The 57,245-nt window shown below is 68.5% G+C and carries 48 protein-coding genes, 2 tRNA genes, 1 other RNA gene and 1 pseudogene (1 of these 52 running past the window's edge); 24 read left to right on the plus strand and 28 right to left on the minus strand.

What is annotated here, in order from left to right; translation table 11 throughout:
* Positions 1-93: 93 nt before the first annotated feature.
* Positions 94-831 (plus strand): hypothetical protein, encoded by a 738-nt coding sequence (locus H9634_RS06455; RefSeq protein ID WP_191725900.1) that lies wholly within the window; start codon positions 94-96, stop codon positions 829-831.
* On the opposite strand, the gene H9634_RS06460 is transcribed toward H9634_RS06455, so the two are convergent.
* Positions 800-1,243, minus strand: coding sequence for a hypothetical protein (locus H9634_RS06460; protein WP_191725901.1), 444 nt, complete (start codon positions 1,241-1,243; stop codon positions 800-802). The two genes, H9634_RS06455 and H9634_RS06460, sit on opposite strands and share 32 nt — an antisense overlap.
* A gap of 150 nt (positions 1,244-1,393) precedes the next feature.
* Here H9634_RS06460 and H9634_RS06465 point away from each other — a divergent pair, with 150 nt between their 5' ends.
* Together H9634_RS06465 and H9634_RS06470 are read left to right on the plus strand one after the other, a co-directional pair.
* Positions 1,394-2,590: an inorganic phosphate transporter gene (locus tag H9634_RS06465; protein ID WP_191725902.1), complete on the plus strand. Its 1,197-nt coding sequence runs from the start codon at positions 1,394-1,396 to the stop codon at positions 2,588-2,590.
* A gap of 11 nt (positions 2,591-2,601) precedes the next feature.
* Positions 2,602-2,820, plus strand: coding sequence for a hypothetical protein (locus H9634_RS06470; protein ID WP_225210680.1), 219 nt, complete (start codon positions 2,602-2,604; stop codon positions 2,818-2,820).
* Positions 2,821-2,826: 6 nt separating this feature from the next.
* On the opposite strand, the gene H9634_RS06475 is transcribed toward H9634_RS06470, so the two are convergent.
* A complete protein-coding gene (locus H9634_RS06475) occupies positions 2,827-3,603 on the minus strand; it encodes a thioesterase family protein (RefSeq protein ID WP_191725904.1) in 777 nt (258 codons plus the stop codon).
* A 107-nt stretch (positions 3,604-3,710) separates the two neighbouring features.
* Positions 3,711-5,543, minus strand: coding sequence for a phosphoenolpyruvate carboxykinase (GTP) (locus tag H9634_RS06480; protein WP_191725905.1), 1,833 nt, complete (start codon positions 5,541-5,543; stop codon positions 3,711-3,713).
* A gap of 332 nt (positions 5,544-5,875) precedes the next feature.
* On the opposite strand from H9634_RS06480, the gene H9634_RS06485 reads away from it, so the two are divergent.
* Positions 5,876-5,951: transfer RNA gene (locus H9634_RS06485), tRNA-Arg, on the plus strand.
* Between the two features lie 73 nt (positions 5,952-6,024).
* Here the strand turns inward: H9634_RS06485 and H9634_RS06490 are convergent.
* The 6 genes from H9634_RS06490 to H9634_RS06515 form a co-directional block, all read right to left on the minus strand.
* On the minus strand, positions 6,025-7,656 hold the full coding sequence (locus H9634_RS06490; RefSeq protein ID WP_191725906.1) for a solute symporter family protein: 1,632 nt from the start codon (positions 7,654-7,656) through the stop codon (positions 6,025-6,027).
* A complete protein-coding gene (locus tag H9634_RS06495; protein WP_191725907.1) occupies positions 7,653-8,069 on the minus strand; it encodes a DUF485 domain-containing protein in 417 nt (138 codons plus the stop codon). Before H9634_RS06495 ends, H9634_RS06490 begins: the two co-directional genes overlap by 4 nt.
* A gap of 193 nt (positions 8,070-8,262) precedes the next feature.
* Entirely contained in the window at positions 8,263-11,025 is a 2,763-nt protein-coding gene (locus H9634_RS06500; RefSeq protein WP_191725908.1) for an ExeM/NucH family extracellular endonuclease, read from the minus strand.
* A 121-nt stretch (positions 11,026-11,146) separates the two neighbouring features.
* Entirely contained in the window at positions 11,147-11,476 is a 330-nt protein-coding gene (locus H9634_RS06505) for a class I SAM-dependent methyltransferase (RefSeq protein ID WP_225210681.1), read from the minus strand.
* A gap of 192 nt (positions 11,477-11,668) precedes the next feature.
* Positions 11,669-11,971, minus strand: coding sequence for a cupin domain-containing protein (locus H9634_RS06510; protein WP_102161076.1), 303 nt, complete (start codon positions 11,969-11,971; stop codon positions 11,669-11,671).
* Between the two features lie 66 nt (positions 11,972-12,037).
* On the minus strand, positions 12,038-15,508 hold the full coding sequence (locus H9634_RS06515; RefSeq protein WP_191725909.1) for a bifunctional proline dehydrogenase/L-glutamate gamma-semialdehyde dehydrogenase: 3,471 nt from the start codon (positions 15,506-15,508) through the stop codon (positions 12,038-12,040).
* 164 nt (positions 15,509-15,672) lie between these two features.
* Between H9634_RS06515 and H9634_RS14475 the strand changes: the two are divergent.
* Positions 15,673-15,843 (plus strand): annotated as a pseudogene (locus H9634_RS14475) (helix-turn-helix domain-containing protein); the annotation flags it as partial.
* A 65-nt stretch (positions 15,844-15,908) separates the two neighbouring features.
* Here H9634_RS14475 and H9634_RS14720 read toward each other — a convergent pair.
* Complete coding sequence (locus H9634_RS14720; RefSeq protein ID WP_263598801.1) at positions 15,909-16,037, minus strand: hypothetical protein; 129 nt, start codon at positions 16,035-16,037, stop codon at positions 15,909-15,911.
* A 37-nt stretch (positions 16,038-16,074) separates the two neighbouring features.
* Here H9634_RS14720 and H9634_RS06520 point away from each other — a divergent pair, with 37 nt between their 5' ends.
* Together H9634_RS06520 and H9634_RS06525 are read left to right on the plus strand one after the other, a co-directional pair.
* On the plus strand, positions 16,075-17,325 hold the full coding sequence (locus H9634_RS06520) for a GntR family transcriptional regulator (RefSeq protein WP_318245036.1): 1,251 nt from the start codon (positions 16,075-16,077) through the stop codon (positions 17,323-17,325).
* 90 nt (positions 17,326-17,415) lie between these two features.
* Positions 17,416-19,413, plus strand: coding sequence for an acetoacetate--CoA ligase (locus H9634_RS06525; RefSeq protein WP_191725910.1), 1,998 nt, complete (start codon positions 17,416-17,418; stop codon positions 19,411-19,413).
* Between the two features lie 2 nt (positions 19,414-19,415).
* Here the strand turns inward: H9634_RS06525 and H9634_RS06530 are convergent, their stop codons facing one another.
* Positions 19,416-20,897 carry a hypothetical protein gene (locus tag H9634_RS06530; protein ID WP_191725911.1) on the minus strand — a complete coding sequence of 494 codons (1,482 nt, stop codon included), beginning with the start codon at positions 20,895-20,897 and terminating at the stop codon, positions 19,416-19,418.
* 221 nt (positions 20,898-21,118) lie between these two features.
* Here H9634_RS06530 and H9634_RS06535 point away from each other — a divergent pair, with 221 nt between their 5' ends.
* The 3 genes from H9634_RS06535 (at position 21,119) to H9634_RS06545 (ending at position 25,635) form a co-directional block, all read left to right on the plus strand.
* The gene (locus H9634_RS06535; protein ID WP_191725912.1) at positions 21,119-22,618 is read left to right on the plus strand and encodes a malate:quinone oxidoreductase; all 1,500 of its coding nucleotides are present in this window, start codon (positions 21,119-21,121) and stop codon (positions 22,616-22,618) included.
* Between the two features lie 228 nt (positions 22,619-22,846).
* Positions 22,847-24,400, plus strand: coding sequence for a PrsW family intramembrane metalloprotease (locus tag H9634_RS14725; protein ID WP_263598799.1), 1,554 nt, complete (start codon positions 22,847-22,849; stop codon positions 24,398-24,400).
* A gap of 8 nt (positions 24,401-24,408) precedes the next feature.
* Entirely contained in the window at positions 24,409-25,635 is a 1,227-nt protein-coding gene (locus tag H9634_RS06545) for a MarP family serine protease (RefSeq protein WP_191725913.1), read from the plus strand.
* A gap of 4 nt (positions 25,636-25,639) precedes the next feature.
* Here H9634_RS06545 and H9634_RS06550 read toward each other — a convergent pair whose 3' ends face one another.
* The 3 genes from H9634_RS06550 to upp form a co-directional block, all read right to left on the minus strand.
* Positions 25,640-26,569, minus strand: a complete 930-nt coding sequence (locus H9634_RS06550) for an endonuclease/exonuclease/phosphatase family protein (protein ID WP_191725914.1) — start codon at positions 26,567-26,569, stop codon at positions 25,640-25,642.
* 145 nt (positions 26,570-26,714) lie between these two features.
* Positions 26,715-27,497: a winged helix-turn-helix domain-containing protein gene (locus H9634_RS06555; protein ID WP_191725915.1), complete on the minus strand. Its 783-nt coding sequence runs from the start codon at positions 27,495-27,497 to the stop codon at positions 26,715-26,717.
* Positions 27,498-27,928: 431 nt separating this feature from the next.
* Complete coding sequence (gene upp, locus H9634_RS06560; RefSeq protein WP_191725916.1) at positions 27,929-28,564, minus strand: uracil phosphoribosyltransferase; 636 nt, start codon at positions 28,562-28,564, stop codon at positions 27,929-27,931.
* A 110-nt stretch (positions 28,565-28,674) separates the two neighbouring features.
* On the opposite strand from upp, the gene H9634_RS06565 reads away from it, so the two are divergent.
* The 3 genes from H9634_RS06565 to H9634_RS06575 all read left to right on the plus strand — a co-directional run bounded on the left by H9634_RS06565 (position 28,675) and on the right by H9634_RS06575 (position 29,818).
* Positions 28,675-29,220, plus strand: coding sequence for a tRNA adenosine deaminase-associated protein (locus tag H9634_RS06565; RefSeq protein ID WP_165884467.1), 546 nt, complete (start codon positions 28,675-28,677; stop codon positions 29,218-29,220).
* A gap of 40 nt (positions 29,221-29,260) precedes the next feature.
* The gene (gene tadA, locus H9634_RS06570; protein ID WP_165884943.1) at positions 29,261-29,692 is read left to right on the plus strand and encodes a tRNA adenosine(34) deaminase TadA; all 432 of its coding nucleotides are present in this window, start codon (positions 29,261-29,263) and stop codon (positions 29,690-29,692) included.
* Positions 29,693-29,730: 38 nt separating this feature from the next.
* Positions 29,731-29,818: transfer RNA gene (locus H9634_RS06575), tRNA-Ser, on the plus strand.
* Between the two features lie 83 nt (positions 29,819-29,901).
* Here the strand turns inward: H9634_RS06575 and H9634_RS06580 are convergent.
* The 5 genes from H9634_RS06580 to H9634_RS06600 form a co-directional block, all read right to left on the minus strand.
* Positions 29,902-30,429: a dihydrofolate reductase family protein gene (locus H9634_RS06580; RefSeq protein WP_165884468.1), complete on the minus strand. Its 528-nt coding sequence runs from the start codon at positions 30,427-30,429 to the stop codon at positions 29,902-29,904.
* Between the two features lie 74 nt (positions 30,430-30,503).
* A complete protein-coding gene (locus H9634_RS06585; RefSeq protein WP_191725917.1) occupies positions 30,504-31,265 on the minus strand; it encodes a glycosyltransferase family 2 protein in 762 nt (253 codons plus the stop codon).
* Entirely contained in the window at positions 31,265-32,065 is an 801-nt protein-coding gene (locus H9634_RS06590; RefSeq protein ID WP_191726053.1) for a glycosyltransferase, read from the minus strand. The genes H9634_RS06585 and H9634_RS06590 overlap by 1 nt, the downstream gene beginning before the upstream one ends.
* Positions 32,004-33,320 (minus strand): glycosyltransferase, encoded by a 1,317-nt coding sequence (locus H9634_RS06595; RefSeq protein WP_191725918.1) that lies wholly within the window; start codon positions 33,318-33,320, stop codon positions 32,004-32,006. The genes H9634_RS06590 and H9634_RS06595 overlap by 62 nt, the downstream gene beginning before the upstream one ends.
* Positions 33,320-34,456: a glycosyltransferase family 1 protein gene (locus H9634_RS06600; RefSeq protein WP_191725919.1), complete on the minus strand. Its 1,137-nt coding sequence runs from the start codon at positions 34,454-34,456 to the stop codon at positions 33,320-33,322. The genes H9634_RS06595 and H9634_RS06600 overlap by 1 nt, the downstream gene beginning before the upstream one ends.
* A 155-nt stretch (positions 34,457-34,611) precedes the next feature.
* Between H9634_RS06600 and H9634_RS06605 the strand changes: the two genes are divergently transcribed.
* Both H9634_RS06605 and H9634_RS06610 read left to right on the plus strand, forming a co-directional pair.
* Positions 34,612-35,598, plus strand: coding sequence for a glycosyltransferase family protein (locus H9634_RS06605; RefSeq protein ID WP_191725920.1), 987 nt, complete (start codon positions 34,612-34,614; stop codon positions 35,596-35,598).
* On the plus strand, positions 35,595-36,854 hold the full coding sequence (locus H9634_RS06610) for a glycosyltransferase family 2 protein (RefSeq protein ID WP_191725921.1): 1,260 nt from the start codon (positions 35,595-35,597) through the stop codon (positions 36,852-36,854). The genes H9634_RS06605 and H9634_RS06610 overlap by 4 nt, the downstream gene beginning before the upstream one ends.
* Positions 36,855-36,926: 72 nt before the next feature.
* Here H9634_RS06610 and H9634_RS06615 read toward each other — a convergent pair whose 3' ends face one another.
* Positions 36,927-37,679 carry a hypothetical protein gene (locus H9634_RS06615; protein ID WP_191725922.1) on the minus strand — a complete coding sequence of 251 codons (753 nt, stop codon included), beginning with the start codon at positions 37,677-37,679 and terminating at the stop codon, positions 36,927-36,929.
* Between the two features lie 131 nt (positions 37,680-37,810).
* On the opposite strand from H9634_RS06615, the gene H9634_RS06620 reads away from it, so the two are divergent.
* Positions 37,811-38,401, plus strand: a complete 591-nt coding sequence (locus tag H9634_RS06620) for an isochorismatase family protein (protein ID WP_191725923.1) — start codon at positions 37,811-37,813, stop codon at positions 38,399-38,401.
* Positions 38,402-38,441: 40 nt separating this feature from the next.
* Here H9634_RS06620 and H9634_RS06625 read toward each other — a convergent pair whose 3' ends face one another.
* Positions 38,442-39,653 (minus strand): aminotransferase-like domain-containing protein, encoded by a 1,212-nt coding sequence (locus H9634_RS06625; protein WP_191725924.1) that lies wholly within the window; start codon positions 39,651-39,653, stop codon positions 38,442-38,444.
* 83 nt (positions 39,654-39,736) lie between these two features.
* A complete protein-coding gene (locus H9634_RS06630) occupies positions 39,737-40,897 on the minus strand; it encodes an alpha/beta hydrolase (RefSeq protein WP_191725925.1) in 1,161 nt (386 codons plus the stop codon).
* 115 nt (positions 40,898-41,012) lie between these two features.
* Here H9634_RS06630 and hisC point away from each other — a divergent pair, with 115 nt between their 5' ends.
* The 3 genes from hisC to H9634_RS06645 are packed head-to-tail and all read left to right on the plus strand — an operon-like array spanning position 41,013 to position 44,261.
* Positions 41,013-42,140, plus strand: coding sequence for a histidinol-phosphate transaminase (gene hisC / locus H9634_RS06635; protein ID WP_191725926.1), 1,128 nt, complete (start codon positions 41,013-41,015; stop codon positions 42,138-42,140).
* Complete coding sequence (locus H9634_RS06640; RefSeq protein ID WP_318245024.1) at positions 42,137-43,594, plus strand: FAD-binding oxidoreductase; 1,458 nt, start codon at positions 42,137-42,139, stop codon at positions 43,592-43,594. Before hisC ends, H9634_RS06640 begins: the two co-directional genes overlap by 4 nt.
* Before the next feature lie 7 nt (positions 43,595-43,601).
* Complete coding sequence (locus tag H9634_RS06645) at positions 43,602-44,261, plus strand: hypothetical protein (RefSeq protein WP_191725927.1); 660 nt, start codon at positions 43,602-43,604, stop codon at positions 44,259-44,261.
* 15 nt (positions 44,262-44,276) lie between these two features.
* On the opposite strand, the gene H9634_RS06650 is transcribed toward H9634_RS06645, so the two are convergent.
* Positions 44,277-45,110: a fumarylacetoacetate hydrolase family protein gene (locus H9634_RS06650; protein ID WP_191725928.1), complete on the minus strand. Its 834-nt coding sequence runs from the start codon at positions 45,108-45,110 to the stop codon at positions 44,277-44,279.
* A 188-nt stretch (positions 45,111-45,298) separates the two neighbouring features.
* Here H9634_RS06650 and tgt point away from each other — a divergent pair, with 188 nt between their 5' ends.
* Positions 45,299-46,483: a tRNA guanosine(34) transglycosylase Tgt gene (gene tgt, locus H9634_RS06655; RefSeq protein WP_191726040.1), complete on the plus strand. Its 1,185-nt coding sequence runs from the start codon at positions 45,299-45,301 to the stop codon at positions 46,481-46,483.
* Complete coding sequence (locus tag H9634_RS06660) at positions 46,480-47,919, plus strand: DUF2079 domain-containing protein (protein ID WP_318245026.1); 1,440 nt, start codon at positions 46,480-46,482, stop codon at positions 47,917-47,919. The genes tgt and H9634_RS06660 overlap by 4 nt, the downstream gene beginning before the upstream one ends.
* Positions 47,920-48,251: 332 nt before the next feature.
* Here the strand turns inward: H9634_RS06660 and H9634_RS06665 are convergent, their stop codons facing one another.
* The 3 genes from H9634_RS06665 to H9634_RS06675 form a co-directional block, all read right to left on the minus strand.
* Positions 48,252-48,941 (minus strand): queuosine precursor transporter, encoded by a 690-nt coding sequence (locus tag H9634_RS06665; RefSeq protein ID WP_191726042.1) that lies wholly within the window; start codon positions 48,939-48,941, stop codon positions 48,252-48,254.
* 157 nt (positions 48,942-49,098) lie between these two features.
* On the minus strand, positions 49,099-49,566 hold the full coding sequence (locus H9634_RS06670; protein WP_191725929.1) for a YbaK/EbsC family protein: 468 nt from the start codon (positions 49,564-49,566) through the stop codon (positions 49,099-49,101).
* A gap of 40 nt (positions 49,567-49,606) precedes the next feature.
* Positions 49,607-51,754 (minus strand): M3 family metallopeptidase, encoded by a 2,148-nt coding sequence (locus tag H9634_RS06675; RefSeq protein WP_191725930.1) that lies wholly within the window; start codon positions 51,752-51,754, stop codon positions 49,607-49,609.
* Between the two features lie 48 nt (positions 51,755-51,802).
* Here H9634_RS06675 and H9634_RS06680 point away from each other — a divergent pair, with 48 nt between their 5' ends.
* The 3 genes from H9634_RS06680 to H9634_RS06690 all read left to right on the plus strand — a co-directional run bounded on the left by H9634_RS06680 (position 51,803) and on the right by H9634_RS06690 (position 55,372).
* Positions 51,803-53,059 (plus strand): MFS transporter, encoded by a 1,257-nt coding sequence (locus H9634_RS06680; RefSeq protein WP_191725931.1) that lies wholly within the window; start codon positions 51,803-51,805, stop codon positions 53,057-53,059.
* A 173-nt stretch (positions 53,060-53,232) separates the two neighbouring features.
* Complete coding sequence (gene adh, locus H9634_RS06685; RefSeq protein WP_191725932.1) at positions 53,233-54,756, plus strand: aldehyde dehydrogenase; 1,524 nt, start codon at positions 53,233-53,235, stop codon at positions 54,754-54,756.
* Positions 54,757-54,913: 157 nt separating this feature from the next.
* Positions 54,914-55,372, plus strand: a complete 459-nt coding sequence (locus H9634_RS06690) for a DUF779 domain-containing protein (protein WP_175293220.1) — start codon at positions 54,914-54,916, stop codon at positions 55,370-55,372.
* Between the two features lie 132 nt (positions 55,373-55,504).
* Here the strand turns inward: H9634_RS06690 and H9634_RS06695 are convergent, their stop codons facing one another.
* Both H9634_RS06695 and ffs read right to left on the minus strand, forming a co-directional pair.
* Positions 55,505-57,013 (minus strand): Ig-like domain-containing protein, encoded by a 1,509-nt coding sequence (locus tag H9634_RS06695; RefSeq protein WP_191725933.1) that lies wholly within the window; start codon positions 57,011-57,013, stop codon positions 55,505-55,507.
* A 206-nt stretch (positions 57,014-57,219) separates the two neighbouring features.
* An RNA gene (ffs, locus tag H9634_RS06700) (signal recognition particle sRNA small type) lies at positions 57,220-57,245 on the minus strand; it runs 70 nt beyond the window's last position.

Raw genomic sequence — 57,245 nt, forward strand, 5'->3', positions numbered from 1 at the left:
GCATCGAGCCCACACCGCTATCGGAGGCCTCACCCCAGCCGACCGCGTTCACAACCTCACGGGGAACTACACCTAGCCGAGGTCGTTCCCGAGGTGGTGGAGCACCGCCTGCACGGACCCGATGTCGACTACCGAGCCGGTTACGAGCTCTTCGCCAGCACTCCGCTCGTCCTCGGCGGGCGCGGGCACGCCCAGCTCATTCCCTTCGGAGCCGGATCGATCCCGATCTCCCTCGACCTGCACAACAAGCTGCGCTACTTCGCAGCCGACGTCGGCCACCCCGAACTCACCCTCGCAGCCGACCCGCAGGGTCTGGGAGAGCGGATCGTCGGATCGGTGACTGCGGCATGGCGGGAGCGCGAGCAGCTGCAGGCCGATCTGGCGGCCGTGCAGCAAGAGTGGATGGAGATCTCGCAGCAGAACCTGGCGGGGATCTACGAAGCGGTGGCGGGCCGGTCGGTGCCGGAGGAGCCGTTCGCGCCCATCAGTGAGCAGAGCGCGCAGCGGGAGAGCTTTCATATCGCAGCGGCAGCCGAACTGGAGGAACCGCGCATTCTCAGCGACCGTGCGCACACACGCACGAAGGAGGTGCTGCAGGAGACGACCGCGGAGCTCCAGGAGACGCGGGAGCGGCTGGAGGAAGCAGAGAAGAAGTTGAGTGAGAGGGAGGCGGAGGCGCAGCGGCTGGGCGGTGAGCTGACGACGATGCGAAGGGAGCTTGAGGCGCTGCTCTCGAGGTCATTTGCCGATGAGGCCGGGGCAGTCGCGCGGCGCGGTATCCACGGTGTGAGATGGAGGGTCAGGCGGCTGTTGCGCCGGGTCCGGAGCTGAGGGCAGCCTCAAGGTCGGTGGCGAAGTCCTCGCGCACGGAGAAGACGAGTTCCGTGCCCGAGGCGATCGTCGCCTGCAGGTACGGCCCGCCGACGAGGAACGAAGTCGTCGAGCCAGCCCGCTTGTAACCGAGACCCACAAGCGCTTTCTCGACGCGGGCGACCTCGGTGATGTCAGCGATGTCGACCTCGACGAAGTAGAACCAGTAGCGCAGTTGCAGGACGCCGTCGCTGACGTTGATGCGCAGGGCAGAGGCTGAGAGCACGAGGCTGAGGACCGCCAGCAACAGGGCACAGGTGAGGATGATCCAGCTGAACCCGGTGAGCATGAGCAGCACGAGGAAGATCGGCAGCACCCACAGCACAGCCACGACATAGAGGCGGGGATAGACCCGCCAGCTCAGCTCAGACATGGTTCCATCCTACGGTCGGGCGACCACCGCCTCGGGCCCGGCGCGAAGCCGAAGGTGACGGGCAGATGAACGCAGGGCGACTTTGCGGTTACACTCAGCATGGGTCGCGAAGACCGCTCCTCAGATCTCCTCACCCCTGTTAGGTCGCGCGTGGAACTACTCATTCTCGTCGTGCTCGTCATCGCACTGGCACTGTTCTTCGACTTCACCAACGGGTTCCACGACACCGCCAATGCGATGGCCACCCCGATCGCCACCGGCGCGATCAAGCCGAAGACCGCCGTTGCGCTGGCTGCCGTGCTCAACCTCATCGGTGCGTTTCTGTCGACGGAGGTCGCCAAGACGATCTCCGGCGGGCTCATCAACGAAGGCGACGGCGGCGTCCACATCACCCCGCAGCTCATCCTCGCCGGCCTCATCGGCGCGATCGTGTGGAACATGATCACCTGGATCTACGGGCTGCCGTCCTCGTCCTCGCACGCACTGTTCGGCGGGCTCATCGGCGCAGCCGTCGTCGGTGCCGGACTGCACGCAGTGAACTTCTCCGTCGTGCTCTCCAAGGTCATCATTCCCGCCATCGCCGCCCCGCTCATCGCCGGGACCAGCGCCTATGTCTGCACCCGCCTGGCCTACCGCATCACCCGCCGGTACGCCAATGCCAACCGGCGCGGGGCCTTCAAATACGGGCAGATCTTCTCCTCCTCGCTCGTCGCGCTCGCCCACGGCACCAACGACGCGCAGAAGACGATGGGCGTCATCACCCTGCTGCTGATCTCCGCGCAGATGCAGGAGCCGGGCACCGGCCCGCACTTCTGGGTCATCGCCACCTGCGCCTTCGCCATTGCCTTCGGCACCTACCTCGGCGGCTGGCGGATCATCGACACGCTCGGCACGAAGCTCACCGAGGTCCGGCCCGCCCAGGGCCTGTCAGCCGAGACCTCGACTGCGGCGGCGATCCTCGCCTCCTCGCACCTGGGCTTCGCGCTGTCGACCACGCAGGTGGCCTCCGGTTCGGTGCTCGGCTCGGGGCTTGGCCGCAAGGGTGCTGACGTCAAATGGTCGACGGCCGGCAAGATCGCCTCCGGCTGGCTGTTCACACTCCCGGCCGCCGGCGCTGTCGGGGCGCTGGCAGCGATCGTGGCCAACCTCGGATTCTGGGGCGCGATGGCCGACGTCATTGTGGCGACGATCGTCGTGCTGTGGATCTACCTGCACTCGCGCAAGACCGCGCACCTCGTGCAGCTCTCGAAGCTCGACACCGTCGGCGATGCCGTGGGCATCCGCGGCCGGCGCGCCAAGCGCAAGGCGAAGAAGCAGGCCAAGCAGATGAAAGGCGAGAACCGCTGATGATCGACTGGATGTCCCTTATCATCGTCGCCGTCGCCACGCTCACCGCAGCGACCGTGACGATCACCCTGTTCTCCGTGGCCGTCCGCCTGCGCGCCTACGCCATCGACCTGCGCTCAGCCGGGCGCAACAACTCGTTGGTCTCGCTGGCCAGCCACGCGGTCTTCGGCATCTGCGGGATCGGCGTGCTCATCGGCGTCTACCTCATCGTCCCCGCCCTGCACGGCTGAACCAGTTCAGCGCGGGCGGACGGTGAGCGACTGCACGAGCGAACCGAGCGGCCCGCCAGCGTCATGGAGGATCGAATGGGTCAGACCCAGGCCGGTCTCCCCGAACGTCACACGGGTGTCGAAGCCCAGCCAGTCGCCGGTGAAGTCCGAGCGCAGGAAGTGCGCGGTGAGATCGACGTTGGGGAACATCACCTCAGCCGGATCTTGGCGCACCGTCATCCCGTTGGCGGCATCGAGGTGCGTGCACGCCTGCGCGAAGTCCGAGACCTCCTCGCCGTCGAGCAGCCGCTCATCCGAGCGCAGCCAGTACATCGCCCGGCCCGGTTCGAACTGACTGCGCCGGCCCTGCAGGGAGTCGATGTAGCCGCCGGGCCACACGCTGCGCGGATCGAACGGCCCGAGCTCCTCAGGCGGCGGGATCGGTTCGAAGGCGGTGCCTGCCACCGCCGAGGTGTCGGTGTCCTGCAGCAGCCAGGCGCGGGCTAACACGATGGTCCGCTCACCGTAGGTCACCTCGGCTTCGAGCAGCTCGATCGTACGGCCGGCCCGGCGCACGGAGACGGTGAGATCGAACTCGTCGATCGGGATGACGCCGTAGATGTCGGCCGACAGGCGGGCCATCTGCAGCGGCGCGCCCTCGCGGCGGGCGGCGTGGTCGCGTTCGAAGCTGTGGATGAGCAGCCCGATGATCGGGGAGATGTGCTGCTCTGCCTCATTCCATGCACCCGCCGTCGCGGCGGTCGCGCGCAGGCGCGTGTCCGAGAGCCGTTCGAAATATGCCATGGCAACAGACTAGCTGCAGCCGGCCACCGCCTCGGGAGCGGGGATGAATGCGAACCGGGCCGCACCCTGGCTCATGGGTGCGGCCCGACTCAGTCAGGGGTGCGGCGTCACTTCACGCCGAGGCGCTGGCGGAGGTTGTCGACCTCGGCCTTGAGCTCGGCCGGGACGTGATCGCCGAGCGAGTCGTACCATTCCTCGATCGAGGCGAGCTCCTCAGCCCACTCCTCAGGCTTGATGGCAAGCGCCTTGCGCAGCTGCTCCTCGGTCACGTCGAGGCCGTCGATGTCGAGCGAGCCCTCGGCCGGAGTGTGGCCCAGCGGGGTCTCGACGGCCTCGGCGGTGCCAGCCACGCGCTCGAAGACCCACTTGAGGACGCGGGAGTTCTCCGAGAAGCCCGGCCACAGGAACGAGCCGTCGTCGTCGCGGCGGAACCAGTTGACGTAGAAGATCTTCGGCAGCTTCGCACCCTCGGTGCGGCCGATCTCCAGCCAGTGGCGGAAGTAGTCGCCGACGTTGTAGCCGATGAACGGGCGCATCGCCATCGGGTCGCGGCGCACAACACCGACCTGGCCCTTGGCGGCAGCGGTGGTCTCCGAGGACAGGGTGGATCCCATGAACACGCCGTGGGTCCAGTCCTTCGTCTCGGTCACCAGCGGCATCGTCGTCTTGCGGCGGCCGCCGAAGAGGATCGCTGAGATCGGCACGCCGTTGGGGTTCTCGTACTCATCGGCGAGCGTCGGGGTGTTGGTGATCGGGGTGCAGAAGCGCGAGTTCGGGTGCGCAGCCGGGGTGCCCGACTCCGGAGTCCAGTCGTTGCCCTTCCAGTCGGTCAGGTGCGACGGGGTCTCCTCGGTCATGCCCTCCCACCAGACGTCACCGTCATCGGTGAGCGCGACATTGGTGAAGACGTTGCCGCCGGCCTCGATCGCACGCATCGCGGTCGGGTTGGTGGTGTAGCCGGTGCCCGGGGCGACGCCGAAGAGGCCGAACTCCGGGTTGACGGCGTAGAGCTGACCGTCCTCACCGAAGCGCATCCAGGCGATGTCGTCGCCGAGCGTCTCGGCCTTCCAGCCCTCAAGGGTCGGTTCGATCATCGCGAGGTTGGTCTTGCCGCAGGCGCTCGGGAAGGCGGCGGCGACGTACTTGACCTCGCCTTCGGGGCTGGTGAGCTTGAGGATGAGCATGTGCTCGGCCAGCCAGCCCTCTTCGCGGGCGATCGCCGAGGCGATGCGCAGCGAGTAGCACTTCTTGCCCAGCAGCGCGTTGCCGCCGTAGCCCGATCCAAACGACCAGATGGCGCGCTCTTCAGGGAAGTGGGTGATGTACTTCGTCGTGTTGCACGGCCACACGACGTCCTCCTGGCCGGGCTCCAGCGGTGCGCCGATGGAGTGGACGCACTCGACGAACTCGCCGCCGTGCTCCTCGATGGCCTTGAGCTCGGCGGTGCCGCAGCGTGCCATGATCTGCATCGAGAGGACGACGTAGGCCGAGTCGGTGACCTCGATGCCGAACATCGGCTGGTCGGCATCCGCACGTCCCATGACGAACGGGATGACGTACATCGTCCGGCCCTTCATCGAGCCGGCGAACAGGTCACCGAGGATGGACTTCATCTCATCCGGGGCCATCCAGTTGTTCAGTGGGCCGGCGTCGGCCTCTTCGCGCGAGCAGATGTAGGTGCGCTCCTCGACGCGGGCGACATCGTCCGGGTCGGAGGCGGCGTAGAACGAGTCCTTCTGCTTGGGCAGCGGCTTGAGGGTGCCGGCTTCGATAAGCTGGTTCTGCAGTTCGCGCTTCTGCTCGTTATCGCCGGTGATCCACTCGATGCGGTCGGGAGTGGTGCGCTCGGCGATCGAGCGGACGAAGCTGAGGATCTTCTCGTTGCTGGTCGGTGCGCCAGCAAGCAGGTCTTCGACTGAGCCACGGTCGAGGACGGTCATGAGGATCTCCTGATCTGTAGGGGTTCTGGAGTTCTGCTCGTGCGGACATCGCCGCCAAGCGATGCCTCCATCGTACGAACCGTTCTTCGTGGTCACTGGGGATTCGCCGGCTCCGCGCCTGTGCATTGAGTCACAAGCTGAGGGCTTATGCTTGGTTCACGTCAGATCATAGACGGGTAATCCCAAAGAAATGGCGTGTTTTCCCAAAGGTTGGTTTCGGCTCCAGATCGCCGCTCCCGAGGCGGTGGCTGGCGACTGTGGCGAAGGCCGCAGGGTGCGGATTTTGGCTCGCGGGCGATCGTGTGTATAGTTGTTCTGGTCATTGCGACAGTGCGCCACTAGCTCAACGGATAGAGCATCTGACTACGGATCAGAAGGTTGGGGGTTCGAATCCCTCGTGGCGCGCCAACTGAAACCGCCGCCCGGAAGCCGGGCGGCGGTTTCGCTATTCATGCTCTGACCAGCAGAGATGCTGTGTCACTCAGTGCTCGACGGCCTTCTCTGCGCCGTAGCCGGTCATCGAGCGGACCTCCATCTCGGCAGCGAGCTTCGGATCCTCGCCGCGCTTATCGGTGAGTGAGCCGATGAAGCCGAGCAGGAAGCCGACCGGAATCGAGATGATGCCCGGGTTCTGCAGCGGGAAGATCGCGAAGTCGATGTTGGGTCCGAGCATCGCTGTCTCCGTGCCGGAGACCACCGGTGAGATCGCGATGAGCCCGACAGCGGTGATGAGCCCACCGTAGATCGACCACACGGCACCGCGGGTGGTGAACCGGCGCCAGAACAGCGAGTACAGGATCGTCGGCAGGTTCGCACTCGCCGCCACTGCGAAGGCCAGGGCGACGAGGAACGCGATGTTCTGCCCCTGAACGCCGATGCCGCCGAAGATCGCGACACCGCCGATCGCCAGCACGGTGATGCGGGCGACCTTCACCTCGGTCTGCTGCGTGGCGGTGCCGCGCTTGATGACCGAGTTGTAGATGTCGTGGGAGAACGAGGCCGCCGCGGTGATCGTCAGACCGGCGACGACCGCGAGGATCGTCGCGAACGCGACGGCTGAGATCGTGCCGAGCAGGATCGGTCCGCCGAGTTCGAGCGCGAGCAGCGGTGCTGCCGAGTTCACTCCGCCCGGAGCGTTCTCGATCGCCTCGGAGCCGACCATGGCGGCCGCACCGTAGCCGAGCACCAGGGTGAAGAGGTAGAAGATGCCGATGAGCCAGATCGCCCAGACCACCGAGCGGCGTGCCTCAAGGGCGGTCGGCACGGTGTAGAAGCGCATGAGCACGTGCGGCAGCGCAGCGGTGCCGAGCACCAGGGCGATCGACAGGGATACGAAGTCGATCGGCAGCGCACCGTACTTGAGTCCGGGGGCGAGCAGCGCCTCGGGCGGGTCAGCGGTCGCATTGGCAACGGCATCGCCGAGCAGCTGGGAGAAGTTGAACCCGTTGAGCGCCAGCACCCAGATGGTCATGATGCCCGCTCCGCCGATGAGCAGGAACGCTTTCACGATCTGCACCCATGTGGTGCCCTTCATGCCGCCGAACATGACGTACATGATCATGAGCACGCCGACGACGGCGACGACGATCGACTGGCCGGTCTTGCTGTCGATGCCCAGCAGCAGGGACACGAGCCCACCGGCGCCGGCCATCTGGGCGAGCAGGTAGAAGAAGCACACCGCCAGTGTCGACATCGCCGCAGCCAGGCGCACGGGGCGCTGCTTGAGGCGGAAGGAGAGCACATCGGCCATCGTGAACTTGCCGGTATTGCGCATGAGCTCGGCGACGAGCAGCAGCGCGACGAGCCAGGCGACGAGGAACCCGATCGAGTAGAGGAAGCCGTCATAGCCGGTCACTGCGATCGCGCCGACGATGCCGAGGAAGGAAGCGGCTGAGAGGTAGTCGCCGGAGATCGCGAAGCCGTTCTGCGGGCCGGAGAACGACCGGCCGCCGGCGTAGAAGTCGGAAGCGCTGGCGTTGCGCTTGGCGACACGGAAGACGATCGTCATCGTGATGGCGACGAAGACGAGGAAGATCGCGATGTTGAGGACGGGATTGTTCTCTGCGGTGGGATTGTCCTGGGCCACTGTGGTCAGTGCTGCTGCGAGCGTCATCGTTCGCCCTCCTCATCCTCGGTGGGGGTCTCTGCAGGTGCGCCGGCGGCATGGGCGCCGCGGGCATCTGCGGGGCGTTCGGCGAAGTCGGCGGCCTGCTTCTCCAGCATCAGGCGGATCTCGTTGGCTGCCGGGTCGATGCGGCGGTTGGCGAAGCGCACGTAGACCATCGTGATGATGAAGGTCGTGGCGAACTGGCCGAGGCCGAGCAGGATGCCGAGGTTGATGTTGCCGATCACCGGGGTCGCCATGAAGTCATGGGCGTAGGCGCCGAGCAGGACATAGGCGAAGTACCAGAGGAAGAAGAACGCGCTCAGCGGCAGCACCAGCGAGCGGTGTTTCTTCTTCAGTGCCTGGAACTCCGGTTGGGATTCGACTTTCTCGAAGTCGATCGCTGTGGTCGGTGGGGACACTGGGGCACCATTCCTTTCGCTGCCGCCGGGTTGGAGGCGGCTCTGGCGAAACTGTACGCGCCTGAAACTGTGACGGGCACCACATCGATCAAGCCGTTATCAAGATGTGTTGTGATTTCTCAGAAAGCAAGACGCCGGCCGAGACCCTTCGGTCTGCGGCCGGCGTCTGCGTGAGCAGGAGTTCTGCCAGGTGTCAGCCCTTGCGGCGGCGAGTCAGTGCGACGGCCCCGGCACCGAGTCCGACGAGCACTCCGGCCACGGCCACGCTGCCGAGCTCCATGCCGGTGCGCGGCAGGCGGCGACCGTCAGCTGCGGGCTGGCGATCCGTGCGCGGATCCTTCGACGAGTCCGGTGATCCCCTGCGGTCACCGTTTCCCTGGCCCTGATCGTCATCGTGCTGGCCCTGATCGTCATCGTGCTGGCCCTGATCGTCATCGTGCTGACCCTGATCGTCGGACGGGTCATCGCTCGGGTCGACCGTGGGATCTTCGGTCGGCTGCTCACCGGCATCCTCGTCGACGTTGAAGCCGACGATGAGCGGATCATGGTCCGAGGAGCGGTAGACCGAATCGTCGTACAGCTTGCGGACATTGTTGTTGTAGCGGCTGTACTCCAGCCCGACCGACTCACCGGAGTTGATGTTCCACACATCGGCACCGGTGACAGAGCCCGCGAGTTCTGCGCTGGCGAGGATGTGGTCGAGGCTGCCGACGCGGCCGCCGAACAGGTAGGTCTGCTCGTCGGTGTGCTCTTCGCCGAGGTTGGTGTACCCGGCCTCGTAGAACACCTGCATCGGGTCTTCGAAGGTGTAGGAGTTGAAGTCGCCGAGCAGGAACGCCTTGTCGGTGCCGGTGGCCTTCTTCTGCTCATCGGCGAACCCGACGAGCGCCTTGGCCTGCTTGACACGGTCGGCGTTCGAGGCGCCCTGGCCGTCACCGGAGTCCTCGTTGCCGTCTCCGGAGCCGGAGCCCTTCGACTTGAAGTGGTTGACGATCGCGACGAACTCCGCGTCGGTGCCGCCGGGCTTCGCGAAGGCCTGTGCGAGCGGGGCGCGGGCGTTCGTGAAGGCCGGGTTGTCGAGGATCGCCGGAGTGCCGGCCGGCTCGGCCTCGGCCGTCTGGTAGATGAACGCGGTGCGGATGACATCCTCGCCGACGGCCGGGACCTGCTCGGGGCTGGCCGCAGCCGCCCACTTCTCAGATCCGGCAGCAGCGTTGAGCGCGCCGACGAGCTGGTTGAGTGCCTCGTCGCGGTCCTTGCCGAAGGCCGCCGACTGCTCGATCTCTTCGAGCGCGACGATCGAGGCATCGAGGGTGTTGATGCCGTTGACGATCTTGGCCTGCTGGCGTTCGAAGTTCTCGGCGTTGGCCGCGCCGCGGGCAGCGCAGCCGCTGCGCACAGTGATCGGGTTGCCCTCGCGGTCGGTGTAGTACTGGCAGCCGCTGAGCTCATCGCCGGTGGTCGGGAAGTAGTTGAGCACGTTGTAGCTGGCGATGCTCAGCTGCCCGCCCACCGCCTCGGGCGCGGCCGGACGGCTGTTCGCGAACGTCGCCGGTGCGGCTTCGTCCTCGTTCTCCCCGGTGACGGTCGCGGTGGGCTGCAGGCGCCAGGTGTCGTGTCCGTAGCCGAGCACCGCCGCCGAGGTGAAGGTCGCCTCAGCGCCGACGCGCACCGGGCTGTCCAGGGACACGTAGGGCACCGGCACGTCGCTGGCCCTGCCGGTGAAGTCGCGGGTCGCGCCGTCGTCGAGGAGGAAGAAGCGCTCGGCGTTCTCCGCGGCGAGCTTCGCAGCCTCATCGGTGCCGGGGCGGTGGGCATCAGTGTGGTGGCGCAGCGGCTTCGTGCCATTAGTCAGGCCGACCTCGCCGTAGCGGTTGGCGGTGTAGGTGTCGGCCACGGTGATCGGGCCGGCCGGGTGGACGAGCATGCCCTCGAGCGACTCGCGGGCCTCATCGCCATCCGGCAGCGCGCCGGTGAACGGCTTGGGCGCCTCGGCTGGTTCGCTCAGCTCGGTCAGGCCGCTGCCCGAGACGGTGATCTGGGTCTGGCCGTAGTATTCGCTCACCGTGCCGGTGACCTCGACGTGCACACCGGGCCTGACCGTGCCGACGGTGTCCTTCGAGTACACGAAGATGCCCTCCGAGGCGCCGGGCACCTGGTGGGCGTCACCGCCGCTGCCGGCGGTCTGGATGAAGTATCCGTCAAGCCCGCCCTCGGGGTAGGCGGCGGTGACAACACCGCGGGTGCTGACGGTCGTGCCGTCGAGCGGGCTGGACTCTCCGGTGCCCTGGATCTCGGAGATCGGGGTGAGGTTGGCGGGATCTGTCGGATCGTCAGGATCGTCTGTCGGATCCGGGTTCGGTGTGTTGCCGGAGAGCTCGCCGGGCGTCGGCGCACCGGCGCTCCAGCTGCTGCCGGACTTCTGGATCGACTGGCCCGCAGGCGCGGTCGCCCCGGTCGGGGTCGCCTCGGCGCCCTGGGCCGCCTCGGGAAGCAGCGCGCTGGTGCCCGCGGTGACGCCGCGGCCGCCAGTGGTGCCGCCGACCTGCGCGAAGTCCTGCAGCTCGCCGTCGGCGTCGGCGACGAAGGCAGAGGAGCCGTACGCGCCATCGGCGGCGCTGCCGGACTTGACCGAGTTGGTGATCGGCACCGAGACCGCGTGCGCACCTGAGTCCGGGGCAGTGGTGCCGGCCGGCAGCGTCACGACGTGGGCGTCGGACTGCGGGGTGCCGCCGCGGGTGACCGAGCCGACTGTCCAGCCGGAGAGGTCGGTGCCGGGATCAGCGGCGATCTCGATGAAGTCAGTGTCGTCGGCGCCGGCGTAGGCGATCTCGGAGATCGCCGCCGTGCCGGCCGGTGCCGCAGCCGCCGGAACGGCGATGAGCACGCCGGAGGTGCCGGCTGCGATGAGCACGGAACCGGCCACAGCCGTTGCGCGCAGGTGGAGGGAGTGCATGGAGGAGTCCTTCAGTCGGAGTGCATCCCGGATGGCCGGGAGTGCAGATGAGCCTCTTCCACGGTACCCAGGATCCACTCAGAAATCGGGAGTCCGGTCCGAAGTTCTGCTGAACAGCGCGTTACCTGTCAGCGATCTCGGCCGGGGAGGCCGCAGCCAGCCTGGCGGTGAGCGCACCGTGGGCGCGCACCCCGGGATCGTGCCGGGTGCAGGTGGATTCGACATCGAATCCAGCCAAGCGCAGACGGGTGGAGAGTGCGTCTGCAGGCCAATACCAGGCGGCCGAAACCGCGTGGTCGAACGCTGCGACGGCGTCAGCCGTGAAGAAGCCGATGAGGAGGCTTCCGCCGGGCCGGAGGACGCGGCGGAACTCTGCGAGTGCCGGCTCGATCGCCTCCGGGGTGAGATGGATGAACGAATTCCGGCACCGGTTCGATGCCGATGACGTCATGGCCGCCACGGTGGAGGAAGTCCGTCCACTGCCCGGGACCGCAGCCCACGTCGGCGATCCGGCCGCCGACGTCGTCAGCCCAGCCGCTGATGAGGTCTCGGTCCCCCGGGTGAGTCGCCTCGATCGTCCCGAGCTGCGCGGCGTACTCGACCGCCCGCAGCCGGTACGCCGCGTCGGTCCGAGCCTGCCAGCTCAACTGCCGGTGCGCTGCTTGAACTCGACCTCGACGAAGGCGCATTCGGTGTCGGACTTGTTGATGACGTTGTGCTCGCTGCCGACCGGCCGCGTGTAGCTGGCACCGGGGACGAGCACGTTCTCGAACGTCTCCTCCGGTGTCACCACGGTCAGCGTGCCCGGTTCGGTCGGCACGACGACGTAGTCCATCTCATGGACGTGCATCGTCGTCTCCGACCCCGGCGGGAAGCGCCATTCGGTCACGCGGGTGAACTCGTTGTCGATCTGGACGGTCGCAATCGCCTGGGTGTACTCGCTCATGGAAACAGCATAGCCGCGGACGCATGCGATCATGTGTCCGCGGCCACCGCTGCGATCAGGTGGGTGTCAGCCCCTGAGATCTTCGGCCAGCGCGTGGAAGTCGCTGCTCGGGTTGCCGAACCGGTGCAGCGTCATCGAGATCGCCTGCTCGTGGACGTAGTAGCGCTGCTCGACGCGGGCTGAGCTGACGACGTCCTGGTCGATGACGGCGACCTCGGGACGGTCGACGGTCGCCTCCCGCAGCTCCGGCTCGACCGAGCCGACAACCCGGATCCGGGCGCCGACGGTGTCGTCGTAGCTGCCGTCAGCCACCGCCGAGGCGAACGCGTCTGCCGTCTCGACCGCTACCTCGGCAGTGGTGTCCGTCGCCGAGGCGGTGCTCGCCTGCAGGGCGTCGCGAGCGGCCTCGACGAGCTCACCGGAGCAGTCGGGGTGGACCGAGACGAGCAGCGGGGCGCCGACGGTCCGGCCGGCGTGGGCGGTGCGGCGCACATGGTCGCCGACGGCGTCGGGGGTCACGCGGATGGTGACCGGACGGGGCAGGTGGCGGAAGATGTTGGCCTCGGCGTGCAGGCCGGTCGGATCGGCGGGCTGGCCGAAGAACTCCCGGTAGACCTTCTCATCATCGCCGTAGGCCTTCGCCAGCCAGTCCGAGCCGGTGCCGGCGGTGGCGTGGGCGTCGCCGGGCAGCTCGGCATCGCGCCAGTCGCCGAAGAGCATGAGGTAGTTCGGGCCGCCGGCCTTCGAGCCGAGTCCCACCGAGGACAGCTTCCAGCCGCCGAAGGGCTGCCGGCGCACAATCGCACCGGTGATGCCGCGGTTGACGTAGACGTTGCCGGCCTCGACCTCATCGAGCCACTGGGCCACCTCGCCGGTGTCGAGCGAGTGGATCCCGGCAGTCAGGCCGAAGTCGACGGCGTTCTGCAGCTCCAGGGCCTCATCGAGGTCCTTCGCATGCATGAGGCCGAGCACCGGGCCGAAGCACTCGGTGAGGTGGAAGAACGAACCGGGCTTCACCCCGTCCTTGACACCGGGGCTCCACAGCCGGCCGGAGTCATCGAGCATCTTCGGCTCCACCAGCCACGACTCACCCTCATCGAGCTGCGTGAGCGCACGCTCAAGCTTCTCGGAGGGCTCCTCGGTCAGCGGGCCCATCTCGGCGAACAGGTTCGTCGGATAGTCGACGACGAGCGAGGACGCAGCGTCGACGATCTGCCGGCGGTAGCGCTCGGAGTCGTACACCGAGCCGACGAGGATGCCCAGCGATGCTGCCGAGCACTTCTGCCCGGCATGGCCGAAGGCTGAGGCGACGAGATCGGCAACCGCGAGGTCGCGGTCGGCGGCCGGGGTGATGACGAGGGCGTTCTTGCCCGAGGTCTCGGCGTTGATCTCGAGTGCGGGGTTGAAGCTCTTGAACAGGGAGGCTGTCTCCGAAGCACCGGTGAGGATGACGCGGTCGACGTCGGGGTGGGACAGCAGCGCCTTGCCGATGTCTCCTTCGCTCGGGGCGACGACCTGCAGCACCTCACGCGGCACACCGGCCTGCCACAGGCACTCGACGAGCAGCGCCGAACAGTGCGGGGTCGGCGAGGACGGCTTGTGGATGACGGCGGCACCGGCGGCTAGTGCGGCGACGGTCGAGCCGGTCGGGATCGCGACGGGGAAGTTCCACGGCGGGGTCACGACGACGAGCTCATCGGGTTCGAACCGGGCGCCGGGGATCTGCTCGAGGTCGAGTGCCTGAGAGGCGTAGTAGCGGATGAAGTCGATCGCCTCGGAGACCTCCGGGTCGGACTGCGCGAAGGTCTTGCCCGCCTCGGCGGCCATCGTCGTGAGGAACTCCCCGCGCCGGTTGGCGAAGATGTCAGCGGCAGCCAGCAGGATCTTGCCGCGGCCGGCGGCTCCGAGCTCCCGCCAGCCGGCGGCAGCGGCCTTGCCCGTGGCGATCCGGGACTCCATATCGGCAACCGACTCCACCGCCTCGGGAACGGGGCGGCCGGCCAGCCAGTCACTGGCGCGCACCGGCTCGATGAGCTGCTCGGCCCACCGCTGGTTGGCCGGCAGCGCCGGGTCGGTATCGGGTTCGTTGACGAACTCGCCGAGGCGGTGGTCGCCGGCGTACTCCTGGGTGCGGTCCTGCGTGCGGTTCGGGCGCGGGGCCGTCTCACCGTCAGCGGCGAGGATCTCCTTGAGATCGTCGACGGCGGCGCGGAAGCGCTCCTCTTCCTGGCGGAAGGCGGCGTTTCCGTTGCGCAGCTCGAAGATCGTCGACATGAAGTTCTCCGACGAGGAGTTCTCCTCCAGCCGGCGGACGAGGTAGGAGATCGCGACGTCGAACTCGGCCGGGTGGACGGCCGGGACGTAGAGCAGCAGCTGGCCGACATCAGCGCTGATCGCCGCCGACTGCTCAGTCGCCATGCCCTGCAGCATCTCGAACTCGACCCGGTCGGCGACCCCGCGCGACAGGGACAGTTCATGGGCGAAGGCGATGTCGAACAGGTTGTGACCGGCCACGCCGATCCGCAGCCCGGTCATCCGCTCGCGCTGGAACAGCCAGTGCAGTACCCGCTTGTAGTTGGCGTCGGTGGCCTCCTTCGACGGGCAGGTCGTCAGCGGCCAACCGGCGATCTCAGCGTGGACCTGCTCCATCGGCAGGTTCGCGCCCTTGACGAGCCGGACCTTGATCCCGGCCCCGCCGCTGGCGACGCGCTCATCGGCGAAGGCGGCCAGACGCTGCATCGCGGCCAGCGCATCGGGCAGGTAGGCCTGCAGCACGATCCCGGCTTCGAGGTGCTTGAGCTCCGGTTCGCTCAGCAGGCGGGTGAAGACCTCCAGGGTGATCTCGAGGTCGCCGTACTCCTCCATGTCGAGGTTGATGAACTTCGAACCGGCAGGGGCCTTGGCGGCTTCGCGGTAGAGCGGGCGCAGCCGGGCGAGGACGTACTCGACGGTGTCCTCGAAGGCCCAGAGATTGATCTGCGAGGCGATCGAGGAGGCCTTGATGGAGACGTAGTCGACGTCGTCGCGGGCGAGCAGCTCGTGGGTGCGCTCCAGATGGCGGTCGGCCTCCTCATCACCGAGGACGGCCTCGCCGAGCAGGTTGATGTTGAGGCGGTGGCCGTCGGCGGTCAGGGTGGCGACGGCCCTGCCGAGCTGGTCGGGCCGGGCGTCGACGATCATGTGCCCGACCATCGAGCGCAGTCGGGCCCGGGCGGCGGGCACGACGACCTGCGGGGCGACCGGGGCGAGTGCCGAGCCGGCCTTGATCTGGGCGCGGTCGAGAGCCGAGATCGTCGCCGGTGCCATCGCTGCGACCTCGCGCAGCGCTTGGGCGGCGGAGTGGGAGTCCTCGGTGCGGATGACGCGGTCGACGAAGCCGACGGTGAAGTCCAGGCCCTTGGGGTCGGACAGGATCGCGGCGAGCCGTTCGGCGGCCGGGTCCTTGGCCGCAGGCGTGCCGGCCGAGATCCGCAGCCACCGGCGCACGCGGTCGACGGCGGCCTCGGTGATGGCCGTGAGATTGGTGTCCTCGATCATGGTGCCTCCTTGCCAGGCTGCCCCGGGCAGCCGAACCGAGCGATATGCCCTGCGGCGTCCTGCCGCGTGTGCGCCCAGTATGCGGTCGGCCCGCCGGCCATGTCATGCATCTCACATCGATCTGCCATACTGATGAGTCAGAAGTATTGAACGGACCTGAGGAGATGGTTGCCCTGGCCGGACGCGCGGTGCCCACCGAGGTGCGCCTGCACGCCGTCGAACAGGTGCTGGCCGGGACGTCCGTCGCCGAGGCGGCTGCCGCCTGTGGAGTCTCGGCGGCCTCCGTGCGGCGCTGGGTGCGCCGCTGGCAGGAATCCGATCCCTCACTGCCGGCCGCACAGCGGCTGGCCCCCCCCCCCCCCCCCCCCCCCCCCCCCCCGGCCGTGCAGGCGACAGCGGATCAGGTGGTGGCGGCGATCCTCGCTGGTGCTGGTGCGCGGATCGATGCCCGGGCGTACTCGACGCGCGGGATCGCGGAGATGACCGGGCTGAGCCAGCCGATCGTCAGCCGGGCGGTCTCGCGCTTCACACCCGTTGCACAGTCACGCGCTGAGGAGTCCAGGTCTGTGCTGTGCCTGGAGGCCTGCGCGGTCGGGTTCCCGCTGGCCGTCATCGCCGCCAGCCGGCTTTCGTGCTCAGCCCGCATCTCCACCCGCGGGCCCCGGGCTCGATCGCGGCGGGCGGCCAGTGTGACCGCCGGGATGCACGCGGCAGGGCTGGCCGCTTGGGCCCGCCGCCCGGCAGCCGAGTCCCGGTTCGGGCCCGTCACCCGGGCGCTGGCCGCCGCGGCTGAGGTGCCAGCCGACCGCGTTCTCATCTTCGACCCGCTCGCCGTACTCGCGGACGACGACAGCCATCTCTCGCCAGCGGCGTGGCGCGATGCTGCCGTCGAGCACACCACCGACCTGGAGGAGTTCAGCACCCGGCTGCGAGCGCTGCTGGCCGACTGCGCCGATGTGCCCGGCGACCTGCTCGATGCCCTGGCCCAGCAGGTCACCCGCGGGTTGGAGGGTCTCGCCTGGGTCGCGGGGGCCAGAACCGCAGATCGCAAGAGTTCTGAATCGAAATGGCGTGATGCAGGCCGGGGCGAGGGGCCGGATCTGACGGCTCCGAACGTGTCGGCCTGGCTGCCGCGCGAACAGCCCTCCCTGACCGAACAGCTCGCCCTCGCCCTGCGCGAGGAGATCATCGACTCCGGTTACACCGTCGGCGACCGGATCCGGTCGGCCCAACTGGCCTCCCGCCTCGGGATCGGCAGAGCGGCAGTCGATGTGCCGCTGCGGCGCATGGTCGATGACGAGCTGCTCGATGGCTCGCATGGTGATGTGCGCATCCCGGTCATCACCTCACGCGATGTGCTCGACGTCTACGCCAGCCGGCAGGCACTGGGCATCGTGCTGCTGCGCAATCTGGCCACCCGCCCGCGCCGCGACCTTGTACCCGTCCGGCATGCCCTCGACCGGATCCCGGCCGTCGCCCGGCTCGGCCTGCGCACGGGGCTCAGCGTCGGCGATGCTGATCTGCGCTTCCAGCAGGAATTCGCCCGCGCAGCTGGACTCGCCCAGACCGCCCGCACCTTCGAAGCGCTCATCCTCCGGCTGCGGCTCTACATCTCGGTGCTGCGCGTCGACTACTCACCGGCCGCACGGCGCATCATCTACGACAACACCCGCATCGTCGAGGCGCTCGAACGCGGGGACGCAGACTCAGCGATCGAGGCGTGGCGCGGCAAACTCGACAACGCCGTCCGGCACATGGCCGGGATGGTCCAGCACCGCAGCTTCGACATCGACCTGTGGGCGCGTCTGACCGGCTGACAGCAGGTGAGACGCAGGCCACATTAGCTGGCACAATGACTACGGTGATCGCCAGCGACCCGGCAGGCAGACCGGGAGGACGGAGCAGAGATGAGCCCAGAAACCGACCGCAGTGACGCCGTGCTGTGGACTCCATCGCGTGAGCGGGTGGAAGCCAGCCGGATGCATGACTACCAGCAGTGGCTGGCACGCACCCGCGGAGTCGAGACCCGCGGCTACCGGCAGCTGCATGACTGGTCGGTGCGCGAACTCGACGCGTTCTGGGACAGCATCTGGGAGTACTTCGACGTCATCGGCGACCGCGGCGACGGCCCCGTACGCACCGGGACCGAGATGCCCGGCATCACCTGGTTCGCCGGAGCAACGTGCAACTACGCCGAGAACATCTTCCGCCACGTGCACACCCGCCCAGATGCCGAGGCGCTCGTCGGGCTGCATGAGGACGAGCGCCGCGAGTCGTTGACCGGGCGCGAGCTCGCCGGCCGGGTCGGGGCGCTGGCCGCCTGGCTGCGCGAGCACGACGTGCAGCCCGGCGACACCGTGTGTGCGGTGCTGCCGAACATCCCGCAGGCCGTCGAGGCGATGCTCGCCTGCGCAACCGTCGGCGCCGTGTGGTCGGTCGTCGGCCCGGACTTCGGACTCACCGGCATCGCCGATCGCTTCGCCCAGCTGGAGGCGAAGGTCCTCATCACCGTCGACGGATACCTCTTCAACGGCAAGCATCTCGACATGCGCTCGATCGTGCCCGACCTGCGCGCCGCGCTGCCGAGCATCGAACACCACATCCTCATCGACCAACTCGGCGACGAGCTCGAGCCCAGCACACCGGGTGAGGGGACCGCGCTGCACTCGGCGATCGTCGCTGACCCCGTCGAACCCGTCTTCGAACCCGTCGGCTTCTCCCACCCGCTGTGGGTGCTGTACTCCTCGGGCACGACAGGCAAGCCGAAGGGCATCGTCCACGGCCACGGCGGCGTGACGATCGAAGCGCTCAAGGCCAACGCGCTGCAGTACGACTTCGCCCCAGACGATCGCTGCTATATGGCAGTGGCGACCACGTGGGTGGTGTGGAACCTGCTCATCAACATCATGACCGTCGGCGCGACGATCATCACCTACGACGGATCCCCTGTCGCCGGTGTGCCGGACAAGCAGTTCGAGATCCTCGAACGCGAACGCGCAACCTCCTTCGGCACCGGAGCGGCGATCCTCACCCTCGTGCAGAAATCGGGGCTCTCACCGGCGGCCCGCTACAACCTCTCCGCCCTGCGCAAGATCCTCTCGACCGGATCCCCGCTGCCGGAGAGCACCTGGGACTGGATCTACCAGCACGTCCACGACGACATCCACCTGGGATCCGACTCCGGCGGCACCGACATCGCCTCCGGCTTCATCGGCTCGAACCCGCACGACCCGGTGGTCCGCGGACACCTGCAAGGCGCCTACCTCGGCGTCGACGCGCAGGCCTTCGACTCCCACGGCCAGCCGGTCACCGGTGAGCTCGGCGAGTTCGTCGTTACGCAGCCGATGCCCTCGATGCCGGTGTTCTTCTGGAACGACCCGGACGGCAGCCGTTACCGCGAGGCCTACTTCGACGCGTTCCCCGGAGTGTGGCGCCACGGCGACTGGGTCACCCACTTCGACGACGGCAGCTTCATCATCCACGGCCGCTCGGACTCGACGATCAACCGCGGCGGCATCCGGATGGGCTCAGCCGACATCTGCCAGGTCGTCGATGCCGTCGACGGTGTGCAGTCCTCGATGGTCATCGGTGCTGAGCTGGGTGACGGTGACTATTACATGCCGCTGTTCGTCGTCCCGGCGGCAGGACACACGCTGACCGATGAGCTGCACAGCACGATCGTGACAGCCATCCGCGAGCAGATCTCCCCGCGCTATGTGCCCGACGAGATCATCGAAGCCCCGGCCGTGCCGACGACCCGCACCGGCAAGGTGATGGAGGTGCCGATCAAACGGATCTTCCAGGGCGCTGACCCTGGGTCGATCAACCGGGCGACCGCGGCCGAACCGCAGGTGCTCGACTGGTATATCGAACGAGCCTCCGCCTTCGCCCGCGATCGCCGGTGAGATCAGTCCTCGCGTTTCAGCCCGCGAGCGACGGTGATCGCTGCGATTCCGCAGCCGAGCAGCAGCAGCGCCGAACCGAGCGCTGCCCCGGTGCCGACCGGGCCGGTGCGCGGCAGCTCATCTGACGTGGGTGCCTCCGCCTGCGGCCGCGCCGTCGGTGGCGGCGGGGGTGCAGCCTCGGACGTCGGCGGCTGCGACTCCGCCGGCTGCGTCTCCTGCGGCGGCTCCTGGGTCTCAGGCGGGGCCGTCATCTCAGGGGCTGGCGGGGCCGTCGTGTCAGGTGCCGGTGGAGTCGTCGTCTCCTGCGGGGGTTCCTGCGTCGGCGGCGGCTCGGTGGCAGGCGGTGATTCGATCGGCGGGACGGTGACGATCGGCGGTGTCATGGGTGGAATAGTCGGCGCGGATTCGACCGTGTGCTCGGCGCTGGCCGAGGCCGTCGTCGGCTCACCGGCGGTGACGATGCTCTGCACGCGCGCGGCGGGCTTGCCCGTCTGCGGGTCGACCGGGTCGTAGACGACGACATCGGTGGCCGGCAGCCCGGTGGCGGTCACTGTCACCGACACCGGCTCTGTGCTCACGCCGTCGGGCCGGACGCTGAAGGTCAGCGGTTCGGCGGTCGAACGCAGCTCGGTCTCCTCGACTGCGCCGCCGGAGACCTCGACAGTCAGCGGAATGTCATCAAGCGCCTCGCCTGAGGCTGACACCACGTTGACCCGCGCCTGAAGCAGACGCTGGAAGGGACCGCTGCCGGCCTGGGCCGGTTCACCTGCCGGTTCACCTGCTGGTTCGGTCGCCGGCAGCGGGGTCGCCAGCCCGTCGAGAGCCAGCTCATCGCCTTCCTCCAAGCTCAGCTCCACCCGGTAGGGACCCGCCAGGTCAGCGGCGTCCTTCGTGATGTGCGCATACGCCTCGGCAGCCTGTGCGAACTCCGCGCCGAGCTCACCCGGTTCGGCAGGCGCGATCGCATGATCATGCTCGAGGTTCTCATCGAGTCGGGCGACCGCCGCCAGCGCCGCCTGAATCCCGGCATCATCAGCCGAGCTGTGTGTCGAAAGCGCCCACGCCGTCTCCGCAGACGCCACCGTCTGCCCGTCGGCTCGTGTGAAGTACTGCGGATACGGGGACTTCAAACCGGCGTCGATGCAGTAGGCCGCCGCATGGGAAAGCGAACTGCCCGGCAGGGAGAAGTACGCGCCGTACCAGGTGCGCCCGGCCGAAGCGCGATGCCACAGGCCAGGGCCGTACATCCCGGCATTCGTGCTGCGGTAGCGCTCCGGCTGCGGGCCCCCGTCCAGCCCGACGTCCGGGCGCAGGTGCGGCGGGGTGGACAGGTCCGGTGAGGTGGACAGCGCAGGCGGCCCCTCACCTCCGGCCAGGCCGGCAGCCAGCACAGGTGGCGCGGCGGCCACCGGGCCGATGGCAGCCAGAACGGACACGGTCGTCACTGCGGCGGCCCGGCGCAGCTGCCGGGCGGAAATGCTCACTCGTCTCATGCGCCCAGTCCAGCGGTCGCCCGCCCACGACAGAACACCTCGGGCACGGCTGTGGACACACGCGCACCATCCACAGCCGCCACAGCACGCGGGAGCAGGACCTCCCCGAGTTCGGAGGCAGCGCGGACGGGGAGTAAACTGCGTGATGATCCTCCTTTTATCAGCGGCGTGCCCGCACAGGGCGGCCTGACCTTACGATCCGAGGGATTTCATTGACTTACACGAAGGAAAGCGCCGACGTCGTCCTCATCGGCGGCGGCATCATGAGCGCCACGCTGGCGGCGCTGCTGGCTGAGCTCCAGCCGGGGTGGGATGTCCGCGTCTACGAGCGCCTCGACTACGTTGCCCGCGAAAGCTCGGACCCGTGGAACAACGCCGGCACCGGCCACGCCGCGCTGTGCGAGCTCAACTACTCGCCGGCCGATGCCAACGGCAACGTCGACATCACCAAGGCGATCAACATCAACGAGCAGTTCCATGTCTCGCGCCAGTTCTGGTCGCACCTCGTCGACGAAGGCGTGCTCACCGATCCTTCGACCTTCATCAGCCAGGTTCCGCACATCTCCTACGGCCGCGGCGAGAAGGGCCGGGACTACATCCGCACCCGCTACGAGACGATGGTGCGCAACCCGCTGTTCAAGGAGATGGAGTACACCGACGACCCGGCCGTGCAGGCCGAGTGGCTGCCGCTGATGTTCGAGAACCGCGGGCCTGGCCAGGTCAACGGCCTGTCGAAGGTCGCCACCGGCACCGACGTCGACTTCGGTTCGCTCTCGCGCCAGCTGCTCACCCACGCCGGTACGAAGAACGCCCAGATCCTCACCGGCCACGAGGTCTCCGACCTCAACCGCACTGCCGAGGGCTGGCGCGTGCACGTGAAGAACACGACCGCCGGTGAGATCTTCGCCGTCGACGCGAAGTTCGTCTTCATCGGCGCCGGCGGCGGCGCTCTGCACCTGCTGCAGCGCTCCGGCATCGCCGAGGGCCACGGCTACGGCGGCTTCCCGGTCTCCGGCCTGTTCCTGCGCACCTCGAACCCCGAGCTCGTCGCCCGCCACCACGCCAAGGTCTACGGCCAGGCCGCCTTCGGCGCTCCGCCGATGTCGGTCCCGCACCTCGACACCCGCGTCGTGCAGGGCAAGGAATACCTCATGTTCGGCCCCTACGCCGGCTTCACCCCGAAGTTCCTCAAGAAGGGCAGGTTCACCGACCTGCCGTTCTCGGTGCGCGGCAACAACCTGCCGGTCATGCTCAACGTCGCCAAGGACAACTTCGACCTCGTCAGCTACCTGCTCGGCGAACTCGCCTCGACGAAGAAGAAGCGCTACGAGGCACTCGCCGACTTCACCCCCGAGGTCAACCCGTCGGACTGGGAGTTCATCACCGCCGGCCAGCGTGTCCAGGTGATGAAGAAGGACAAGGACAAGGGCGGCGTGCTCGGCTTCGGCACCGAGCTCATCTCCGCTGCCGACGGCTCGCTGGCCGCCCTGCTCGGCGCCTCGCCGGGTGCTTCGACGGCTGCACCGATCATGTTCAACCTGCTCAAGAAGTGCTTCCCGCGCCAGTACGACGGCTGGGAGGCCCGCCTCAAGGACATGGTGCCCTCGCTCGGCCGCCAGCTGCACGAGGACGAGGCGCTGCTCGACGAACTGTCCGAGTACACCGCCCGCACCCTGCAGATCACCCCGCGCGAGAACCGCGACCTGGACTGACGTTCGGGCTGAGGGAGGCCGCCGGGCATCATGTCCGGCGGCCTTCGCCGTGCCCGCGGCGGTGGTTCAGTTCCAGCACAGCTCACCTGTGGCTTCAGTTGAGGCGGATGTGGCAGAGTGTGCCGCATCTGCCACACGAGGTGACCGGCGGTGTCCGTGTGCGTGCGTAGACTGAGATGACACCGCAACCATTGACCATTTGCGATACGGACTGAGAGGGCGCAGCACATGTCTGACCCGCGTTACCCCGGCCCCCAGGGTCAGCCTCACCAGCGACCCCCGCACGGCCAGCCCTTCCCGCAGCAGGGCCACCCCTACCCGCAGCAGGGCCCGGCGCACGACCGGTTCCGCCCCCAGCCTCAGCCCGGCCCGCACGGTTCCGGCCCCGTGCACCAGCAGCCGGGCCCGCACGGTCACCCGCACGGACGTCCCTTCCCGCCGCAGCAGCCGGCCCCGCATGGCCAGCCAGTCGGCCCCGGCGGCTACGGCCAGCCGGAGCAGCGCGCCTACGCGCAGCCGCGGTTCTCCCCGACGGTGACCCAGGAGATGCGCATGCGCGCGCAGGTCCAGCCGCACGCCGGCGGGCCTGCCGAACAGCCGTGGGTCACCCAGGCGATCCAGCGCCAGCCCCAGCTGGCCAACCCGACCGAAGGCGCCGATCTCGCTCGCACCATCGTGAGCATCGGGCTCGTCGGACTCCTCGGTCTCGGGCTGCTCCTCATCCTCGGCTTCAGCGCCGTCCTGCTGCCGGCCGGACCGATCGTCATCCTGCTGGCGGCGATCCCGCTGCTGTTCATCATGCTCATGGTGTGGTGGTTCGACCGGTGGAAGCCGCAGCCCATCCTGCTGCTCGTCGCCTGCCTGCTGTGGGGTGCCGTCGCCTCGATCATCATGACGCTCGTTGCCCAGGTCATCGGCATCACCGCCCTGGCCCTGGTCGGCATCGACGCATCCGGCGACGTGCTCGGTGCAGTCGTCTTCGCGCCGCTGTTCGAGGAGTCGACGAAGGGCGTCTTCCTCGTCGTCATCGTCCTCGCCGCCCGCAAGTACTTCGAAGGACCTCTCGACGGCTGGGTCTACGGTTCCCTCATCGGTGCCGGCTTCGCCTTCACCGAGAACCTGCTCTACCTCTCCTCATCTTTCGAAGAGGCCGCCCTCGGAGGCCTCGCAATGACCTTCGTTATGCGCGGGGTGATGAGCCCGCTGCTGCACTCGACCTTCGTCATCTGCCACGGCCTGTCCATCGGCTTCGCCGCCCGCCGCGGCCAGTGGTGGCTCGTCGTGCTCATGTGGTTCCCCGGCCTCATCGCCGGCATGTTCCTCCACGCACTGTGGAACGGCACCGCCACCATCGTCGGCTCGCTGGGCCTCCTCGGCCTCGTGATCATGATCGGTTTGTCGGCCATCATGTCCGGCTTCTGGCTCGGCAGCGGACTGCTGCTGCGCCGCAACGAGTCGATCCACACCCGCCAGTCGCTCGGCGACTACGCCAACGCCGGCTGGCTGACCCACGGTGAGGTCGACATGCTCGGCACCTGGAAGGGCCGCCGCGCCGGCAAGCGCTGGGCCAACCAGTACCCCGGCGCCCTGCCGGAGATGCGCCGCCTCATCCGCAAGTCCGCCGACCTCGCCAGCATCCGCACCCGGGTGCTCGCCGGCGTCGGCGGGGAGAAGGAACGGCAGGTCGAGAAGTACGAGCTCGACCAGTTCGTCAAGATCCGCACGACCATGATGCGCCGCGTCCAGCAGCCCCAGGGCTTCAACCCGGCAATGCGCAGGTAACCCCACTCGTGGCCGCTGTCGACGTCGTCATCGTCCTGCTCGCCATCGGCGCGCTGCTGCTCGGCTGGAGCCGCGGTTTCCTCGTCGGTGCTTCGACGCTCGTCGGCTTCATCCTCGGTCTCGTGCTTGGCCGACTGCTCGCCGGCCCAGTCGCCGAGCTGCTGGTGAGCACGGACATCGTCCACGACCGCAATCACCCCGCCGCCGAGGTGCTGTTTCCGCTGCTCCTGGCCGTTGCCTGCTCGGTCGGCCTCGGTCTGCTTGGTGCGTACCTGCGCACGAAGCTCACGAGCCCCAGCGGCCGCGGTCTCGACGCCACCGGCGGGGCGCTTTCGAGCATCATCGCCACCCTGCTCGTCGTCTGGCTGGCCGCCGGCTGGATCCGCACCACCCCGTTCCTCCAGCCCAACCGGTGGGTGGCTGACTCAGCGATCGTCGCCGCGATGGACCGGATGCTGCCGATCACCTCGACCGAGGCGCTCGGCACACTCGGCACCGCCTTAGCCGACAACGGCTTCCCGCAGGTCTTCGAAGGCCAGCGCGAACGCATCCGCGGGGTCGGCGAACCGAACCCGGCGATGGTCGACGTCGGCCGGCAGGTCGACGGATCCGTCGTCAAAGTCGTGACCTCACGCACCGAATGCGGCCGCCTGCAGGAGGGCACCGGCTGGGTCTATGGCGACGGGCTCGTCGCCACGAATGCCCACGTCGTCGCCGGCGCACAATCGCTGACCGTGCAGATCGCCGGCACTGGCGAACCGTACAACGCCGAAGTCGTCGCCTTCGACCCCGGCACCGATGCGGCAGTCCTGCGGGTACCCGACCTGCCGGCACCAGCGCTGGAACTCGGCTCCGACCTCGGCGCCGGGGCAGACTCGGTGCTCGTCGGATTCCCGGAGAACGGGCCGTACACGATCTCGCCGGCGCGCGTGCGCGAGCAGCTCTCGGCCCGCGGCCTCGACATCTACAACGAGGACAGCGTCACTCGCCACATCTACTCGGTGCGCGGGATCGTGCGCTCAGGCAACTCCGGCGGCCCGCTGCTCGATGCTGAGGGCCGGGTCGTGGGGATGGTGTTCGCCCGCTCGGCGACTGAGGCGGAGACCGGCTATGCGCTCACCCTCGATGAGATCGATGGGATCCTGCGCCGCGGCCAACAGGCAACTGCTCCGGTGAGCACCGATCGGTGCGCCGAGCAGGTCCCGCAGCATCAGCAGCAGACGCAGACCGGCTGAGCGCTCAGCTCGCCGGGACGTCGAGGTAGCTGATGATCGCCCGGTGATCGCTCGTGCCGCGATCGAGCACACGATCGCCGACCGGGTCGAGACCGCGGACGAGCACATGATCCAGGCGCACGACCGGGAACACGCTCGGCCAGGTGAAGCCGAAGCCGCCGCCGGCAGCCTCGCGGGCGTCGACGAGTTCGGAGCTGAGCTCCTTGAAGTAGCGGTCGGAGTTTGCTGAGTTGAAGTCACCGGCGACGATGACCCGCTGGGCGTCATCGGACCTGATCCGCTCGGCCAGCTCGTTCAGCGCCGAATTGCGCAGGGACTCCTGCCCCGGGCGCACCGAGGGCATATGCACCGAGTACAGGCGCACATTGCCCTTATCGGTCTTCAGCGTGGTGGCGATGGCGCGCGGCCACTGCATGCCGAGGTCGATCTCTTCGGGCTTCGTCATCGGCCAGCGCGACCAGAGCCCGATCGTGTCGGTGACCGCGGTGTGCTCGAAGGCGGAGTCGAGCTGCTTCTTGATGATCTTGCCCGACAGCGACTCGATCTCCTGGATGGCCACGACATCCGGGTCGTGGTTGATGAGGTTCTGCGCGGTGGCTGTGGGCTGCGGCATCCGCGCACCGACGTTCTGGCTGGCGACGACGATATCGGCATCATCCGGTGTGTCGGCCGGGCGCAGGTACGGGTAGAACATGCCGCCCCACACGAGCGCGGGGATGAGCACGCCGAGGATGCCGAAGACGGAGAACCGGATGAGCGCGGCGATGAGCAGCAGGACCAGCAGCACCCACGCCCAGGGGAGCAGGGATTCGACGATGAGCGCGATCCCGCGAGTCGTCGGGATGAGGGTATGCATCGCGAGCAGGGCGGCCAGCAGCAGCCCCACCACGAAGACGACAATGCCCTTGCCGGGCGAAGACTGACGTTTCTGCATCGGTTGAACTATAGGGCGCAAAGCTGATTGAACGCTTAAGGACACCCTGGTGAGACCGCCCGGGCAGGGGACTCACAGCAAGGTCTCACAGCACCCTCGGCCAACCCGGGTTTGCCGGGGTCTGCCGCCGGCGCCGAGGCGGTGGTCACCTCGAGGCGGTCGCCGTCCAGACGGTGACGTCGGGGTGGGCGTCGTAGCGGTAGCCGGCCCCGCGGATCGTGCGCACGATCGAGGAGAAGGCGCCGAGCCGATTGCGCAGCCGGCGGATGTGCACGTCGACGGTGCGCTCGTCGGGCCGCTCGGGGCTCTCGCCCCACAGCGCGGTGATGAGATCGCCGCGTGAGAGCGTCGAACCGGCGGCCGAGACGAGCGTGGCGAGCAGGTCGAACTCCTTGGTCGTCACTGCCGCCAGCTGCCCGTCGACGGTGACCTCGCGGCGCGGGATGTCGATGCGCACCCGGGTCTCGGATTGCGGGGCGAGCTCCTCGCTCGGCTGGGGTGGGCGCACGCGGGCGGGTACGCGGGAGCGCAGTGGGCCGTGCCGTCCGGCCGGGGTGCCGGTGGCTGCCGGCGAGCCGGTGGCCACGGCTCGCACGGCGTCGAGGTCGCGGTCCGGTCCGTCGGGGGCCAGGGCGATGACGGTCTGTGCTTCGGCCTGCGGGGAGAGCGCGCGGATGTGCTCCTGCAGCGACTGGGCGATGGCGGTGAGGTTGGTGCCGTCTTCGGCTGCCTTGTCCTCATCGAGGCCGATGTAGACGATGATGCCGCGGGCCGGCTTGTGGGCCGGGGCGTCGCTGGTCTGGCGGCTGCGGCCGGCCGGGCCGAAGACGCGGGGCGCGGTGGCGGGATCAACGGAGGTCAACCGGGCTCCCTGGCGGCGAGTGGCCGCGGCGCTGCGCGGGTGGAAGGGAAGGGATGAGACAGTCATGTTCGTCGTCCTTGGGCGTGAGCAGTGGAGTCAGGCGCATCGTGCTTCACGTCCGCAGCCCATGCCTGTCGTCACCGCAGGCCGCGGACGCAGCGCATCATGGCGATGGCGCTGCGCGCGAGGCGGTGACAGGGGGTTCGGTGCATGGCTGTCATTATTCTTCACAGATTTCGCGCAAAGCAATCGGCGGACGCGGATCTGAGACGTCTATGACGTTTTATGACAATCTCTGGCCGGTGATGTGCCGACAGTGAGCCGCTGTCCTCGTGTTTCCGGCGGGCCTGCGGGCGGGCCAAGATCAGCGTTAGTCCACCTCAGGGGCGCAGCCCGCTGACCAGGGTGAACGCGCCAATGTGCGTTTCGTGTAGAAACCACGCCTCCGGATTCACCACTGAACGCGCGTCGGAGCTGAAGAGGCTCCTCGCACCGGTTCAGACGATTCCGTACATGCGGTCGCCGGCATCGCCGAGACCGGGCACGATGTAGCCCTTCTCGTTGAGCTTCTCGTCCAGGGCCGCGGTGTGGACGGTGACATTTGCGATTCCCTCGTAGCGCTCCTCGATGTGGCGCACGCCTTCCGGGGCGCTCACAAGGCAGATCGCAGTGACGTCGGAGACGCCGCGCTCGAGCAGGAAGTCGATCGCCATCGCCAGGGTGCCGCCGGTGGCCAGCATCGGGTCGATGACGAAGACCTGCCGGTCGCGCAGGTCGCTGGGCAGCCGGTTGGCATAGGCGTGGGCTTCGAGGGTCTCCTCATCGCGGACGAGCCCGAGGAACCCGACCTCGGCCGTCGGCAGCATCTTGAGCATCCCATCGAGCATGCCGAGGCCGGCGCGCAGGATCGGCACGACCACAGGCCTGGGGGAGGAGAGTTTCGTGCCGGTCATCGGGCAGACGGGAGTGCTGATCTCCTTGTCGACGACCCGGATGTTGCGGGTGGCCTCGTAGGCGAGCAGTGCAACGAGCTCTTCGGTCAGTCCGCGGAAGCGGCCGGGATCGGTGCGCTCGTCGCGCAGCACGGTGAGCTTATGGGCGATGAGCGGGTGGTCTGCGATGTGGAGCTCCATGCCCCTGAATCTACCGGATCGAGACGGCCTGCGGTCACCCGGTGAGATGTGGATCTTCTGCATACGGGCAGAGGCTGGTCTGCTGAGCCGGCATCGGACAGAATGGAGACATGGCTTATTTCACCGAGATCCTCGCCGAGGGCGCGGACGGATACCGGCCCCTCGACCTCGACATGCGTGATGCGGCAACGCTGGACGATCTCATCGAGATGATGCGCAGCGCCGGTGAGGACGGCGAGGCGATCGCCGTCATCGAGCATGAAGACGAGTGGTTCGCTCTCGTCCGGCTGCTCGCCGATGACGAGGTGCGGGTGTTCATCTCCGATATCGCCGCCGCTGAAGAGAGCCCGTACGCCGACATCTTCGCCGACTACCTCGACTCCGGCCCGTCGACACTCGATGACTCCGAGCACTTCGACGCCGGCCCCGAGCGCGACGGTGATGACGATGATGCCGAGGACGAGGCCGAAGTCGGCATGTTCGAACCCGAAGCCGATGCCGTCTGGGGCGGAGACGCAGGCATCTACGCCGATCGCGACGTCACCGCCGATGAGCTCTTGGAGCAGGTCAGCCGCTACCAGTCCGACCCGGCCCGCGTCGTCGCCCACATCGGAGAGAAGGCCGGCTTCGCCGATGCCCTCGGCTCAGCCGGCTGACCGCGGCGGCATCGCCCACCCGGCGGTCTACCGCGAATGGATGGGCGCTGCCCTCGCCGCCGCCGCCCGCACCGATGCCAGCGCCGATGTCCCGATCGGCGCCGTTGTCATCGACGCTGCCGGCGCGATCATCGGCACCGGATTCAACGAGCGCGAAGCGCTGCACGACCCGACTGCCCACGCTGAGGTGCAGGCGCTGCGCGAAGCCGGCCGGCACCTCGGGAGCTGGCGGCTGACCGGCGCCACCCTCGTCGTGACTTTGGAGCCGTGCGTCATGTGCGCCGGTGCCGCGGTCGCCGCCCGCGTCGAGCGGATCGTATTCGGCGCCTATGACGACAAGGCCGGTGCCTGCGGTTCGGTGTGGGATGTCGCCCGGGACCGGGCGAGCCTGCACGTGCCCGAGGTGGTGGGCGGGGTGTGTGCCGATGAGTGCGCCGCCGGGCTGGTCGAGTTCTTCGCCTCCCGCCGCTGATTTGGTGACGCCCGGGCACCCGTTGTAGAGTATTCCGCGGTAGCGTGTCCGAGCGGCCGAAGGTGCAACACTCGAAATGTTGTGTACGGCAACCCCGTACCGTGGGTTCAAATCCCACCGCTACCGCGCATGACACATGAGCCCTGACCAGCGAGAACATCGCAGGTCAGGGCTCATGTCATTCCGGCCTGAACCAGGCGGATCACCGCTCAGTTCGGGCGCATGATGAGGTGCTGAGCGCCGGTGTCGAAGGTCTCATGCGAGACGATCGAGAAGGCCTGCCCATCAAGCCCATCGGTCCACTTCTGCTCACCTGATACGACGACCGGATCGATGAGCAGATTGAGCTCGTCGACCAGCCCAGCTGTCAGCAGCCCGCGCAACGTGGCGAGGCTGCCGGACATCCCGATCCAGTTCGGTGTGCGCTCCTTGAGCGCCTTGACCTCGGCCATGCTGGAGAGCACCTGCGTGTTCTCCCACGGCGAGGACTCCAGCGTCGTCGAGAGCACGTACTTGGGGATCCGGTTGATGAACTCGGCGAAGGGGTCCTCGGCCTGCGGCCAGTACGCCGCCCAAGCATCGTGGAGCACCCGGCCCATGAGGTAGCCGTCGCAGCGCATGATGTGCGCATCGACCGCCTTGCCCATCGCGGTGTCGAAGTACGGCCCATGCCAGCGGTCGGGGTGCTCGGCTGACCCGTCGAGTGTCGTGAAGAGATTGACGGCTAGCTGTCCCATCTGGGTCCTCTCTGTTCAGCCTGTGCGCCGGCGGCTCTGCCGGTGGTGGCCTGCGGTGTTCAGTGTACGGGGGTCTAGAGCCAGTCCTGCATCGGCCAGTATCCCCAGCGGGAGTGGAAGAGTGCGGCATTGGCGCGGATCGCCTCCCGGTTGCCTGCCGCAGCGTGGCTGGGCGGATGCCACTGGTGGAAGGCGTCAGCTCCGCCGGTCCACAGCATCGGGATCCGGTGGGCGCGCAGCTGCATGCCGAAGTCGGTGTCCTCACCGCCGTAGCCGCGGTAGTCCTCGCTGAACCCGCCGAAGGCCGCCCGGCAGTCCCGCCACAGCCCGGCGGCGAGTGAAAAGGACAGCGACCAGAACAGCTGGTACTCATCATCGCCTGCCGCCTGCACAGCCCCGTCGGCTGGTGCCGGCCGGCCCGGATGCGGAGTGCGATATCCGGTGAGTGCGTCGAGCGTTCCCGCGGTGACTGGCTGGTCCTCGCGCAGGTAGGTGACCGGCCCACACGCCACCGCCTCCGGTCGGTCGGCCAGTGCCGCGGTGTAGCGGTCGATGAGACGTGGGCCGGGCAGGCAGTCGGCGTCGAGGAACACGACGACCTCAGCACCGGCATCGGCTGCGTGGTCGCCGGCGAGGTTGCGGGCGCGGGCGAGCTCCAGCCGGCCGGGACCGGTGGCATCGAGCACCGTCGAGGTGTCCAGCTCGAAGAGCCTCTCGCCGATCGCCACGGTTGTGTGGGCGACCGATGGTGCCCAGCGGGCAAGTGCCTCGCGCTGCAGGCGCACCCGTTCGGCTCGGTCGGCTGAGGCGAGGGTGACGACGTGGACGGCCGGCATCACGGGGCGCCCTCCACCGGCGGGTGATGCGCCGCCCGGCTGCGGTCGGCGACCGTGAGGATCTCACGTGCCGCCCGGCCTGCCGCCCCGGCGGTCTGCCAGCGGCTCCACTCCGGCTGCCGGGACCCGGCGGCGGCCACGATGGCAGGCCACACCTCGGGTGCGGGCAGTTCCGTGATGACCTCGGCCAGGCCGGCATCGGCGAGCACAGCAGCGGTCGCGGTCTGCTCGTCATAGGGCCGCTGCTGGGGCACGATGACCGCCGGGCGGTTCGCGCATGCGATGTCGGCGATCGCGTTCTGCCCGCCTGCGGAGATGATGACTGAGGCGCCGGTCAGGTCGGCATACGGGTCCTCGCGCCACGATTCGGGTCCCAGCAGCCGGCAGCCGGGCCCGAGGTGGTGCTGGACCTGCTGCCAGTAGCCGGCCGGGGCATCGGCCCCGCCGCGGCCGAGCAGGATGACCGGCCCATGCGGATCCGCGGCCGGTCTGCGGCCGGCGAACCGGGAGATCCCACCGACAGCGGCGACCTTCCCGGCGTGACTCTGCAAGTGCTCGGGCAGCTCCACCCAGTCGGGCCAGGCGGCGATGATCGACTCGCACATCTGGTAGCCGAGCCGGTGGGCGGCATCATTCCGGACGCCGGGCATCGCCAGCGTCGTGACGGGGACGCCGAGCAGCCGCAGGAACACGGCGACCTCAACGGACACATCGACGTGGACGGCCCGCGGCTGGGCGTCAGCCACCCAGGCGGCCAGGGCAGCCATCCGGGCGCGCAGACCCGGGTGGTCGCGCGGCACCCAGTGCAGCGCCCCGCCAGCGGTGACATCGGCCCCGCGCTCCTCGGCCGGGGCATCGAGAGGCAGGCCGATGTCCGCGCGCGGATGCGAGGACAGGATGACCGTCTCCTCGGGGATCTCGGAGGCGATCGCCTGGCAGCGGAAGAGATGGCCGGTGCCGTGGTGGTGGGCGTAGAAGCCGATCATGAGATGAGCTCGGCGGCGACGCGTCCGGTGCCGATGACCTCGCTGTACAGCCGCAGGTAGCCGGCGACCATGTGCCGGCGGTCGAACCGGGTGACCGCCATCCGGCGGGCGCGGCCGCGGTCGAAACGGCGGGCCCGGCCGATCGCTGCGGCGAGATCGGCGACATCGCCGGGACGGGCCAGCAGCTCGGGGCATCGGCGAGCACCTCGGGAATCCCGCCGCGGGCGAACGCGGCCACCGGGGTGCCGCAGGACAGCGACTCGATCGTCACGAGCCCGAACGGCTCATCCCAGCAGGGGGTGACGACCGTGACCGCAGCCGCCCCGACCTCGGCGGCGATCTGCGCGTCATCGAGATGACCGAGCCACAGGGCGTCATCGCCTAGGCGCGGTTCGATCTCGGTGGTGAAGTAGCGCGGTTCGGCACAGCGGCCGATGATGCGCAGCGGCAGACCGGCGATCCGGCACGCGTCGATGGCAAGGTGCAGACCCTTCTCCGGGGTGATGCGGCCGAACCACACGGCGTGCTCCCCGCCCGGGCCAGCGGCGAAGGTGCGGGTGTCGACCCCGTTGTGGACGACGGTGGCCGGTTCGGGCAGCTGCCACTGCCCGGCGGTGAAGGCGCTGACGGCAGCAAACGACCCGGCGCTGCTGCCGGCGCGGCTGATCGCCTCATCCAGCGGCGCGCCCGGCGGGACGTGCAGGGTGGTGAGCATCGGCACCCGGCGGGCGGCACCGGAAAAGAACGCCGGGCTGACCGAGTTGTTGTGGATGAGGTCGTAGGGTCCGTCCTGCAGGCGCTCGAACAGCTGCTGGTAGGCAGCATGCTCGATGTCCTGGGCCCCTGGCGGGTAGGCGTCGTCGCGGGCGATGTGCTCATGACCGGTCCAGTCGATGCCCGGCAGCTCGAACTCCTGCCGGTGCCCGCGCGAACCGGCCGAGGCGTACAGGTCGACCTCGGCCCCGGCCTCCCGCAGCCCGGCGGTCAGCCGGTCACAGAACACCTCGAGCCCTCCGCCGAAGGGCGGGGCGATGGGCATACGGGCCGGCCCGATGACGGCGATGCGCATCAGCACTCGTCCTCGGTGAAGAACATCGCCGGAGCCGCCACCGCCGCACCAGCACTCATCGGGGACATCGCGTGCACGTAGGCATCCGCGTAGGCCTGCTGGGCGGCAGCCGCCCGGCCGGCGACGTCGCCTCGGGGGATGAGCCCGCGCCGGATCGCCCACACTGCGGCCTCGGCGGCTGAGGCGCCGCTGCCGGTGAGGTAGGTGCGCACCGCCTCGGGCGCGTCAGCCTGGCCGGCGTAGTGCCCGCAGTCTGGGGCGATGACGCTCAAACCCAGGTCGCGGCACATCTCCAGCCAGCCCGAATGCGTGCCATGCGCATACGGCAGAACGGAGACCGCGCAGCCGGAGAGCACCCGGTAGAGCACCGGATCAGGCAGCCGGTCCGTTAAGTGCAGGTCGAGGCCGGGCGCGGCCCCGGAGTCTGAGGCGGCCTGCAGCGCGGTCACTGTCGGGTGGTCTGCGCTCGACAGGTGCGCCCACACTTCCAGCCAGGCCCCGGACCGGTCGAGCCCGGAGGCCAGCGACAGGTAGAACGCCGGGTCGGCGACGATGTTGGTGCGCAGGTCCTTGAGGAACACGGCAGCTGAGCGGCCGCGCCGCCCGCTTGCGGTCATGACCTGCGCGTCCTGGGTGGCTGGGACGATCGGCGGGTGGGCAATGACCTCGGCGGCCACGCCGTAGTCGGTGGCCAGTTCGGCTGCCGCGCCCGAGGTGAGGGTGAAGACGGCAGCAGCAGCGGCGGTGAGTGCGCGCAGCCGGTCGCGGTGCTCCCGCTGATCTCTCAGGTGCGGGTTGGCCAGATCGTGGACGGTGACGACGAGCGCGGCGTGCACATCAGCGCAGGCGCGGATGAAGTCGCGGATCTGTGCGAGACTGCGATGTTCGAATCCGAAGTGGAGGTGCACGATGTCGAACTCGCCGGCATAGGCCCGGATCCACTCGGCCTCCAGGCCGGGGTGCGGGTGCCAGCGCCCGTCATCGGGCAGTTCTGCGGGTCTGATGAGTTCGGCTGCCCGCGGCCAGGTGGCGTCGACGAAAGGGTGCTGGGCGGGGATGGAGAGAACTCGGGGGTAGGTGTCGAGTTCTGGAGCCTTCATCGCCGAACCGGCCTTTCCGAATGGAGTCAGCTGCATGCGTGCAGCGCGGCGGCCGGCGCATGCAACTCGGGCGCCTTCATATGCGATGACAAGAGAGCTTGTCAATGCAGAGCAAGGTGAGTTGATAGTATCACTTTGCGGCGCTGATCCGGCTCCGCTCACATGATTCCTGGTCAGAGCCGAGGTGAACAGTGGATGCACATGCGGTTGAGCACATACTCGCCGGCTCACCTGCCCACGGAGTGATCCGATTCGGGCGGCATCTGCACCAGGCACTCGGGCAGGGCTTCGTGCGTGAGGCCCCCGATCCGGCCCAGCTGCCGCCGCCGGCCGCTGAGGCGGGGCTCGTCCACATCAGCTTCACCGATCACCTCTACGGACCCGATCCGCAGTCCGCGGTCGACACAGTGCTGCGCCTGGCTGCCGGCCGGCCGCTGAGCCTGACCTTGCACGACATCCCGCAGCCCGGTGAGGGCGCTGAGCGCTGCGCCCGCCGGCAGGCCGCCTACCTCAGGTTCGTGAGCGCCGCCGATGTCGTCGTCACGAACTCGCAGTCTGAATCCCGCCGGTTGGAATCCGCCGGGGACATCCACGTCGTGCCCCTGCCGATCGAAGACCCCCGCCCGCTCACCGCAGCTCCCGGCCCACCGACCGCCGGCCCGGCAGCCGACACCGCCCCGAGCATCGGGATCTTCGGGTTCGTCTACCCCGGCAAGGGCTGCGAAGACGTCATCGACGCAGCCCCGGCTGGGTCCCGCATCGTGCTGCTCGGGAAGGTCGCCGACGGGCACGCCGACTACCTCGCCGGACTGCGATCACGGGCAGCCGCCCGCGGCATCGACCTGCAGTGCACCGGCTACATCACCGACGACGAGCTCCCCGCAGCCCTCGATGCGGTCACCGTGCCGGTCTGCGCCCACCGTCACGTCTCGGCCTCGGGCGCGCTCAACACGTGGATCGCCCACAACCGGGTGCCGCTGACCACCGCCTCGGACTACATGGCCGAAGTCGCCGAGCGCTGGCCAGGCCACCTGCGCCTGTGCGCCCCCGGCGAGCTCGCCGAGGCGCTCGCCGCCGCCTGCCGCACACCCGCCTCGACGTGGGCGGACACACCCCCGCCGGCGTGGGGCTGGCCGGAGGTCGCCGCCGCCTACCGCCGCATCTGGAGCACCGTATGACCACCCCGCCCGTGTCCGTCATCATCCCCTACTACGAGAACCCCACCGGGCTGGCCGAGGTGCTCACCGGGATCCGCGCCCAGGACTACACCGGGGACATCGAGACCATCGTCGCTGACGACGGCTCGGCCACCGCGCCCGAGGTGCCGGCCGGGGTGCGCGTCGTCCGCCAGGAGGACCTGGGGTTCCGTGCCGCAGCCGCCCGCAACCTCGGCGCCGGGCACGCCAGCGGGGAGATCCTCGTCTTCCTCGACGGCGACACGATCCCGCAGCCTGGCTGCATCACCGCCCTTGCCGCAGCGCTTGTCGCCGAGCCGTGGACGCTGGCCGTCGGCAGCCGGCTTATGATCGACACCGACACCACCCCACCGACCGACCTCGGCGAACCCGCGTGGCTCACCCGCGCCTGGACGGACACAGCAGACCTCACGCACATCGACGACACCGGCTTCCGGTTCATCATCTCCGCAGTCCTCGCCTGCACCCGCGAGCTGTTCGAGGCGATCGGCGGGTTCGACGCCAGCCTCATCGGCTACGGCGGCGAGGACTGGGAACTCGCCTGGCAGGCCCGCCTGGCCGGAGCGGACTACCGGCACATCCCGCACGCGCTGGCCCACCACCTCGGCGGCGACTGGGCCCACCGGTGGGGTGAGGACACCGCCGGCAGACGAGCGGAGAAGAACGCCGAGTCGATGGCGCTCGCCGCCCGCATCACGCACCCGATCATGCGCCCGGCCGGCATCGTCTTCGACGTCCCCGACATCCTCGTCCACCTGCCGGGCAGCGGCGACACCGGCAGCGACGTCGCCGCGATCGCCGCGCTGCTGGCCGCCGGCGACGTCCACGTCGTGCTCACCGCAGGTCAGCGTGCTGCTGCCGCCGTGCCCGAGGTGCCGGGCGTCTTCGCATCCGATCCACGGGTCCACGACGCGGTCCCGGAATGGAGCCGGGCCCGCCCGCGCTTCGACGTCCACGCACACCGGGCCTTCTGTCCCGGACCGGGCGAGCTGCAGGCGGTGTGCGAAGAAGCCGCCATGGCCGAGCGCTGTGCGACGGTGGCCGACAGCGCAGGTCAGCTGCTCGCCGAGATCCGCCCGGCTCGCGCAGTGGCACTGGCGGCACGCGGCACGTGCGGCTCCGTGCTGCCGAACAAGCCGCAGTCCGGATCAGACTCCGGGCTGCGGTTCGTGCGTCAGTGGGCCCTGCCGCCCGCTCTGCTGTCGCTCGAGGACATATGGCGTCAGGCCGCCGAATAGGACACGTGGCCTCAGACTGCCGAAGAGGAGCTGAAGAGGCACCGGGCCGGAATCAGTGCGGGCGTGCATGAGTCAGCTGGTGGCTTCGTCGTAGGCTTTGACCAGCTCGGTGGTGATTCCGACGGACTTCTCAGTCGTTGAGTCGTGTATGGCAGAGCCGGTGACAAATCCGTTCTTGACCACAGCTGAGACAGTGTGCTGCTTTGTGCCCGGAGCCATCGGAGATGAGGTGATCGTCTCAACTGCCTGGCCAGCGCCGGGGACATCGATGAAGTCCACGGACATCTCCATCTCGATGCTCTCCCCAGCCACCGTCATCTTCATGTTGTGGCAGGTGGAGTTCGTGTCGACGATGTTCTGCAGTGCCGTGGTGGCATCATCGTTGGTCTCAAATGAGGCGATTGCCGCCGTGTAGCCATTATCGTCGCTCAGCGCCGACTTGTTCGGGGCATCGGCAGAGGGCATGGTCATGAGTTCGATGAGAACGTCTTTGCAGGCGGCTGGTTCGACGTCGGCCTGCTTGAACTGCTCGATCGCGCTCTGCATCGCCGGCGGCTCCACATCGAAGGTCGCAAAGCTCTTCCCGTCATGTGTCAGCCCGTTGAGCACATCGGCGATCTCGTCTTCGTTCAGCTGCTTGAGCGCAGTGTCCGCCGGCGCAGAGGTCTCCTCAGCGGCCTGTTCAGCGCCGTCCCCGTTCTGTTCGGCGGGCTTGCCCGCTTCGCCGGAACCGCCCGAGCAGGCGGAGAGGGCGAGGGCCAGACCGGCTGCTGCAGCCCCGCCGACGGCCAGCCGGGAGGGACGGGAGGGGGATAGGTGTTTCATCGGGATGCTCCTGGTGTGAGGCGTGTGCGGTGATCCTCAGCATAAAGGGTGGAATCGGGAGGAGACGAGGAGGTGCTGTTGCAGTCCTGCCACAGGTGGCTTCCGCTGCTGCGCGCCCTACACTGAAGGACATGACTGCCGAACTCAACCGCGAGAGCACCGCCCTGGTCCTCGTCGACATCCAGAACGACTTCTGCGAAGGCGGCGCCCTCGGGGTCGAGGGCGGGACCGAGGTGGCTCGCCGGGTCGCCGACTTCGTCACCGAGCATCGAGGCGACTACGCCCGCATCGTCGCCACCGCTGACTGGCACATCGATCCCGGCGATCACTTCTCCGACAGCCCCGACTTCGTCAGCACCTGGCCGGTGCACTGTGTGGCCGGCACCGGCGGTGCCGCCTTCCACCCGGAGGTCAAGCCGGCCATCGACGTCGTCGACGCGGTCTTCCGCAAAGGCGAGTACGAGGCAGCCTACTCGGGATTCGAAGGCCATCTTGCCGATGACGAATCGGTCATGCTCGCCGACTGGCTGCGGGCAGAGGGTATCCGATCGATCGTCGTGTGCGGGATCGCCACCGATCACTGCGTGCGCGCCACCGTGCTCGACGGCCGTGATGAGGACTTCGCCGTCCGCGTGCTCGTCGACCTCGTCGCCGGTGTCGATGAGAACCGGTCAGCCGAGGCGCTGCAGGAGATGAACGCCGCCGGCGCCGAACTCTCCTGAGCCGCCGACTCAGGAACCGACAGACGCAGGAACCAGCAGATCAGCCGCGGGCGCGCTCCAGCACCCCGGCCAGCCGCCTGATGCCCTCATCCATCCGCTCGGCAGATGTGCGGGAGAACGACAGCCGCAGATGGTCATCGGTGACCCGGTCCACGAAGAACGGGGCACCGGGCACATAGGCGACTCCCGCCTCGACGGCGGCCGGAGCGAGTCCCTTCGTGTCGATGCTGGGAACCTGAACCCATGTGAAGAACCCACCGGCAGGCTGCGTCCACGTCGCCGCGCCACCCAGATGCTCATCGAGGGCAGCCAGCAGGGCAGCACAGCGCTGCGCATAGGCGTGGCGGATGGCCGGCAGCCCGGCGGCGAAGTGGCCTTCGCGGATGTAGGCGTCGAGCATGCACTGCCCGAGCGCTGAGGCGCACTGGTCAGTCGTCGTCTTGACCTCGGCCATCGCCGAGATGATCGTCTCGGGCCCGCATGCCCAGCCGAGCCGGGTGCCGGGCGTGAAGGTCTTCGAGAAGGTGCCGATCTGCACGGTGACATCCGGGCCGAGCTGATAGATCGAGGGCAGGTATGAGCCGTCGAAGGCGAGATCCCGGTAGGCGACATCCTCGACCAGAAGGATGCCGGCCTCCCGGGCCGCGTTGACGAGCTGGGCGCGGCGCTCGGCCGAGAGCAGCAGGCCTGAGGGGTTCTGGAAGTCGGGGATGACATAGGCGAACGTCGGTTCCGCGCCCTGCTTCCGGGCGGTCTCACACGCCTCGGTAAGCGATTCCGGGATGAGGCCCTCAGCGTCGCTGCGCATCGCCACCGGCACCGCTTCATTGGTGGTGAACACGGTGCACGCCCCCAGATACGTCGGTGCCTCGACGAGGACCGCATCGCCGGGGTCGGCCAGGGCCTTCGTCGCCAGGGTCAGCGCATCGACCCCGCCGGAGGTGACGATGAGCTCGTTCTCGGCCGGCGTGTGCTCCTGGGTGTCGGCGATGAGGGTGCGCAGGGACTCGCGCAGCGAGGCCAGCCCGCGGTTCGAGGCATACTGCAGCGCCACCTCGGGAGCGGTGGAAACCGACTTGGCCGCCAGCTCGCTCAAAAGCTGCGCATCAAACAGGCTGGGGTCGGGGAACCCGCCGGTGAAGTCGATGAGATCCCCGCCCTGGGCTGCGAGCGCGAGGATCGCCGAGAGCTCACCGGGCCCACCCTGGGCGCGGCGGGCAAGGACGTGGGACAGGTCACCGTGGGTTGTCATGCCGACACTGTAGATCGCCAGCGCCCCGGCGTCGCGCCCGTCCCACCTGGCGGGCAGGGCCGCGGCCGAGCGGGCTGGCGGGTTCAGTCGAGGGCGCCGTAGAGGAACCGGGCGAGGCCATCATAGGCCTGGCGGCGCGGGGTCTCAGCGGACATGAACACATCGTGCATCGCATCCGGGATCTTCTCGATCGTCACGGAGCGGCCCAGCGACAGCGCCCGGCGGGCGATGACGTCGACGTCGAGGATGATGTCGGCGGTCGCCATCGACGGGGAGAACGAGGCGCCGCGCAGGGTCGCAGCCGAGGTCTGCACAAGCGCCGGGATCGTGAGGTCGAGGCCGGCGGCGACCTGCTCATGGCCGGCGAAGATCGCCTGCAGCCACGCCGGATAGATCGGGAACCCGCCCGGCGGCTTGAGCCTCAGGTCATAGGGCAGCCGGCCGAGGGAGGCGCTGGCGAGCGTGTAGAAGTTCGGCATCCGCACGTTCAGCGGCTTCGCCGACATCGACCGCAGGCTCATCCACGCGTTCATGAGTTTGCGGGCGGCGGCATCGTACTGGAACTCCAGCCACGGCGAGTTCAGCAGCAGCGCTGCCGCCTCACCCGGGTGCCGGGCGGCCCACAGTGACAGGATGAGCCCACCGGTCGAATGCCCGTGCAGCAGCACCCGCGCGCCCGGGTTCTCCTCGCGGACGATGTCAAAGGCTTGAGCGATCTCTTCGTCGTAGTCGGTCAGGTCGTCGATGAAGCCCGCCCGGGTCTCGTGGCCGGTCAGCACTCGGCCCGGCAGGTCGTCTTCGACTCCGTCCTTGGCGGCGACGGCGAGTGCCTGGGCGGCGGCCTCGTCGGGCAGTGCGGCATCCGCGCCCGAGGTGTCGGGCGCCCAGTGCTCGGGACCGCCGGCTGCGTCGATGAGCAGGCTGCGGCCGTAGCGGCGCAGATCGATGGCGTAGAAGGCGATGCCGAGCGAGGCGTAGTAGTCAGCGAGCCGGTGGTGGAAGAAATAGTCCGACCAGCCGTGCAGATAGATGACCGCCGTATCAGCCGGGACGACGGGCTCCGGGTGCCCCGTCGGCGTGAGCGCCGGTTCGGCGGCCCGGTCGGGTGCGCCGTTGGTGCCGGCTTCCTCGTCGACGCGGACCGGGGCGATGATGACGGCGGTCTCGTCCTCGCCGACGGAGATCGGCAGCATGCGGAACCGGGATCCGAGGATGTCCTCATGCCACTGCCGCTGTGCTGCCATCTGCCCATTGTCTCAGATCAGCCTGCTCGTCCCACCCAGCCGACTCCCACCTCGGGCACGGTCACCGGACCCGGCCACCGCCTCGGGCGCGGGGAGGATATGGCACCATGACGCTATGAGTGAAAAGTTCCGCCTGCGCCCTGCGCTGAAGACGACGCCGGCCTACGTGCCGGGCAAGCCGCCGAAGGCCAAAGAGGGCCTGAAGTCCTACAAGCTGTCCTCGAACGAGCACCACATGGATCCGCTGCCGGCCGTGGCCGAGGCGATCGAGGCCGGCGGGCGCACCCCGGCCAGCTACGCCGACCCGGCTGTTGCCGAGCTCACCGCCGCGCTCGCCGAGCACCTCGGGGTCAGCGCTGATCAGGTGCTGTTCTCCGCCGGTGCCTCCGAGATGCTCAAGGCGCTCTTCCACGTCGCCGTCGACCCCGGTGACGAGGTCGTCTACCCGTGGCCGTCGTTCGAGATGTACCCGCAGCTGGCCAATCTGTGCGGGGCGAGCCACCAGCGCATCAGCGTCGATGCCGACGGCCGCCACGACCTGCCGGCGATGGCCGCAGCGATCACCGACCGCACCCGGCTCGTCATCCTGTGCTCCCCGAACAACCCGACCGGCCCGGCCCTGCGCCAAGGCGAGTTCGACGAGTTCATGGCCCAGGTGCCGGCTGATGTCATCGTCGTCCTCGATGAGGCCTACATCGACTTCTGCGACGCCGAGGATGCCGCCGACGGGCTGGCAGCCCTGCACCGCTACCCGAACCTCGCGCTGCTGCGCACCTTCTCGAAATCCTACGGACTGGCCGGTCTGCGCGTCGGCTACGCAGTGGCTGACCCCGAGCTCATCATGGAGCTGCGCAAGTCGATCCTGCCGTTCTCGGTCAGCGCCTCCGCCCAGCAGGCCGCGCTCGTCTCGCTCAAGCACAGCCAGGACATGGAGATCCGGGCCAAGGAGGTCGCCGGACTGCGCGACGAACTGGCCGCCGGCCTGCGGGCACGTGGCTTCGAGGTATTCGAAGCCCACGGTAACTTCGTGTGGCTCAACCTCGGAGACCGCTCCGATGACTTCGAGCGCGCCTGTCTCGACAACGGCCTGGCCGTGCGCAACCTCGGAGACGGTGTGCGGATCTCCGTCGGCCCGGCCGAGGCGATGCAGCGAGTGCTGCAGGTCGCAGGCGACTTCGCCGCAGACGGCGGCACGGTCACCGACGCCGGTGCCCCGGACAAGGCAGAGGGAGCACCGAAGTGACCGCCGCCCACGAAACCGCTGAGCAGGGGGCCGGTACTGCCGGGATTGAGATCGGCGTGCCGCTCGATGAGCTGGCCGCCGAACTGAGCGCCGGGGCGCTGGTGACCGACCGGGACGTCATCGGCACCTACTCGAAGGACTGGGCGCTGTTCTCCCACGTCGGCGAGGCCGCAGCCCTCGTGCGCGCCGCCTCGGTCGAGGACGTGCAGGCGACCCTGCGGTTCGCCACCGCCCACCGCATCCCGGTCGTCCCGCAGGGCGCCCGCACCGGGCTGTCCGGCGGGGCGAACGCTGTCGAGGGCTGTCTGCTGCTGTCGGTGGCGAAGATGAATGAGATCGTCGAGATCAACACCGTCGAGCAGACCTGCACCGTCCAGCCCGGTGTCATCAACCAGGACCTCAAGAAGGCCCTGACCCAGTACGGGCTGGCCTACCCGCCGGACCCCGGTTCGGTGGCGATCTCCTCGATCGGCGGCAACGTCGCCACGAACGCCGGCGGCCTGTGCTGTGTGAAGTACGGCGTCACCCGCGACTACGTCCGCAGCCTCACCGTGGTGCTCGCTGACGGGCAGGTCACCCGCGTCGGCCGGCCCACCCAGAAGGGCGTGGCCGGGCTCGAGCTCTCACAGCTGTTCATCGGCTCCGAGGGCACGCTGGGGGTCATCGTTGAGATCACCCTCGATCTCATCCCGGCCCTGCCCGACCCGCTCACGGCGATCGCGCTGTTCTCCGAGGCCGCCGATGCCGCCAGCACGGTCTGCGACTTCATGGCCACCGGTGCCAGGCCCTCGATGCTCGAGTACCTCGACGGCACCTCGATCGACATGATCAACGACTACGGTGACTTCGGCCTGCCCTCAGGCATGGGTGCGATGCTGCTCGTGCAGTCCAACGGCGACGGCAGCCTGGAGCATGCGACTGAGGAGATGGAGACCTTCACCCGGGTCGCCAACGCCTGCAACGCCGCCGAGGTCGTCTTCAGCGAAGACCCGGCTGACTCCGAACTCCTCGTCGCCGCCCGCCGCGCGGTCGGCCCGGCCGGGGAGAAGTACGCCAACGCCCATGGCGGCGGCGAGCTCATCGACGACGTGTGCATCCCGCGCGGGAAGATGCGCGAGTTCTTCACCCGCCTCGACGGCATCCGCGCCGAGTATCCGCAGGTGCTCATCGGCAATGCCGGGCACGCCGGCGACGGCAACATGCATCCGTGCGTGTTCTTCGACGCCGGCGTCGAGGAGGCCACCGAGCAGGCGCTTGCCGCGTTCGACGCGATCATGGCGCTCGGCCTTGAGCTCGGCGGCACCATCACCGGTGAGCACGGCGTCGGCTATCTGAAGAAGAAGTGGCTGGCCCGCGAACTCGACCCGGTCTCCCGGGCGATGCACGTCAAGATCAAGGACGCCCTCGACCCGCTCGGCATCCTCAACCCCGGCAAGATGCTCGGCGAACTGTGAGCTGAGGATGCAGGCGGCGACGCTGACGGCCGGCCTGGCCGCAGGATTCGCCCTCGGCCAGGCGGTCCGTCGGCTCGCCTGCCCGCCCGCCGCGCGCGAGGCGGTGCTTCCGGGAGATGACCTGCTTCCTGCCGCACCGGTCCAGGTGGACCGGGTTGTGACGGTGCGCGCCGCGCCCGAGGCGGTGTGGCCGTGGCTGGCCCAGCTCGGTCAGCACCGGGCCGGGTTCTACACGCTGCCGGTCCTCGATCAGGCGATCGGCTGCGACCCTGAAACTGCCGTGCACATCCACCCGGAATGGCAGGACGTGCAGACCGGCGACCCGTTCCCGATCGCCCCCTTCATCTCCCTGCGGGTGGCCGACGTGGTCCCGGGGGGAGCACCTCGTCGTCACGACGCGCGGCGGGACGATCGCGACGCTCGTCCGCGAGTTCTGCGATCTCGACTCCTCCTGGGCGATCGTGCTGGGGCGCAGTGGTGCGGCCACCGGACTGCACGTGCGCGCCCGCTGGCAGCCGCACGACACTCGCGCAGCCCGGCTGCTGCCGATCATCCGGGCCGCCACGACAGTCCTGGCCGCGGTGTCGCTGCGGCGGATCCGCATGCGCGCCGCCGAGCACGCCTGAGCGGATCAGCGGCGGTGCGGACCAGCGCCGAGCACGCCTGAGCGGATCAGCGGCGCTCAGATGTACTCTCCGGCGCCGATCCGGTTGCTGATCTCACCGATCCCGGTGATCTCGACCGACACCTCGTCGCCGGGTGCCAGCCACCGCTCATCGGCCATGCCCACCCCGGCTGGGGTGCCGGTGAGGATGAGGTCGCCGGGCTCCAAGGTGATGATCGCCGACAGATACTCGACAAGCTCAGCCGGGCCGAAGACGAGGTCCCCGGTCGAATCCTGCTGCCGCACCTCCCCGTTCACGCGCGTCGTCAGCGTCGCCGCCGCCGGATCGAACGCATCAGCGGTGACCACGACCGGCCCGACCGCCGAGGAGGCCTCCCACATCTTGCCCTGCAGCCACTGCTGGGTGCGCAGCTGATAGCCGCGCATCGAGAAGTCATTGGCCACCGTGTACCCGGCGATCGCCTCGGCCGCCGCGCCAGCACTGGCCCGCCGGACCTGCGTGCCGATGACGATCGCCAGCTCGCCTTCGAAATCGAGCTTCTCGTCCTCCTGCGGGGCCACCACCTCGGCGCCGGGATCGGTGAGCGAGCGGGCGAACTTCGCAAACACCGTCGGGAACTCCGGGGTGTCCATCCCGACCTCGGCGATGTGATTGCGGTAATTCAGCCCGATGCACAGCACCTTCGCCGGGTTCAGCACCGGCCGCAGCGTGCGCACCTCGTGTGCGGGGATCGCCGGCGCCGAGGCGGTGCGCGCCTGCTTGAGACCATCGGCGGCGGCGAGCAGCTGGCCGACGTCTGCGAAGCCGTGGATCGGCACATAGCCCTCGCCGGTCTGCAGTGCTGCGGTCGTGCCGCCGGTTGCGGTCAGGGTGATCGTCGCCAGTCTCATGGTGTCCTCCGTCGCTCATGCCGCAGGGACTGCGGCGCCGGTGCCGATACTCGCACCATATATTCCGTCGTTAAACTGTTGGGGTGACTTCTCAGCAACAGGACACCGGCGCCTCGGGCGCGGCCGTGCAGAACTCCGCATCCCCGGTCTGCCGGCGCGAGGACTTCGGATTCTCACTCGGCACCCGGATGGACACCGGCGGGCGGACCGGCACGATCCGCACCCCGCACGGCCAGATCCAGACCCCGGCGTTCATCCCGGTCGGCACGAAGGCGACCGTCAAGGCCGTCAAACCCGACGATGTCGCAGCGCTTGGTGCGCAGGCGGTGCTCGCCAACGCCTACCACCTCTACCTGCAGCCCGGCGCCGACCTGCTCGACGAGGCCGGCGGGCTGGGGAAGTTCATGAACTGGCCCGGCCCCACCTTCACCGACTCCGGCGGCTTCCAGGTCATGAGCCTGGGCGTGGGATTCAAGAAGGTCATCTCGATGGACATCCCCGACTCCCCGGACGACTCAGCAATGGCCGCCGACAAGGAGCGCCGGGCGATGGTCGACGACGACGGGGTGACATTCAAATCCCACATCGACGGCACTCTGCACCGCTTCACCCCCGAGGTGTCGATGCAGGTCCAGCATCAGCTCGGCGGCGACATCATGTTCGCCTTCGATGAGCTCACCACGCTCATGAACACCCGCGGCTACCAGGAGATGTCCTTAGAGCGCACCCGGCTGTGGGCCGAACGCTGCCTGGACGAACACGAGCGGCTGACCGCCGCCCGGTCCCACCGGCCGTATCAGGCGCTGTTCGGGGTGCTGCAGGGCGCCCAGTACGAGGACCTGCGCCGCAAGGCCGCCCGGGACCTCGGCGCGATGGACTTCGACGGCTTCGGCATCGGCGGGGCACTGGAGAAGGAGAACCTCGGCACGATCGTCGGCTGGGTGTGCGAGGAACTGCCCGAGGACAAGCCGCGCCACCTGCTCGGCATCTCCGAACCCGATGACCTGTTCACTGCCATCAAGGCCGGCGCCGACACCTTCGACTGCGTCTCACCCTCCCGGGTGGCGCGCAACGCCGCCGTCTACACCCGCGACGGCCGGTACAACATCACCGGCGCCAAGTACCGCCGCGACTTCGGCCCGATCGACCCCGAATGCTCCTGCTACACCTGCCGGAACTACTCGCGCGCCTACCTGCGGCACCTGTTCAAGGCCAAGGAGATGCTCTTCTCCACCCTGTGCACGATCCACAACGAGCACTTCATCGTCACCCTCGTCGACGAGATCCGCGCCGCGATCGATGCCGGCCGGTTCGCTGAATTCGAAGCCGAGGTGCTCGGCCGCTACTACGCCCCGAAGACGCCCACACCGTGAGCCAGACGCACTCGCACACCGGCACCGGTGCCCGCGCAGCCGGCAGGACAGCCGGCACGAAGGCGAGTCCCGCCTCGGGCACGGGAACCCGCGCCGCCCACGCCGACACCGGACCGGGACTCGGCATGCTGCTGACGCAGTGGATGCCGGCGATCGGCACGCTCACCGCCTTCGCGCTCTACACCGCACTGTCGATCGTCATGTGGCGGGCGAACTACGCGCCGAGCTGGGACCTGGGGATCTTCACGCAGCTGCTCGACCAGTACGCGCGCGGGCAGACGCCGATCGTCGACATCAAGGGCCCCGGCTTCCACCTGTGGGGCGATCACTTCCACCCGATCCTCATCCTCCTCACCCCGCTGTACTGGCTGGTGCCGTCGGGGCTGACGCTCATGATCGCGCAGGCTGCGCTCTTCGCCTCCTCGGTGTGGCCGATCGCCTCACTCGCCCGCGAACGCCTCGGCACCCGCGGCGGCTGGCTGGTGACGGGCGCGTATGTGTTCTCGTGGGGCCTGGTCAACGCCGTCATCGCACAGTTCCACGAGATCGCGTTCGCTGTGCCGCTGCTGGCCTTCGGGCTCGTGTGGTGGATGCGCGGCAGACGGCTGGCGGCGCTCATTGCGATCGCGCTGCTCGTCTTCGTCAAAGAGGACCTCGGCATCACCGTGGCAGTGTTCGGCCTCGTCATCTGGCTGCGCAACCGCGCTGAGACGCGTGCGGCGATCGTCCTCGCCGCCTGGGGTGTTGCCTGGACGGTGTTCGCCGTGGCGATCTTCATCCCGGCCTTCAACGTCACCGGCGGCTACGACTACTCCGGCCAGCTCACCCTTGCCGAGACGCTGACCTCCGGGCTGACGACGAAGCTCGGCACCGCCGGGTTCCTCGTGCTGGCCGCCGGCGGGATCGGGGTGCGTTCGCCGTTCATCCTGCTCATGCTGCCGACCCTGGCCTGGCGGTTCCTCGGCAGCGTCGAAGGCTACTGGGAGACCGACTTCCACTACTCGGCCGTCCTCATGCCGATCGCCGCTGTGTGCCTCATCGACGCCGCCGCCCGCCGGCACCGTGTGTTCGCGCCGTTCATCGCTGCGATCGCGGCTGCCGCGATGCTCTCGCAGACGCAGATCGAGCTCCTGTGGCGCTGGCAGGCCTTCGACCTCAATGCTGATCAGGCGATCGCCGAGGCCTGCCGGTACGATTCCGTGGCCGCTGACGTCAGGCTGCTGGCCCACCTTGTGCCGTGCACGCAGACGTTCTGGATCGGCAGCGTCGGTGACGCCGTGCCCGAGGCGGTGCTGCGCAGGCCCGACGACGTCGGGCAGCCTGTCGAGACCTGGGCTGAGGAGCGGTTCGGCGGCGACTGGACTGTCGTGTACTCAGGCGAAGGCTTCGAACTTGTCGAACGCGGCGGCCACGGCGCCCACGGCGCGGCAGGCTGAGTGGCAGCGCGGCAGGTCGAGCGGCAGCGCGGCAGGTTGAGCGGCAGCAGGGTGGAGCTGTCGTGAGGAGCGGCCCTCTGGCTTGACCAGATCACCTGACCGATCGGACCGTCACACCTCAGCGATCCGCCCACTGGGAGGTCCGCCCCACTGGGAAAGTTAGAAAAGTTATTCATGGTTTCCAGCCCTGAAACCATGAATAACTTTTCTAACTTTCAGTCACCGGCATGCGTGACCGGTCCCACGAGTTCCGCCGGTGCGCCGGTAGGCTCACTGACTCGCCCGCCGGCGCGCTGTGACTAGCTCCGTCGCCAGCCTGTTTGAGCTTCCTGTCAGAGCTTCGCGGCGTTGGCGCGCAGGTGCTCGGCCTCGTCGACGTTGCCGTAGCTGGGCTCGTGGCGCTTGAAGACCTTGATGACCTGGTACGTCAGCGGCAGGCACAGCACCTCGACGGCGACCTTGTAGACGAAGCCGACGACGATGTAGACGATGAAGTCGCTGCCGGGGATCACCCCGGCGAAGGCGATCGTGCAGAACAGCAGCGTGTCGGCGAACTCGCCCACGCCGGTCGAGCACATGAGCCTGACCCACAGCCGCTTCTCGCCCATCGCCCGCTTGACGCGCACGAGCACATACGAGTTCAGCAGCTGGCCGACGACGTAGCCGACGAGTGAGGCGAGCACGATCCGCGGGTAGAAGCCGAGCACGGCTTCGAAAGCGGCCTGGTTCTCATAGCCGGGCCCAGGCGGTGAGATGAGCACGAGCCAGAAGACGAAGCTGGCGATGATCTGGAGCGCGAAGCCGGTGATGACGGCCTTGCGGGCTGCGGCGAAGCCGTAGACCTCGCTGATGACGTCGCCGAGGATGTAGGCGATCGGGAAGAGGAAGGCGCCGCCGTCGGTAACGATCGGCCCGAACCCGATGACCTTGGTCGCGGAGATGTTCGAGACGATGAGGACGACGCAGAAGACGGCGAGCACGATCGCGTAGTACCGGCCGCGGGAGGTGGCGAAGGCCGCCAGCCGGGCACCGGCGCCGCCGGAGTCTGTGGCCGAGGTGCTGCCGGAGTCCGTGCCCGAGGCGGTGGCTGGGCGGCCGAGCGTGGGGGACTGGGTGTTTACCGCCGGGTGCTCGCTGTGCGGACCCGGCTGCCCAGATGCAGCAGGCCTGTCGGTGTTCTCAGGGTTCAACGGAGATCTCCTGTCCATTCGTCAGAGTGATGAGCTGATCGTAGGTCATGGGCACCATCGAGTCGGCAGTGCCGCCGGCGGCCCACAGCTCGGGATAGTCGCGCAATGCGACGTCGATGTAGGTGCGCACCGGGGACGGGTGGCCGCACGGGGCGACCCCGCCGATCACCTGTCCAGTCGCCGACTTCACCAGGTCGGCGCTGGCCCGGCCGAGCTTCTTCGCGCCGATGATCTCGGCGACATGGTCGGTGTCGACGCGGTGGCGGCCGGAGGTCATGATGAGCACGGCCTCGCCGTCGGCGTCGAAGATGAGGCTGTTGGCGATCGCCCCGACCTCGACGCCGAGGTACGCGGCAGCGGCCTTGGCGGTGTTCGTCTGCTCGGTCAGCAGCGTGATCTCCGCGTCGATGCCGGCGGCCTCAAGGTCCCGGGCGACGGCGGTGTTGCGTGCGTGCATGGTGTCCTTTCTCAGGTCGTGGCGGGATGGCTGGGCGGGGTCAGTCTGCGGTCTCGTGGCGCGGGGCGAAGCCGCGCCGGCGCAGCAGCGGACCGACATCCGGGCTCTGGCCGAAGAAGTCGGTGAAAGTCTCCATCGGATCGGTCGAGAAGCCCGGGGCGAGCACAGCGCGGCGGAAAGCCTCGCCTGCCTCGGGGTTGAGCCCGCCGTGTTCCTCGAACCATTCGGTGGCGAAGGCCGCGAGCATCTCGGCCTGCAGATACGCGTAGTAGCCGGCAGCGTAACCGCTGGTGAAGATGTGCGAGAAGTACGTCGTGCGGTAGCGCGGCGGCACGAGCGGGGAGAAGTTCGCCGCCTCCAGCACCGCGGTCTCGAAGGTCAGCACATCGTCGACGCGCTCGCCGGCTTCGAGCAGGTGCCAGCTCTGGTCGAGTAGCGCGGCTGCGAGGTATTCGATCGTGTCGAACCCGGCACCGAAGTCATCGGCTTGCCGGATCCGCTCGACGAGCGCCTCGGGGATCGGCTCCCCGGTCTCGACGTGACGGGCGTAGTGCGGCAGCACCTGCGGGTGCAGCGCCCACATCTCGTTGAGCTGGGAGGGGAACTCGACGTAGTCGCGCGGGACCGCGGTGCCGGCCCGATCCGGGTAGGTGCTGTCGGAGAACAGGCCGTGGAAGACGTGGCCGAACTCGTGGAACAGGGTGCGCACCTCGTCCATGCTCAACAGGCACGGCTGCCCGGCCGTCGGCCGGGTGATGTTCATCGTCATCGAGATGATCGGCAGCTCACCGGTCAGCCGGCCCGGCGAGACGAGCTGGTCCATCCACGCTCCACCGCGCTTGCCGTCGCGGGCGAAGGGATCGACGCAGATGAGGCCGATGACCCGGTCGTTCTCGACCGCCTCGTAGACGGTGACGTCCGGATGCCAGGCCTTGACCGGCTCCCCGCTCTCATCAGTGGCGAGCTGGAACTCGACGCCGTAGAGCCGGCCGGCGGCGTAGAAGACACCGTCGTGCAGCACCCGGGTGAGCTCGAAGTAGGCGGCCACCTGCTGCGGGTCGAGGGAGTAGCGCTCGCTCTGCAGCCGCTGCAGCCAGTAGCGCACGTCGGCCGGGGCGATCTGCTCGGGTGCGAACTGCTCGTGGATTGCTGCGATCTCAGCCTCGAAGGTCTGGCGAGCCGGGTTGAGGACACCGGCGAGCAGGTCGCCGACGGCATCGGGGCTGTCGGCGGTCTCATCGTCGATGGTGTATTCGGCGAAGCTGCGGAAACCCAGCAGCTGGGCGAGCTCGGCGCGCAGTGTGGTGATGTCGCTGACGATCTGCCGGGTGTCATGCTCCCCGCCGCGGCAGCCGCGGGCGATCGAGTGCTCGAAGATCCGCTGCCGGGAGGCCGGCTCATGCAGCTGCGCCAGCTGCGGCTGCTGGGTGAAGTTCAGCAGCGGCAGCACATAGCCGCCCTGTTCATCGCTGCCGTTGCCGTCCGCACCGGCGCGTTCGGCAGCAGCCTGGACTGCCGCCTCGGGCAGCCCGGCGAGTGCGGCGGCGTCGTCGAAGCGCACGGCCAGCGCCGAGGTGTCGGCGGCCAGGTGCCGGGAGAAGGCCTTCTCCAGCCGGTCGAGCTCAGCGGAGATCGCAGCGACCCGGGTCCGCTCAGCCTCATCGAGCCGCACGCCGGTGCGCACGAAGTCGCGGATGAGCAGCTCATGGTGGCGCTTGTCCTCCGGATTCAGCTCACTCGTCGGCACCGCTTCGAGCCGGGCGAACAGCTGCCCGTCGAGCAGCAGCTGCAGACGTGAGCGCACGAGCTGCTGGGAGGCAGCGGCCAGGGCGGTGCCGAACTCCTCGGTCTGCAGGTTCGACTCGAACAGTCGCATGAGCGCCTGCAGCCGGAACGCCGGTTCCTTGGCCTGGTCGATGCGGATGGTCGTGTTCGTCAGCGACGGCTCCTCAGTCTGCGCGAGGATCGCGGCGACTGCCTGCCGCTGGGCGGCGACCACCGCCTCGGCGGCGGTCGTGAAGTGACCCGGCTCGATTGCGGCGACATCGGGCAGCCGCAGCCCGACCGGACCGTGGATGTAGTCGAGCACCGGATTCGACCCCGGCGCGGTCACCGGCGTTGAGGCCAGCGCCGTTCCGTCATTCGGCGGCGTGGGCTCGGACGCGGCGGGGTGACCGTCGGAATGCACTGCGGACTCCTTCTTCTGCGCGCTCAGCGCGCGCGTATGCTGGGACTGATGAGTGAGGACGACCGGGGCTTCGAGGGGTATCGGCGCGGGGAGCCGATGACGCGCAGGATCGAGATCGGCCTGCTCATGGCGGGCCTGGCGACCTTCACTCTGCTGTACAACACTCAGGCCATTCTGCCGTATTTCGTCCGCGACTACAGCATCTCCCCGACCAGCGCTGCGCTCTCCGTCTCCGCTGCCACCGCCGGCCTGGCCCTCGGGCTCATCGTCGCAGCACCGGTCAGCGAGCGGATCGGACGCGTGCGCCTCATCCGCTGGTCGCTGCTCGCAGCCTCCATCCTCGGGATCGGCGTCGCCTTCGTCGATGACTGGGCGCTGTTCCTGCTTGCCCGCTTCGTCATGGGCGTGGTGCTCGCCGGGCTGCCGGCGACTGCCGCGGTGTACCTGCGCGAGGAGATCCACCCGTCCTATGCGACCTCGGCGACGGGGCTGTACATCTTCGGTACGACGATCGGCGGGCTGTCTGCCCGGTTAGTGACCACCGGCACGATCGACATCCTCGACCGCCTCGGACTCACCGCGGCTATGCCGCTGAGCCCGGCGCACATGGCGCTGGCGGCCACCGCGGTCGTGTCGATCATCTGCGCGGCCGCCTGCTGGGCGCTGCTGCCCGAATCCCGCGGATTCCACCCCCGCCGGCAGTCCCCGCGCGAACTCATCGGAAGCTTCGGCCGGGCCTTCCGCGACCCGGTGCTGCTGGGCCTGTACCTGACCGGCGGGCTCGGCATGGGCGTATTCGTCGGTGCCTTCAACGTCCTCGGCTTCCGCCTGGAGGCCGAACCGTACCTGCTCTCAATCGGCGCGATCGGCCTGCTCTACCTCATCTACCCGGTCGCCGGCACCGTCAGCGCACTCGCCGGCCGGGCCGCCGACCGGTATTCGCTGCGCTCGATGATGCCCTTCGGCTCGCTCATCGCGCTCATCGGCATCGGCCTGCTCATCGCCCGCCCGCTCGTCGTCATCATCGTCGGCATGGCAGTGCTGGCGATGGGCTTCTTCATCATGCACTCGCTGGCCTCAGCCTGGGTGGCGGTGCGTGCGAAGGCCTCGGTCGGGGTGCCGGCGCAGGCGGCATCGATGTACATGCTCTTCTACTACGGCGGCTCCTCGATCAACGGCAACCTGGCACCTGCCGCATGGGAGCTCGGCGGCTGGACCGGGGTGACGATCCTCATCGGCGCGATGATGGCTGTTGCCTTCGTCATCGCGCTGCTGCTCGGCCGCTCCCGGCCGGTCGTCACCTGAGGTGCGCGGCGGGTTCTCCACCGCTCCCGAGGCGGTGGCCGAGTTGTGTGCGAATCCCCAGTCGGTGCCTGTTGAGATCTGCATCACACGCTCATAGGGTGAGGGTACGCCGCGCCCCTGCGGCCTGCAGCGGTGCTGTCGCACCCCTCCAACCGTCTCAATGAGGAGCATCCATGACTGTTTACGCGCAGCCGGGATCTGAGGGCGCCAAGGTCGCCTTCGAGTCCCGTTACGACAACTACATCGGCGGCGACTGGGTCAAGCCGGTCAAGGGCAACTACTTCGAGAACATCACCCCGGTCACCGGCAAGGCCTTCACCGAGGTCGCACAGTCCACTGCCGAGGATGTCGAACTCGCCCTCGACGCCGCACACAAGGCCGCGCCGGCCTGGGGCAAGACCTCGGTGGCTGAACGGGCGGTGATCCTGAATAAAATCGCCGACCGGATCGAGGAGAACCTCGAGATGCTCGCGGTCGCCGAAACCTGGGACAACGGCAAGGCGATCCGCGAACCGCTCAACGCCGACCTGCCGCTGGCGATCGACCACTTCCGCTATTTCGCCGGTGCGATCCGCGCCCAGGAGGGCACGCTGTCCCAGATCGACGAGGACACCGTCGCCTACCACTTCAAGGAGCCGCTCGGCGTCGTCGGCCAGATCATCCCGTGGAACTTCCCGCTGCTCATGGCCGTGTGGAAGCTCGCCCCGGCCCTGGCGGCCGGCAACTGCGTCGTGCTCAAGCCCGCTGAGCAGACCCCGGCCTCGATCATGGTGCTCGTCGACCTCATCGGCGACCTGCTGCCGCCGGGCGTCCTCAACGTCGTCAACGGCTTCGGTGTGGAGACCGGCAAGCCGCTGGCCTCGAACAAGCGCATCGCCAAGGTCGCCTTCACCGGTGAGACCACCACCGGCCGGCTCATCATGCAGTACGCCTCCCAGAACCTCATCCCGGTGACCCTGGAGCTCGGCGGCAAGAGCCCGAACATCTTCTTCGCCGACGTCATGGCGGACAAGGACGCCTTCTACGACAAGGCGCTGGAGGGCTTTGCGATGTTCGGCCTCAATCAGGGCGAGGTGTGCACGTGCCCGTCGCGCGCACTCGTGCAGGAGTCGATCTTCGATGAGTTCGTCGAGGCTGGGCTCGAGCGCGTCAGGGCGATCAAGCAGGGCAATCCGCTCGATACGGATATGCAGGTCGGTGCGCAGGCGTCGAACGACCAGTTCGAGAAGATCAAGTCCTACCTCGACATCGGCAAGCAGGAGGGCGCCGAGGTGCTCATCGGCGGCGAGGTGCTCGAGCTCGACGGCGACCTGGCCGGCGGCTTCTACATCCAGCCGACGGTGTTCAAGGGCCAGAACTCGATGCGCATCTTCCAGGAGGAGATCTTCGGGCCCGTCGTCGCACTGACCTCGTTCAGCGACTACGACGAGGCGATGTCGATCGCCAATGACACCCTCTACGGCCTCGGCGCCGGCGTGTGGAGCCGCAGCGGCAACGTCGCCTACCGGGCCGGCCGTGAGATCCAGGCCGGACGCGTGTGGGTGAACAACTACCACAACTACCCGGCGCACGCGGCCTTCGGCGGCTATAAGTCCTCGGGCATCGGCCGGGAGAACCACCTCATGATGCTCGATCACTACCAGCAGACGAAGAACATGCTCGTCAGCTACTCAGAAGACGCCCTCGGCTTCTTCTGATCCTGCCACCTGCGACGGGCCGGGCCGACGCACAGCACCTGTGCCGGCCGGCGGCCAGACCGCTCGCCGACCCGCGGTCAGATCGCTCGCCGGCCAGGCTGCCGGCCCGGCCCGTCGCAGCAGCACAGTGCACGCATGTGCACGGAGATGAGGTCCGATGTCCGATGACACCACCATCGCCGAAGGAGCCGCCGCAGCGGCAGCAGATCCGGCCGTGCTCGACTCCGCGCCGACGATCGAGGGGGAGACCCGTTCACGGGTCGCCCTGACGGAGGCGGCCGTCGAGCTGCTCCAGCAGCTCATCGACCAGCACGGGGACCTGATGTTCCATCAGTCCGGTGGCTGCTGTGACGGGTCGACGCCGATGTGCTTCCCCGCAGGGGAGTTCCTCACCTCGGATGCCGACGTGCTGCTGGGCCGGTTCGAGATCCCGCGGCCGGCCGGCACCACCTCGGAGCTGGAGTTCTGGATGTCAGCCGAGCAGTTCAACTACTGGAAGCACACGCATCTGACCGTCGATGTCGTGCCCGGGCGCGGCGCCGGATTCAGCGTCGAGACGCCGACCGGCAAGCGGTTCCTCATCCGCTCGACCCTGATGGACGTCGACGAGGGCTGACCGCACCGCCGGGACACGACTGGGGCCAGGAGAGTGAATCTCCTGGCCCCAGTCAGCTGTCTGTCTGCCGGCCCGCTCGGTGCCCCGCCCCCGGCGCGGTGGTCTCGCGGTATTGCGGCGCGGCGGTGCTGCTCAGTCGAGCGCGGAGAGCTCCTGCCACTCATCCCAGTCGTAGACCCAGTCGGAGACGTCCGAGTCCTCCTTCGACAGGGACACTGAGGAGCCTTTGACGATGACCGGGTCGCCGTAGATCGCCGAGTCGTAGTACTCTTTGGCTCGCTCATTGGTGAGGTTGATGCAGCCGTGCGAGACGTTCGCCGAGCCCTGCGAGCCGGCAGACCACGGCGCACCGTGGATGAACTCGCCGTTGTTGTGGATGCGCACCGCCCAGCGCACCGGCGTTGAGTACCCCCAGCGCTCCGAGGTCATCGTGTAGTTCGCCGCCTTCGACATGACGATGTGGGTGCCGTTGTACGACGGTGAGCGGGCTGCGCCGAGCGAGGCGGGGTAGTCCATGATCGTCTCATCCCCGCGGGTGACGATCATCCGGTGCGTCTTGGCATCAGCGGTCACGGTCTGCTCGCGGCCGATCGAGAAGTCCAGCGAGACGTCCTTCTCACCGAAGCGCGTCTGCGAGAACGGCACGTCCTCCAGAGCCATCTTCACCTTGACCTTCGAGTGCTCCGGCCAAAACTCCTTGGGCCGGTAGTGCACCCGCGAGATCCCATCGGTGTCGTACAGCCAGCCCCACGAACCCTCGACCTCGCGCTGCTTGCCGTCCTCGTCGGTGACCTCGACGGACAGCCGGTGCTCGATGTCATCGCGGTAGGACTCCGGCACAGTCGCACCGATGTTCACGATGATCGGGGCGGCCACGCCGACCTCCTGGTCATCGCCGATGACGGTGAAAATCCGCGCCGAACGGCCCTGCGGTTCGGTCGTCGTGATCGTCCCCGAAGCCTCATGCGTGGCACCATCCGGGGCGACGGTCGTCGCCGTCCACTCGTAGGCGGCGTTGCCGGCCAGCCCATAGCTGGAAACCCAGCGGGTGCCCTGACCATCGGCATCGCCGCCGCTGGCAGCGCTGTCGTTGCTGCCAGTGCTGGCGCCGCTGGGAGTGCCGTCTTCGCGGTCAGTGCTGTCGCCGGCGGGAGTGCCGCCTGCGCTGGGAGTCGCGCCTGCGCCTGAGGTGCCGCCGCCGGCGTTGGCGCTCTGAGTCTCCGTCGCCGAGGCGGTGGCCGGGGCGCTCGGGTCGCTTCCCTCGGTGCCGGAGTCGAAGGTGCCGTCGACGCTCACCTCGGGGTGGTCGGCGTCGGTGACGGTGACCTCGGTGAATTCGCCGCCGGACACCGTCAGCGCGAAGTGCCCGCTGGGGTCGAGTTCGATGCTCTTGCCATCAGCATCTGCTGCGCCGGTGGTGCTGTCTGCCTCGGGTGTGCCGCTGGAACCCGCCGCCGAGGTGGGTGTGGCGGAGGCGTCGTCATCGTCGACGACCGAGACCGTCACCTCGGGTGCGGGATGCGGATCCGCGCTCGGAGCCGCGCTGGGTCCGCGCTCAGCATCGGGTGTCGCCGTGCAGGCGGCGAGGACGATGGCGAGCGAGACGCTGAGGCCGGCAACGAGGGGGCGGCGACGGAGCATGAGGGACCTTTCTCATGGCAGTGGAGACGATGCACATTCGCAGAACTGCGAGGGCAGGAATGGGAAGGCGACAGCACAAATATAGGAAGCGCGATGTAACGGCTGTGGAACAATGCGCGCTCTCAGCCCGCCGATCGGCGAGCAGATGGCATGTGACCTGCGCAAACAGTGTTGAGGGATGTTGCGCAATTGTGACAGCGCATGAATGCGAGGACTCCCCGTGCACCCGCCA

Origin of the sequence: Brevibacterium gallinarum (assembly GCF_014836885.1) — a bacterium.
Classification (GTDB): domain Bacteria; phylum Actinomycetota; class Actinomycetes; order Actinomycetales; family Brevibacteriaceae; genus Brevibacterium; species Brevibacterium gallinarum.

What these genes read in the sequence shown, in the direction of transcription:
- H9634_RS06555 (WP_191725915.1), bottom strand. Translation starts at nt 27,497, where the DNA reads ATGACTGTCTCATCCCTTCCCTTCCACCCGCGCAGCGCCGCGGCCACT.
- H9634_RS06630 (WP_191725925.1), bottom strand. Translation starts at nt 40,897, where the DNA reads ATGGCAGCACAGCGGCAGTGGCATGAGGACATCCTCGGATCCCGGTTC.
- hisC (WP_191725926.1), top strand. Translation starts at nt 41,013, where the DNA reads ATGAGTGAAAAGTTCCGCCTGCGCCCTGCGCTGAAGACGACGCCGGCC.
- tadA (WP_165884943.1), top strand. Translation starts at nt 29,261, where the DNA reads ATGGGCGCTGCCCTCGCCGCCGCCGCCCGCACCGATGCCAGCGCCGAT.
- H9634_RS06625 (WP_191725924.1), bottom strand. Translation starts at nt 39,653, where the DNA reads ATGACAACCCACGGTGACCTGTCCCACGTCCTTGCCCGCCGCGCCCAG.
- H9634_RS06695 (WP_191725933.1), bottom strand. Translation starts at nt 57,013, where the DNA reads ATGCTCCGTCGCCGCCCCCTCGTTGCCGGCCTCAGCGTCTCGCTCGCC.
- H9634_RS06615 (WP_191725922.1), bottom strand. Translation starts at nt 37,679, where the DNA reads ATGAAACACCTATCCCCCTCCCGTCCCTCCCGGCTGGCCGTCGGCGGG.
- tgt (WP_191726040.1), top strand. Translation starts at nt 45,299, where the DNA reads ATGGACACCGGCGGGCGGACCGGCACGATCCGCACCCCGCACGGCCAG.
- H9634_RS06585 (WP_191725917.1), bottom strand. Translation starts at nt 31,265, where the DNA reads ATGCCGGCCGTCCACGTCGTCACCCTCGCCTCAGCCGACCGAGCCGAA.
- H9634_RS06490 (WP_191725906.1), bottom strand. Translation starts at nt 7,656, where the DNA reads ATGACGCTCGCAGCAGCACTGACCACAGTGGCCCAGGACAATCCCACC.
- H9634_RS06565 (WP_165884467.1), top strand. Translation starts at nt 28,675, where the DNA reads ATGGCTTATTTCACCGAGATCCTCGCCGAGGGCGCGGACGGATACCGG.
- H9634_RS06580 (WP_165884468.1), bottom strand. Translation starts at nt 30,429, where the DNA reads ATGGGACAGCTAGCCGTCAATCTCTTCACGACACTCGACGGGTCAGCC.
- H9634_RS06550 (WP_191725914.1), bottom strand. Translation starts at nt 26,569, where the DNA reads ATGCAGAAACGTCAGTCTTCGCCCGGCAAGGGCATTGTCGTCTTCGTG.
- H9634_RS06505 (WP_225210681.1), bottom strand. Translation starts at nt 11,476, where the DNA reads ATGACGTCATCGGCATCGAACCGGTGCCGGAATTCGTTCATCCATCTC.
- H9634_RS06680 (WP_191725931.1), top strand. Translation starts at nt 51,803, where the DNA reads ATGAGTGAGGACGACCGGGGCTTCGAGGGGTATCGGCGCGGGGAGCCG.
- H9634_RS06515 (WP_191725909.1), bottom strand. Translation starts at nt 15,508, where the DNA reads ATGATCGAGGACACCAATCTCACGGCCATCACCGAGGCCGCCGTCGAC.
- H9634_RS06650 (WP_191725928.1), bottom strand. Translation starts at nt 45,110, where the DNA reads ATGAGACTGGCGACGATCACCCTGACCGCAACCGGCGGCACGACCGCA.
- H9634_RS06460 (WP_191725901.1), bottom strand. Translation starts at nt 1,243, where the DNA reads ATGTCTGAGCTGAGCTGGCGGGTCTATCCCCGCCTCTATGTCGTGGCT.
- H9634_RS06500 (WP_191725908.1), bottom strand. Translation starts at nt 11,025, where the DNA reads ATGCACTCCCTCCACCTGCGCGCAACGGCTGTGGCCGGTTCCGTGCTC.
- H9634_RS14725 (WP_263598799.1), top strand. Translation starts at nt 22,847, where the DNA reads ATGTCTGACCCGCGTTACCCCGGCCCCCAGGGTCAGCCTCACCAGCGA.
- H9634_RS06645 (WP_191725927.1), top strand. Translation starts at nt 43,602, where the DNA reads ATGCAGGCGGCGACGCTGACGGCCGGCCTGGCCGCAGGATTCGCCCTC.
- H9634_RS06480 (WP_191725905.1), bottom strand. Translation starts at nt 5,543, where the DNA reads ATGACCGTCCTCGACCGTGGCTCAGTCGAAGACCTGCTTGCTGGCGCA.
- H9634_RS06510 (WP_102161076.1), bottom strand. Translation starts at nt 11,971, where the DNA reads ATGAGCGAGTACACCCAGGCGATTGCGACCGTCCAGATCGACAACGAG.
- H9634_RS06690 (WP_175293220.1), top strand. Translation starts at nt 54,914, where the DNA reads ATGTCCGATGACACCACCATCGCCGAAGGAGCCGCCGCAGCGGCAGCA.
- H9634_RS06470 (WP_225210680.1), top strand. Translation starts at nt 2,602, where the DNA reads ATGTCCCTTATCATCGTCGCCGTCGCCACGCTCACCGCAGCGACCGTG.
- H9634_RS06620 (WP_191725923.1), top strand. Translation starts at nt 37,811, where the DNA reads ATGACTGCCGAACTCAACCGCGAGAGCACCGCCCTGGTCCTCGTCGAC.
- H9634_RS06610 (WP_191725921.1), top strand. Translation starts at nt 35,595, where the DNA reads ATGACCACCCCGCCCGTGTCCGTCATCATCCCCTACTACGAGAACCCC.
- H9634_RS06525 (WP_191725910.1), top strand. Translation starts at nt 17,416, where the DNA reads ATGAGCCCAGAAACCGACCGCAGTGACGCCGTGCTGTGGACTCCATCG.
- H9634_RS06595 (WP_191725918.1), bottom strand. Translation starts at nt 33,320, where the DNA reads ATGCGCATCGCCGTCATCGGGCCGGCCCGTATGCCCATCGCCCCGCCC.
- upp (WP_191725916.1), bottom strand. Translation starts at nt 28,564, where the DNA reads ATGGAGCTCCACATCGCAGACCACCCGCTCATCGCCCATAAGCTCACC.
- H9634_RS06475 (WP_191725904.1), bottom strand. Translation starts at nt 3,603, where the DNA reads ATGGCATATTTCGAACGGCTCTCGGACACGCGCCTGCGCGCGACCGCC.
- adh (WP_191725932.1), top strand. Translation starts at nt 53,233, where the DNA reads ATGACTGTTTACGCGCAGCCGGGATCTGAGGGCGCCAAGGTCGCCTTC.
- H9634_RS06600 (WP_191725919.1), bottom strand. Translation starts at nt 34,456, where the DNA reads ATGCAGCTGACTCCATTCGGAAAGGCCGGTTCGGCGATGAAGGCTCCA.
- H9634_RS06670 (WP_191725929.1), bottom strand. Translation starts at nt 49,566, where the DNA reads ATGCACGCACGCAACACCGCCGTCGCCCGGGACCTTGAGGCCGCCGGC.